This window comes from Micromonospora sp. NPDC047548, assembly GCF_040642975.1.
Lineage (GTDB): Bacteria > Actinomycetota > Actinomycetes > Mycobacteriales > Micromonosporaceae > Micromonospora.
The window spans coordinates 1-57,671 of record NZ_JBEYTI010000029.1 but is presented as its reverse complement, the minus strand read 5'-3'; the positions used below and the strand labels follow the sequence as shown (position 1 = coordinate 57,671).

Here is a 57,671-nt window from a genome sequence, read left to right as displayed (position 1 = left end):
GAGTACTCCGCCGACGGTGGCGCCGCCATCTACGCCAACAAGAACGCCGAGACCTTCCTCAACGACATCAACCCCGGCAACCAGGTCAGCGGCGTCGTCGTCTTCGACATCCCCAAGAACGTCAAGCTCGCCAAGCTCGAACTGCACGACTCGCCCTTCTCCGGCGGCGTCGACGTCGCGCTCGGCTGACCTCTCCCGCTCAAGCCCGGGGCGGGGCAGCACCCCGCCCCGGCTGTTCACACCCCCACCGGTTCACAGAAGGAGCCTCACCATGACCGACCCGACCGCCCCGACGCCGCCCAACCAGCCCGCCGTAACGCCGCAGCAGCCGGCGACGACTCCGACTTCCGCCATGCCGCTGCCGGGCGTCCCTGTAGCCGCCAAGCAATCCCACGCTCGAGCCTGGGCCGTGGGTGGACTCGCCCTCGTCATCGCGCTCTGCTGTGGAGGCGTCGGCATCGCCGCCCTCAGCGACGGCGACTCGGAGCAGGGCGTCAACGCCGCGGCGTCTTCCGCCATGCCGAGCCTCACCACCGCTCCGGCTGGCGTCGCGACCACCACGGCGCCCCCGTCGACTGCGCCTGCCTCGACCGCTCCCGCCGTCCCCACCTACGACGCGCCGACGAAGAGCGACTTCAAGCTCAAGGTCAAGATCCTGCGCAAGCAATGCTTCGGCAGCGCCGGCTGCAACATCACCTATCGGATCGACGTCACCTATTCCGGTGCGGGACTCGATCCGTCCACGACCTACGAGGTGACCTACGAGGTCAAGGGCGCCGAGGATCCGATCATCAACACCTTCGAGGTCACGGGCGACTCCGCCTCGGTGCAGGAGGAGGAGATGGCGAGCACCAAGCGCTCCGCCGACAAGCTGACCGCTGTCGTGACCTCGGTGTCGGAGCTCTGACGCACCACACTCATCCACCGCTCGTTGAGGCGGGCTGGCGCACGTCGGCCCGCAGGCACCACGCGACTGGAGACGACCATGATCCTCGCCCGTCACGATGCCGCCCTCTCCACGCCTATGTCGCCCACCGCATGGGCAGGTCCCACCTTCCTCAGCGGCGGCCCGGCTGGTCTCCTGCCGGCAACCGCCCTGCTGACCAGCGTCCGCTGAGCAAACTCCCTCGACGGCCCCAGCCAGCGATCACGAGACGTCAGGAGGCGTCATGCGTCCCGATGAGTTCCTCCGCGCCCTGGCCCAACTCCCCGCTCCCCGGCACGACCGCGCCGTCGCCCTGCGCGGCTACGCCCGCACCACCGGCTGCGACGACTGCCAGCGCATCGGTGACGCCGTCCGCCTGGCCCTCACCGCCGCCCACTACGACGAGCTGACCTCCGCCGGCGAACTGCTCGACACCGCCGAGCGGCTCGCCGCCGACCACGGCATCCACCGCCGGTCCGGCGAGGACCAACAACGCGGCCGCGGCCGGGTGGCCCGCTGGGCGACGGCGTCCGCGCCGCTGGTCGCCGCGACCGACGCCAGCTGGAAGGGCCGCGCCGGTGGGCATGACGGTGCTGCTGGACAGCCTCGCCGCCCTGCGGTACCTGCGCCGCTGGCAGTCCGGCGAGACCAGCGCGATGCCCGCCGGCTACAGCCTGCGGCAGCGCCGCTGGTCGGACCAGCCCACCCTGGTCCGGCTCGCCGAGCAGGTGGCCCGCCGCCCCGACCTGGCCTTCGGGCACGTCAAGGGGCACAGCGGCCACGCGCTCAACGAGGCCGCCGACGGCCTGTCGCACATGGCCCGCCGCCGACGGGAGGAGCCGTTCGACCTGCGTCCTCGGGCGTACGCCCTGGTCGACGCGTTCCTGCGCGCCTGGCACGCGAACGCCACCGTCTGAACCCGACCGGCGCCTGCACCGCTTCCTCGGCGCGGCGCACGCCGCGCTCCAGCCTCCGCCCCGCCCGCCTGAATCGTTTGCGACATCAGCTCCACAGCGTCCCCGCGGCCACCGCCGCCTGCCCCACTTCCACCGCTCGCCCCGGGCGGGCCGACGAGCCGTCGGCCCGCGGACACCACGCGCCTGGAGACCACCATGACCCTCCCCGAACAGCCCACCGCACCGCTGATCGAGCTGATCTTCGACCGGCTGGCCGACGACAGCGAGGTAAAGGCCGACACCGCCGAACTGGTCCTCGCCGCGCTCACCGGCGAGGACGACCTGGCCGCCGCCCTCGCCGGCAGCCCCACCCGGCTCGACCCGCGCTCCCCCACCAACGACGAGCCGTCGGAGCGGATCTGGCTGAAGTCGGTGACCGTCGCCGGGTTCCGCGGCGTCGGACCGGAACGCACCCTCGACATCGCGCCCGGGCCGGGCATCAGCCTGGTCGTCGGCCGCAACGGCTCCGGCAAGTCCAGCTTCGCCGAGGCCGTCGAACTCGCCCTCACCGGCGACAGCGCCCGTTGGGCCGACAAAACCAGCGTCTGGCGTACCGGGTGGCGGAACCTGCACGCCCCGGACCCGTGCCGGATCGGTGTGGAACTGCGGGTCGACGGGGTGGCCACGCCGACCGAGGTGAGGCGGGCCTGGCCCACCGGTGGTGAGCTGGCCGACGCCGAGGTGAGCGTGACCAGCGCGCGGGGCCGGCACGGCGGCCTCGTCGAGCTGGGCCTGGCCCGGCCGCTGGAGCTGTACCGGCCGTTCCTCACCGCCGCCGAGCTGGGCCGGCTCGCCGCCGGCACGCAGAGCCAGCTCTTCGACGCGCTCTTCGCCATCCTCGGCCTGGACGCGCTGACCGACGCCGACCAGCGTCTGATGTGCGCCGCCCGGCCGCACGACACGGCCGTCAAGGAGGTACGCGCACAGCGCGCCGCCCTGGCCGACGAGCTCGCCGGGGTCGACGACGACCGGGCCCGGCGGGCTGCCGCGCTGCTGCGCGGCCGAGGCGCGGTCGACCTGCCGGCGCTGACGGCGATCCTCAACGAGCCGGACGAGGCGACCGCCGATGAGGCGGTACTGCTGTGCCGGGAACTCGCCGCCCTCGACCCGCCGCCCGTGGACGGGGTCACGCGGCTGGCCGGGCATGTGCGCGAAGCGGCGACCGAAACCCTCCGGTACGACGGCGGTCGGTCCCGGGCGGCGCTGCGCAGCGCCGAACTGCTGCGTCTCGCCCTCGAACACCACGATGACCGGGGCGACGGGCCATGTCCCGTCTGCGTCACCGGCGCCCTCGACGGTGACTGGCGGGCCGCCGCCACGGAGACCCTGACCGAACTGCGGCAGCGCAGCGTCGCCGCCCAGACCGCGGCGACCCGGCTCACCGCTCTGCTGCGTCAGGCGCACCACCTGATCGACGACCTGGTGGTGCCCGAGGGCACCGGATCAAAGCCGCCGGTCGGGGCGCTGCGGGAGGCCGTGGCCGCGCTGCGGCGCGTACCCGGGGAACCGGCCGAGTTGGCCGACCACCTGGCCGCGCGGTACCCGGCGGTGGTGGCGGCGGCGGATGCGGCCCGCGCGTACGCCGAAGGGTTCCTACGGCAACGCGACACCGGCTGGCGGGCGGCCGCCGCCGAGCTGCGCGCGTGGGTGACCGCCGCCGGCGGGCTGGCGGCGCGGGAGGCGGCCCTGGCCCGGTTGAAGGCCGCGCGCGCCTGGTTGAAGGAAACCGGCACGGCGATCCGCGACGAGCGGATCGCGCCGTTCGCCGCGCACTCGCAGCGGATCTGGGAGCAGCTGCGGCAGGAGAGCAACGTCGAGCTGGGCGCGATGACCCTGGCCGGGACGAACAACCGGCGGCGGGTGGTCTTCCCGGTAAGCGTGGACGGCGCCGACAACGGCACCGCGCTGGGCGTGATGAGCCAGGGTGAGATGCAGGCCCTCGGGCTGGCCACGTTCCTGCCGCGCAGCTGCGCCCCCCGAGAGCCCGTTCCGGTTCATCGTCGTTGACGACCCGGTGCAGAGCATGGACCCGTCGAAGGTGGACGGACTGGCCCGGGTGCTCGCCGAGCTGGCCGAGGACCGGCAGGTCGTGGTGTTCACCCACGACACCCGGCTGCCCGACGCGGTGCGCCGGCTCGACCTGGGGCGGGCCCGGATCGTGGAGGTGCAGCGCGCCGAGCGGTCCGTGGTGACCGTGCGGCCCGGCTCCGACCCGGTCACCCGCTACCTCGACGACGCGTACGCCCTGGCCCGCAACGACGAGCTGCCCGCCGACGTACGTGGGCCGGTGGTGGCGGAGCTGTGCCGGTCGGCGATCGAGGCGGCCTGCCACCTGCGGGTGTGGCGGACCCGGGTGGCCCGTGGAGTGCCCCATGACGACATCGAGACGGCCATCGTCGACGCGTCCCGCCGGCTGACCACGATCGTCGCGTTGGCCGTCTTCGACGACGCGGACCGCGGTGGCGACGTGCTCGGCTGGCTGGGCCGCCACGGCGGCTGGGCGGTCGGCGCGTACCGGGCCTGCCGGGAGGGCGTGCACGGGGCGTACCTGGCGGACCTGCCCGGCCTGGTCGCGGACGCCCGCCGCCTGGCGAAGGGCCTCGCGTGACCGCCCCGCGGCCGAGCCGCTGCCTGGCGGCGGCCGACCAGCTGCTGCGCGGCGCCGGCCCGCTCGGCGCGACGGCGGTCACCGCCGGGTGGTGGCCGCGGGCCTGCGCCTGCCTGATCCGCCTCGCCCTCGAAGGCGGCATCGACGACTACTGGCGGCGGGTCCGGCCGGCCGTGGCCGCCTGCCAGCAGGGCCGGGCCAAGCAGCTGATGCTGCGCGGCCGGCTCGGGCCAGGCACCGAGGTGGCCCGCCGCATCACGTACGCCTGGGCGACGCTGTCGGCCGCCACCCACCACCACTGCTACGAGCTGGCCCCGACCGCAGCGGAGCTGCGCCGCCTGCACAGCGAGGTCAGCGCCCTGCTCCACCGACTCGACGAAGGACAGGACCGACGATGACCTACCCCCAGCCCGGCCACGACCCGACCCGGCCGCTGCCACCGATCTCGGCCGTCCCCGCCGGCCCCTACCCGCCGGCCGGCCCCTACCCGCCGGCCGGGCAGTATCCGCCGGCCGTGGCGTATCCGCCGCCGCTGCTGATCGCGGCGCCGCCCTCGTCCGGCACCGCCACCGCCGCGATGGTGCTCGGCATCGTCGGCGTGCTCGGCGGATGGTGTGTGTTCGGCCTTCCCTGTATCCTCGCCGTCATCCTCGGGCACATCGGCCTGCACGAGACCCGCAACGGTCTGAAGTCCGGCCGCGGCATGGCCGTCGCCGGACTGGTGCTCGGCTACGTCTTCGTCGCCCCGGCGGTCACGCTCACCCTCATGGTCTTCTTCGGCGGCGTCATCGGTGCCGCCACCCCCACCCCCACTCCGTGAAAGGCGGATTCCTGATGACCTTCGACGAAACCGAGGTGCTCCGCGCTCGATCCTCGGTACGGCTCGGCACCCAGCATCACTGCCACTGCATTGGCGCAGTTCACGTCATGGGATGGAGGCCCGATGACAGGGTTGTCGACCGGTCAACCTGGCCGAGAGTCACGCGCCTGGAGCACGTCCGGCAGCGAGCACGGCCGCCGTCGCGTCTCGCCGCTGCCTGCGCGCTGCTCGGCGAGCACGTCCGCTGCTTCCGCATAAGCGGTCCGCGACCATCGAGATCATCAACGACCGCGAGAAGGTCCTCGCGCAGGGCCGGTTCGGGACCGATCGCGACGGATACCGGACGAACCACCGGAGAGCCGGGGCCAGGCCGCCAGTTGCGATTTCTTCAGGCCTGGCGCCGCATCCGATAGTGCAGCCGCACTGCGGGGATGTTCCATAGCTCGCCGGAATGCCTGCCCGTTACCCGACGGTTGTCAGTCGTCGGCTCGCCAGCGGTAGTACTCGTTGGCCACCGAGTCCTGATGGCCACGCCAGGTGTCCGGGTTGTACGGGCTGATGAACGGGCTGAGCTCCGCCATGATCTTGGCGAAGGCCGGCTGGTGATGGTCGTGCCCCGTGGCGTCGGCGAACGCCTCGTCGGTGCGCTCCAACAGGTGCACGTAGACGTCGTCGATCGAGTACAACCAGCGGCCGGTGACGCCCATCTGGACCGGCAGCGACCCGGCGTCGGACTCCCCGAAGATCCGCGCGACGTCGGGCTCCGCGCCGGGCTTGATGCGTCCGATGATGACGATGAGCTTCCTGCCGGCCGACTCCGGCGGCACCGAATCCGCTGCCGGCACCCACCTGTAGAACTCCTTGGCGACCGAGTCGGACGGGTTCTGCCAGTTCTTCGGGTACGGCGTCACGTACGGAGCGATGGCTTCGGCGATCTTCTGGAACGCGGGCAGTCCCCGGGTCTGGCCCGACACCCTCGGGTCCGCCTTGCGCTCGATCACATGGATGTAGAGGTCGTCGAGCGACAGCAGCCGTCGCCCGATCACGCCGAGGTCCTGTGGTCGGGTCGTCTTGTCGTAGTAGCCGAAGACATCGCCGACGATGCCCTCACTGCCCGGAACCATGTGACAGACGATCACGTTTCGGAAGACCATGACTGCTCCTCGGGTGTGAATGGTGACTGAGTGGACGTTGATTTCATGCTGTGTATGGGAGAGGCCGTCAGGCGGTGAACTGGACCGGGAGTTCCAGCAGGCCACGGAACGGCGACGCCGCCGGCAGCCGGCGCAGCTCGGAGACCGGCACCCCGAGCCGCAGCTCCGGTAGCCGGCGCAGGAGCGCTCCGATGCCGATCTGTGCCTCCATCCGGGCCAGCGAGACTCCCAGGCAGTAGTGGACGCCGTGGCCGAAGCCGATGTGCGGGCCCCGCTCGCGGCAGAGGTCCAGCCGGTCCGGGTCGGCGAAGTGCGCCGGGTCGTGGTTCGCCGCGTTGATCACCACGCCGACGATCGACCCACGTGGAATGCGTACGCCCTGGTAATCGACGTCCTCGGTGGCGATCCTGGGACTGGCCACCGGCAACGGGCCGTCGAACCGGAGCAGCTCCTCGATCGCCGAGGGCAGCAGCTCCGGCTCGGCGCGCAGCAGGTCGAGCTGGTCGGGATTGGTCAGCAACGCCACGGTCGCGTTGCCGAGGAAGTCCGCGGTGGTCTGGTGCCCGGCGAACAGCAGCAGGAACGTGGTGGTGACCAGTTCCCGTTCGGACAGCTGTCCGTCGTGGTCGCAGGCGTCGATCAACGCACTGATCATGTCGTCGCCGGGGTGCGCGCGTTTGGCCTGGACCAGGTCGGCGAGATAGTGGTGCAGCCGCAGTTGGGCCTCCTGCACGGCCGCCCTGTCCTCCTCGGGACTACGGCCGGACGACCCGGACGTCCTGATCACCTGGGTCCAGTCGAGGACCCGCTCGTGGTCGGTCTCCGGTATCCCGAGCAGTTGGCTGATCACCATCATCGGCAGCGGGATCGCGAAGTCGTGCATCAGCTCGGACTGCCCCTGCGGGATGATCTTGTCGAGCAGGTTGTCCACGATCTCCGCCACGCGGGGCCGCAGGGCCTCGATCCGCCGCGGCGCGAACGCCTGCGACACGATCCGCCGCAGCCTGGTGTGCTCCGGGGGATCCGCGTTGAGCATGTTCTTGTTCAACGCCTCCGAGTTCGGCCCGAAGATCCGCAGGTACTGCTGGCCGGGCCCGTAGAGATCCTTGGACAGCCTGGGGTCGGTCAGCGCGGCCCTGGCGTCGTCGAACCGGGTGATCAGGTAGGAGTCGAACCGCGGTGAACTGACCGGGCACACCGGTTTCTCTGCCCGCATCCGCGCGAAGGTGGGATAGGGGTCGGCGGCGAACTCGTGGGTGTAGAGCTGCGCTGCGGGTACGGCATCCTCGGTCATCGCGACTCCTCGGGCTCGCTCCGTACGCTGTGCAGAATCTGGTAGGTGTGCCGCTGCGCGGACTCGCGAAGCTCCCGGATCATGTGCAGCAACCGGTCACGGTGCTCGCTGCGGCCGAAGGCGTCCAGCCGTTCGCGGTCCGCCCAGTCGCTGATGATGAGATAGCTGCGCGGGTCGTCGGCGTCGCGGACCAGGTCCTGTTTCAGGCATCCGTCCAGCGCGCGGATCTCCTCGGCAGCCGAGCGCCACTCCGCCTCGAACCGTTCCTCGCAGCCCTCCCTGGTACGCATGGCGAGCACGGTGCGTACCGTCGTCATCGCGTGCCTCCGAACACCAACTGCAGGTGCTTGCTGAGCGCGTCGGCGTCGACCGGCTGGCTGCGGAACCCGACATGCCCGTCCGGGCGGACCAGGTACAGGGCGGTGCCGTCGACGCCGTACGCGACGCGGAACTCGCCCCCGGCGTCGCGCACCACCGGCGGATCGAGCAGCGACGGCACGCGGGCGTCCGGACTCAGCAGCAGGTACACGTCGATCTGGCCGCGCGCCTGCCGGCGGACGTCGGCGCACAGCTTCCCCACGGCGGTCACGGTCCCCTCGTCGGCCGAGCCGTCGGCGTAGACCAACAACGTGTGCCGGGTGCCGCGGGTCAGGTCGTGCAGCCGCAGCGGGTGCCCGACGCCCCGCCGACTCAGGCCGCCGACGTCGGGAGCGCGGTCGCCGGGCCCGGGGCCGTCGCGCAGGGCATCGGGAGCGGACAGGGACTCGCCGACCAGCGGGCTGTCCGAGTAGCTGAGCAGCATGGACATCTCCTGCAGGAACTGCCGCTTCAGGTCATCGCGGTCCAGCTCGTCGGTGAAGGCCATCCGCACCGCGCGCCCGACGATCTCCTCGCCTTCCGGGCGCCGTTCGGTCTCGTAGCTGTCCAGCAGCCCGGGCGCGGCTGTCCCCCGCACCGCCAGCGCCAGCTTCCACGCCAGGTTCCAGGCGTCCTGGATCCCGGTGTTCATGCCCTGGCCGCCCGCGGGCGGGTGCAGGTGCGCCGCGTCGCCGGCCACGAACACCCGGCCGTCGCCGTACCGGTCCACGATCCCGTGGCTGATCCGGAACACCGACGACCAGCGCAGATTCGACGCGCGCGTGCCGGGCGGGGCCAGCTGGTCGAGCGCGGCCTGCAGGTCGGCGAGGGTCGGTTCGGCGAGCTCCTCGCTGAACCCCGGCGGGGCGTCCTGCCCGCCGGTCTGCGCGAAGAACCGGCCCGGTGCCAGCGTCGCGATCCGGTACCGGGAGTCGCCCCGCAGCGGAACGCAGACCAGCATTCCGTCCATCCGGCCGTCGGTCTCGTGCATGAACCGGAGCAGGTGGCCCTCCGGCATGTCCCAGTCCACGTCCACGTCGCAGAGCATGAACAGCTGCGGGAACCGGCCCAGCCCACCGGAGAACGTCAACCCGAGCACCTCGCGGACCTTGCTGTGCGCGCCGTCGCAGCCGACCAGGTACTTCGCGCGTACCGTCTCCTCGCCGGCGGCGGTCGCGAGCGTGGCCAGCACGCCGTCGTCGTCCTGGGTGAACGCGACCAGCTCGGCACCGCGGTGCGGGCGCACGCCGAGCGTGGCCAGCCGTTCGGTGAGGATGCGTTCGGTCTCGTACTGGGGAAGGCCGAGGTGTGCGTACGGCAGCTCGGGCAGCTCCCAGCTCATCTGATGGGTCTGCACGCCGTTGACGAACACCAGGTTTCCGGTCAGCCAGATCCCGGCGTCCATCGCCTCCCGCACGATGCCCTGGCTCTCCCAGATCTCCATCGTGCGGCAGTGCACGCCGATCGCCTTGTCGGCCTGCCCGGGCGGGGTGGCCTGCTTCTCGATCACCCGGCACTCGATGCCGCGCCGGGCCAGCTCGACGGCGGCGGTCAGCCCGGTGGGCCCCGCTCCGACGATGAGTACGTCCGTTGTCGTGTGCACGTCGATCTCCTTGCCCGTACTCGGTTCTCGCCTGCTGTCGGGATGAGCCGCGATGTGGAAGAGGCGGCGCCGGAAGTCCTTGAGGAGGAACGGCGCGATCGGCCCTGCCTCCTCCTGCGCGTGTGCCGGGTTGCCGATCCAGCGGTAGAACTCCGCTTCACTGCGCCACTCAGCGACGATGTGGTAGATGTCCGCACCGGGCTCGCGCAGCAGGTCCTCGCGCAGGTACCCGGGTACCCCGGCCATCCGTGCGGTGACCTGGGCGTATCCGTGCTCGAACTCGGCGATCCGGGAGGCCGGCACGGTGACCTCGACGTCCACGAGGATCGCCGACCCCTCGCCGTCGGGCTCGTGCATCACCCGGTAGCTCTCCGCTGCGAATGTCTCTCGCAGCGGGCGGACGGCGGCGGCGAAGCGCGCGGCGACCGGCCCGTTGTCGTAGTCGCGCAGCGCGGACTCGTCGGCCCACTCGGTGACCACGACGAACGAACGCGGATCGTTGGCGTCGAGAAGCAGGTCATGCAGGAGATTGCCGGCCAGGCCGCTGATCTGCCCGGCGACCGCCCGCCACGCGGATTCCACGGCGGGTTCGCACCCCGGACGCGCGCGTATCCGGACCATCGTCCTGATCATGAGGTCTCCTTCGACGGCCTGCGCGAGACGGTGGAGCTGTGGAACGACGGTGGCCAGCGCCCGTCCTTACTCGACCGGCCGCCCACCGCACCGATCGGTGGCGTTCCCGGCTGCGATGGCGGGTAGAAGGTCCCGGCCGGTGACGCCCGGACCACGACGACGTCGCTCTGCGACCTTGCCGGACGTCGCGTCACCGCGCCGTCACCGGCGATCCGTGTCGAGTCCGCGACCGTTGACGCGGCGGGGCCGGGGACGATCCGCAACGGAACTGGCCCCGGCCGCGCACGGGCAGGCTTCGGCGCGAGCACGTCGTTGATCAGCGCAGACATCGCCGCGGACGGTTCCAGCTGCAACTCGCGCCGCAGTAGATCGCGATACACGAAGAAGGCGTGCAGAGCCTCGTACGCGTTGCCCTCCGCCAGGTGCGTCTCGACCACCAACCGGTGCGGTGTCTCCCGCAACGGTTCGGCCGCCATCGCCTCGAGCGCGGCCTGCAACGCCTCGCCGTGCTCGCCGGCACGCAGGTGCGCCCGGGCCATCTCGTCGAGCAGGTGCAACCGCAACTGTCTGAGCCGCTCCCGCTCCAGCAGGACCCAGTCGTCGTACCAGCCGGGCAAGAGGTCATGGCGCCCGGCGGCGAGGACCGCCGCCGCCGGCCGCGGATCGCCGCCCTGGCTCACCCGGGCCTCGGCCCGAGCCAGCTCGTCGACATCCACGTCGACCACCGGGTGCAGCCGGACCGTGTCGCCGACAGTGATCACCGGGCAGGACGGGTCGCGGCGCAGCCGCCACAGTGCCGTCCGCAACGACGACAGGGCGCGCTCCTCCGACGCCTCCGGCCACAGCAGGCCCGCCAGCTGGGTACGGGTGGCACCCGGACGCAGGCCGATCAGGGCGATGCTGCGTTGCAGCCCGCGCGGCACCGCCACGGGCCTCCTGCCGTGCAGCAGCCGGAAGCCGCCGAGCAGCAGGAGGCGAACCGTCGGCTCGGCGTCGGACCCCGGCTGTGCTGGCGTGCCGCCTGTCGTGGACAACCGCGTGCTCTTCTCACCCGTCACGATCGAACTCCCTGCACCGGGACCGTGGGCGGCTCTGGTCGGCCAGCCGGCCGACGGCTGAATCGGCGAAACGGGGCTTGAGCTGCCCGAGGATCGCTCGCCTCAGCTGGAAGTCTGCGCGATCGGCGTCACCCCAGCGTCACCGCGCACCAGAATCTGTGCGGTTCCCGTGACAGTCCGTTGACACCCGCCGCCGCAGGGTTGGCGTCGATCGGATCTGGGGACAAGCAGAACTTCCCGAACTCGAGGCCTGCCTGCTCGCAGGAGGGGCCGCGACACCGCCGGCCCGGGGAACGGCCTACCCTTCGTAGGTGGGCACGCGCACCGAGGAGCTGGACCGGCTCGACGGGTACACCTACCTCACCGTTCCGGAGCGGGCCACCTACCTGGCGATCATGCGCCTGTTCGCCGGCTCGCTGATGACCGACCTGTCGGCACAAGAGGTCGCGGACGCGCTGAACGGCAACGGTGAGCAGCTGACCGTCGATACCGCAGCCGACCGCCTGGGACGGCTGGTGACCTGGGGCAATCTGCTGCCGAGTTCGCATGCCGTACGGGTGAAGAGCATCGCCGAATATCACCGGGCACGCTCGCGGTACCAGCTCTCGCCGCTGGGCGAACGGATCCAGCGGCAGGTGGACGAGATGCTGGCGAGCGCCGACTCGGCGCGCGAGATCAGCCGGGAGCTGCTCGGACTGGTGGCGGCGGGCCTGGCCCGCGTCGCGGAGCAGGTCGAACGGCCGGGCGGCCCGGACCCCGCCCAGACCCGGGACGTCGTGGTCACCGCCTTCGCGCAGTTCTGGCAGTTCCGCGATTCGGTGCGGGACTTCTACGCCTACCTGGGTCAGGTGCTCGCCCGCTACGACCTCGACGCCGGGGAATACGCGGGCTTCAAGAATCTCCTGCTGGACTACGTCGAGTCCATCACCGAGGAGGTCGTGCTGCTGGCGCCACGCATCGAGCGCGACCTCGACCGGATCTGGCCGCAGCTGCCCGCACTGCTCGCCCGGATCGACGCCGACGGTGACGGCCTCGTCGAAGCCGCTGAGGCGGTGGGTGTCACGGTGCAGCGGACCCGCGGTCGGGAGCTGGCCGACTGGGAGGCGCTGCGTGCCTGGTTCCGGGACACCGACGGCCGGCGCAGCGAGGTCGGTCAGCTGCGTGATGCGACACTGCGGGCGTTGCAGTCTCTGTTGGCCAACGCGAAGCGGATGATCCGCTCGTCCGGGCACGGAGTGTCGCGACGCCGCGACCTGCTGCGGCTGGCGGGGTGGCTCGACGCCGCGGACACCGACACCGCCGCTGACCTGTTCACCGCGGCCTTCGGCCTGTACGGGGCGCGCCACTTCGGGATCGCGGGAGATCCGGAGGCGGTGGTTCCGGCGACGGAGAGCTGGTGGCCGGCACCCTCGGTGACCGTGCCGGTCTCGTTGCGGGAGCGTGGGAATCGGGCGCCCCGCGGCCGGCCGACCGGCGTGGTGGACCGCAGCGAACAGCAGGCGATGCTGCTCGCGCAGGCGGCCGCGACCCAGCGCGCGCAGATCACCGCCGCCGGCGAACTGCTCTCCGCCGCGGCTGACCTGTCCGCCGTCCGCCTGTCCGCGTCGGCGATGAGCCTGCTTCTGGAGTTGCTGGCGCAGGCGTTGGGTGCGGGTGATCCGGGGTGCGGGTCGGCGGTGACGCTCTCGTTGGATCTCGGGCTGCGGTGTGAGGTAGTCGGGAAGCCGGGGGCGACGCTGGTCCTGCGGTCGGCCAGCGGTGACTTCACCGTCGACGGGCTGGCCATCAGGCTCGCGCCGGTGGAGGCGACCGGCGATGGCTGACGAGCATGACATCGCACTGGCCGCCGAGCGTCGGCGGGCCGTACGCGCTCTGTTGGCGGTGCCGTTGTTGCTTCCGGAGCACGACGAGTTCCCGTTGGTCAGGCGACATGCCGACTGGTTGAAGACCTGGTTCGCCACCTTCCTCGGCTACCGGCTGGTGGTGGAGGCCGGATTCGCCCGGCTGTTCAAGACCGGACTCGGCCCGGGGGCGGGACGCGGCCTGACCCGGTCGACGGGAGCGCCGTTCACCCCCCGGATGTACTCGTATCTGACGCTGGCCGTCGCCGTCCTGTTGACCTCCGCCGAGCAGCTCCTGCTCTCCCAGCTCGTCGCGGACATCCGGGCGGCTGCCGTCGAAGCCGGCATCGACCTCGGCGACGTGGACCGACCCGCGGAGCGGCGGGCGCTGGGGGCGGCGCTGCGGCAACTGGTCGCCTGGCGGGTGCTGGTGGAGGAGCAGGGCAGCGTCGCCGGGTACGCCGACGACGGTCGAACCGAGGCGTTGCTGACCGTGGACCGGGACCTCGCCGCCCATCTGCTGGCGACGCCGCTGAGCAGGGCGGACACCCCGGAGGACTTCCTCCGGTCCGCCTCGGCGGCGGGGCCGGGTGGCGCCCGGCACGCCGCCCGCCGACGGCTGGTCGAGACCCCGGTGGTGTACGTGGACGACCTGACCGCCGCGGAGCGGGCCTGGCTGCGCCGCGAGCAGCGCCGGGACGAGCGGTCCTTCGCCGAGTACGTCGGTTTGCAGGCGGAACTGCGGGCCGAGGGCGCGGCACTGGTCGACCCCGACGACGACCTGTCCGACATCGGGTTCCCCGGCACCGGCACGGTGGCCCAGGCCGCCCTGCTCTGCGTCGAGGCGCTGGTGGCGGCACTGCGCCCGGACGCCCCGACAGCCCGGTCGGGTTCGACGCCGGTGATCGGGGTGCCCGTACCGGAGGGCCTGTTGGACAGTCTGCTCGCCGACCTGGTCGAGCGGCACCGCCGGCACTGGGCCGGCGCCTACGTCGACGACCCGGTGCTGCTCCGCGAGGCGGTGACCGGTCTCCTCGTCCAGATGCGCCTGATGGCCCCCGCCGGACCCACCGTCGCCGACGCCGAGGACGACGATGCGGTGGCCGCGGCGCGGGCAGTGGACGCCCGGCAGGGACGCGGCTGCGCCCCGCCGGGCGGTTACGTCCTGCTGGCGGCGGCCGCGCGCTACGCCGTACTCGAAAGGAGAGTGTGAGACGTGACCACCGCGACGGCGCGGCCCGAAACCACCGGCCGGGCGAACCCCGACCGGTTCCGCCTGCACCGGGCCGGCATCTGCAACGTGTGGCAGTACGACGAGCAGGTCTTCCAGTTCGAGGACGGCAGGCTGCTGCTGCGCGGCAAGAACGGCGCCGGCAAGTCCAAGGCGCTGGAGCTGCTGCTGCCCTTCCTCCTCGACGGCGACGCCAAACGGCTCGATGCCACCGGAGCCGGCCGCACGACTTTCCGCTGGCTGATGAGCGAGGGGTCCACCGGGGTGAACCGGCAGGGCTTCCTCTGGGCCGAGCTGCGCCGCCAGGGCGACGACGGTGCCGACAGCTTCCTCACCCTGGGCGCCGTGGTGCGGTGGTCGTCGTCCACCGGGGAGGCGAGGCTGCTGTACTTCGTGACCCCGCTGCGCGTCGGCCCCGACGTCACCCTCGTGGTCGATCGGCAGCCGCTGCCGATCGACCGGCTGCGGGAGCGGCTCGGTGAGGACGCGGTGTATTCCAGCGCCCGGGACTACCGGGCGCGGGTGGCCCGGGAGCTGTTCGGCATCACCGACGCCGGCCGCTACCGCAACCTGGTCCACCTGCTCTACCGGCTGCGGCGACCCACCGTCGGTGACCGGATCGAGGCCGGCCAGTTGACCGTGGAGTTGAGCGAGGCGCTGCCGCCGCTGGACGACGACGTGCTCGACACGGTGGCGCACAACCTCGACGACCTGGAGGCCGTACGCGAGGACCTCGGCCGGCTGGAACGGACCTCCGCGGCCCTCACCGATCTGATGACCGCCTACCGGGGATACCTGCGCGGCGAGCTGCGCCGCAGGGTCACCACCGTGCAGACCTCGCTGGTCGAGTTGCGGACCCACCGCCGGCAGGCCGGCGAGCGTGAACGCGACGTGGCCGCCGCGCTGGATGCGGAAAACACGACCGACGCCACGGCGCGCCGGTGGGAAGCGCAGGTGCAGGACACGACAACGGAACTCGCCGCACTACGGGACAGCGCCGAGTACCGCGCGGTCCGCGACCTCGGGCAACGCCGGCAGGCGGTCGAGGCGTTGCAGGCAGCCGCCCGGTCCGCCGAACGGGCCGCCGCGGCGGAGCGGCGCGCCGCAGCGGACGCCGCCACCCGGCTCGGGGAGGAAACCGACCGACTCGGCCGGACGGCGGCGGAGCTGCGCGAGGGTCACCGGCGACTGGCCGATGCGGCGACCGCGGCCGGGATCGACGTCGCCCATCTCGGCGAACCGCTCACGCTGCGCTTCACTCCGGCGGCCGCCGACGGCCGGCTGTCCACGATCGATGTGACCTCCGCCGGAGCCGACATCGGACGGTGCGCGCAGCAGCTGCGGGCGGCCGCGCACGCCATCACCGGTCGCCGTCAGGCTGCCGCCGACCTGCGCGGGCTACTGACCCGCGCCACCTCAGCCGCCGGGATCGCGGCCCGCGCCGAGGCCGACGCCGAGCTGCTGGACGCCCAGCAGGAGACGGCGCAGAACACGCTGGCGGCGCGGGCCGAGGAACTCCTCGCGGCCAGCACCGCCTACGCCGGTCAGGTTCTGGCGTGGCTGGCCCGACCGGCCCTCGTCGGCGCGGACGTCGCCGCACTGCGGGGCGCCGTGACCGCCAACGACGACGTGGCGCTGCCCGCCGACACACCGGCGACGGCGCGGTCCGCGGCCGAGGCCGCGCTCGAACCGGTACGCCGCGCGGCCGACGCCCGTCGCGACGACCTGCTACGCGCCCTCGACCGGATCAAGGCGACCATGGCCGACCTGCGGGCAGAGCAGCGACGGTGGACCGAACAGACCGATCCGCGGCCCCCAGCCTCGCGGTTCCGCAGCACGACGCCGGCGGAGGACGCGCTGTACCGGCTCGTCGACTTCGCCGGGCACCTCACCGCCGAGCAGCGGGCCGGGCTGGAGGCGGGACTGGAGGCCAGTGGCCTGCTCGACGGCCGGGTCACCGCCGACGGGTCCGTGGTGGCCGGCAACGGAGAGGTCCTGCTACGCCCCGGGCCACCGGTCTCCGGAGCCAGCCTCGACGAGGCGCTGCAGCCCGTGCCCGGCGCGGAGCGGGTGACACCGCTGCTGGCTGGTATCGCCCTCGGGCCCGCCGAGGCGACCAGCTGGGTCGGCTACGACGGAAGCTGGCGGCTCGGCGTCGCCCACGGCACCTGGCACAAACCGACCGCCGAATACGTCGGCGCGGCGAACCGGGCGGCGCTACGCGCCCGCCGCCTGGCCGAGCTGGCCACCCGGATCGACCAGGCGCAGCGGGAGCAGGACTCCCTCGACGGCGACCTGACCATCGCCGACGAGACCCGCGACGAGCTGACCCGCACTCTGCGTGACCTGCCCGACGGCGCTCCGCTGCAGGCCGCCTGGGCGCGACGCGATGAGGCGGCATCGGCGCTGGCCCGGCTCACCAGCGACGTCGGACGCGCCCGCCGCACCGCCCGGGACCGCCGCACCGAGGCCACCGCCCGGCAACGGGAGGCGGCGTCCGCCGCCGAGGCCCACCTGCTGCCCGCGGATCCCGACGACCTGAGCCGCGTCGAGGTCCGGCTCAGAATGCTCGGCGAGGACCTGCCCCGCCAGCGGCGGAGCACCGAAACCCTGCCCGAGCAGCTGGCCGGCTACCGGCAGAAGATCACCGACCACGCGCTCGCCGTGGAGCGCGGCGAGACCGCCGACGAGGAGGCCACGGCCGCCGCAGGGCGTCATGCCGAAGCCGCGCAGGCGCTGGCCGTACTCCAGGACTCCCTCGGAGCCGACCCCGCCGACGTCCTCGCCCGCGAAGCCGACGCCGACCGACGGCTCCGCACGGCCCAGGACAGCCTGCCCACTGCCCGGCACCGTTACCAGCAGGCCCGGGACCACCGCGTACGCACCGAGAACCTTCGGGACGAGGCCCGACAGCGGCTCACCGAACAGGAGAACGCCACCCTCGCCGCCGGGACGGCCCTGCCCCGGGTCCTCACCCTCCCCGGCGTCTCCCCGGCACTCGGCCTGCCCCCGTTCACCCAGAGCGAACCGGCTGGCGAGTCGGCCCGCGAACGCATCCGGCACCTCGACGAGCTGGCCAGACGCCTGCACTCCACGATCGGCGCGCAGCCGCAGGACGTCGGCGAGAACGCCCTGCACAACCGGTACAACGACGTACGCGGCCGGCTCGCCGGCGGATACGACCTGATCTGGGAGGACCGCGACGGGGTCAAGGTGATCGAGATCGCCGACGACATCGGACAGCACCCGGTGGCGCTGGCGGCGGCCAGGTTGAGCGCGGAACTGGACGACAAACGCTCCGCAGTCGCCGACCGCGAGCGGCAGGCGTTCGAACGTTTCCTGCTCGGAGAGCTGGGCGACGCGCTGTCCCGGCAGATCCTCGCCGCCCACCACCTCGTCGCCGCCATGAACGACACCCTGGTCGGGGTCCGCACCTCGCACGGGCTGGGCGCCCGGCTGGTGTGGACGCTGCGGGCCGATTCCGACGCGGACACCAAGGCTGCGGTGGACCTGCTGCGCACGCCACTGGCGATGCGGACCAGAGACCAGAACGACCGGCTCCGGGAGGTGCTGGCCCGACGCGTGGAGGACGCCCGACGAGCCGACTCCTCAGCCGGGTACGGCGCCCACCTGCGCACCGCACTGGACTACCGGCAATGGTTCACCTTCGCGGTGAAGGTGACCGACCAGGCCAACCCGGATCGGGAACGGACCCTGTCCTCGCGGACCGCGATGAGCCAGGGCGAGCAGCGGGTCGTGTCGTACCTCGTGCTGTTCGCCGCAGCCGCCGCGCATTTCTCCTCTGTCGGCGCGGCGCACCCGCCCGCGCCACGGCTGATCCTGCTCGACGACGCCTTCGCGAAGGTCGACGAGCCCACCCACGGCCGCCTCCTCGGCCTGCTCGTCGACCTGGACCTGGACGCGGTGCTCACCAGCGAACGATTGTGGGGCTGCTTCCCGGAAGTGCCGTCGCTCGGCATCTACGAATGCCTGCGCGACCCCACCCAGCCGGGGGTGGCGACCCTGCACTTCCGCTGGGACGGCTCCCGACGCAATCTGGTGGCCCGGTGAAGGCCGCGCTGACCTGGCTCGGCTCACCGGAACTCGCTCCCCTGTGGGCCGCGGTGCGCCTGCGACTGATCCGCAACGGGCGCGCGGCGCGCGGACGACTGTCGCTGCGCGCCCTCGACGACAGGCAGCGGGAAGCGGTCGGGCTACTGATCGGCCGGCCCGTCGCCGCACAGGTCACCCTCGACCTGGCCGATCTCGATCGGGCGCTCGCCAGCAGCGCCGCCGGCACCGGCCTGATCGAGGTGGTCGAGGCGCTCACCGGTCCGGTACCCGATCGACCGGCCGAGGCCGCAGCCGAGGTCACCCGGCGAACCCAGCTACGCGAGCACGGACGGGTCGCCGTGGAAGCCGCCGGAATCGCCGGCCAGGACTGGACCACCAGCTGGCTGGACAGCCTGTGGCGCAGCGGCCTGCTGGCCCGGCTCACCTCCGACGAGGCCCGCCGGCTGATCACCGCGGCCACGACCGCGCTGGGCCTCGCCCTCGGCCGACCGTCCACGCCGTGGTCCCGCACCGAGCTGGCCGAACGGGTCACCGGCACCGCCCACGGCCTGGACGACGACACCCTGCTGGCTCGGCTCGTGCTGCGCGGCGTCGCCCTGGCCCTGACCGGCACCTCCGAGCCGCCGACCGACGCCGCCGCCCGGCGGGCACTGTGGGAGTCGGCCGGTGTCGCCGGCGACACGGTCGCCACCACCGTCCTCACCTACGGGTTGCGCCCCCTCGCCGACGACTGGCTGTCCCGTTTCCTGCGGCAACGAGCCGACCACCACGCCGAAACCCATCTGAGTCTGCGTGACGTCCGGCGGCTCGGCCACCTGCTCATCGCCCAGGACACGGTGTACGTCTGCGAGAACCCGCGCGTGCTCGAAGCCGCCGCCGACGCCGCCGCGCCCACCGCCCTCGTCTGCACTCTCGGCAATCCCACCACCGTCACGCTCGCGCTGCTCGATGCGCTGGCCGCGCAGGAACGGGTGCGGCTGGCCTACCACGGCGACTTTGACTGGCCGGGTGTCGGCATCGCCGATCGTGTCATGCGGCGGACCGGGGCCCTTCCCTGGCGGTTCCGGTCCACCGACTACGAGGCAGCGATCGCTGAGGCCCGGCTGCGCGGCACCCCGCTGCGGGAACTCAGCGGACCCGACCTCGACACGCCGTGGGATCCGGCGCTTGCCGCCGCGATGCGGCGGCACCGGCTGGTGGTGCACGAGGAGAGCGTCGTCGCCGCGCTGCTGGACGACCTCATGGACACGTGAAGAAGGATGTGACGCGTGCGGGCGGCCCGGCTGGTCGTCAGCCGGGCCGCCCCATCGGGTCATACGGGTCAGCCGCCGAGGCTCGCGGCCGCTGAGGCGATGGTGGCCGCACCGGCCGGTCGCGGACCCGGCCGAGGACCGGCCGAGCGGGCTGGAGCCCTCAGCACCAACCGTTGACCGGGCCTGCCATGCCGGTCCACATGTAGGCGTCGGTGACCCAGGTGCCGTCGGTCAGCCTGTTCCACAGCGCCGTGGTGCCCCACCGGCCGCTGTGCATGGTGCCGTTGGCCGAGCAGGAGACCGTCACGGTCGCGCCGTCGGCGATCGAGCCGGCGACCGCGTACCCCGTCCCGGGGCCGATGCGCCGGTTGACCGTTCCGCCGCCATTGGCGTCGATGATGCCCTGGTTCAGGCCGAGCGAGCCGTGGTTGTACAGCGCCCCGCCGACGTTGACCCACGCCGAGCCGTGCAGGGCGTACCCCTGGTAGGTCCCGCCCCCGTTCATGACGACCCACTTGCCGAGGTTGTGCCCGGCCATCGGCACGTACGCGTTGTTCTGGCGGAGGGCGAAGTGCACGTGGCGGCCGTTGGCGGCGCCGCCGCAGGTGACGTCGGTGCCGGTGTCGCCGAGGTAGGCCCCCTCACCCACGCCGGCCCCGTTGACGCTGATGTTGTTCCACAGGTGGTAGTAGTCGGTGGCGTACCCACGGTCGTGGATGACCCGGATCCAGCCCCGGCACATGGTGTAGGCGGTGCCGCCGCGCGCGGCCAGCACGCGCTGGTCACCGCCGGCGAGGTCCACCGCGCTCCACGGCGAGTCACTGCCCGCCCAGCCGTGGGGCCCGCCGGTGAACCACCACGACTGGCCCACGCCGTACGGCAGCCGCATGCCGGTGCGGTAGTCCCCACCCGCGTACGTGGTACGGAGCGCGGTGAACAGGTCCCGCTCCTGCGGCGAGACGACCGTGGACGGGGCGTCCTGGGCGAGACCGGAGAAGCCAGACTCGCCGTCGAAGGCGACCCGCCAGCCGGCGCGCTCGCGGTGGGCGACGAACACCCAGCCCGCCGGGTACGCGCCCTCCTTGGCCGGGGCGACGATGACGGCGGTGCCGAACGCCCACGCCTGACCGTCGCGTCGGGTGACCGTGACGCGGGTGTCGTCCGTCCCGGCGGCCCGCAACCCCGCGTCGGAGGCGCCGGCCGCCCGGTCGAGGAGCTTGGCGGTCACCGCCGCCGTGACATGACCGGCCGACGACGCCGGGGCGGCGCCCCCGGCCGGCGCCGCGACGGCGGTGGTGGGGACAGCGAACACGAACGCCGCGGCCAGCGCCGCCGCGCAGGCCCGGCCCCGGGCATGACCCTTGGACATGGACACCTCCGAAACATGGATGTACGTCGTTGCGATCTGAGTGAGAGGACGGTACCGGCGGCATCGGAACTTGTCCATGGCATCGCCCGTTCGTTGTGGGCCGCCTATCGTCGCTCCGTCAACAATCACCATCTCCGATCGGCGGGAAAATCGATGCGACTCCGGCACGCGCCATCCACGGCGAGGCCGGTCCGACGAGACCAGCCGATTGCCGCGCCCTGCCCCGCCGTCACCGCGGCCAAGCCCGGCGCAGGGTTGGTACCGCTCAGCGCCAGCCGTTCGTACACTGACGCCGGTGCGCACGTCCGTCCGGTACCCGTGACGGGTCGCCGGACGCCGAGCGGAGGGGCAGACCGCGTGGAGAAGCCGGTCGGGCAGGGGACGGCGGCGGGGGCGCGAGCCGGGCTGATCGGCTTTCCGCGTCACGGGTCCAGCGGCGCGCTCAATGCCATCACCGACGTGCCCGGCGTCCAAGTGGGAATGCGGACGCTCATCGCGGGCGACGGGCCGTTGCGGGTCGGGCACGGGCCCGTGCGTACCGGGGTGACCGCCATCCTGCCCCGGGGACGCTCCGGTGTCGGTGACGGCTGCGCCGCTGGCGTGCACGTGCTCAACGGCAACGGGGAGATGACGGGCACCTCGCGGCTCGTGCCCTTCGCCGGTGCCACGTACACCCTCGGCGTGCTCGTGCAGGCGAACTTCGGGGCCCGCCCGGAGCTGACGCTCGCTGGCGTGCCGGTCGGGCGTCTGCTCGGCGACGACGACCGGGTCCCGGGTGTCGCGCTGCCGCCGGGGGCGGGGTCGGTGATCGCCATCGTCGCCACCGACGCGCCGCTGCTGCCGGGCCAGTGCGCGGCGCTCGCCCGGCGTGTGCCGCTGGGGCTGGCGCGTACCGGCACCAGCGGGTCGCACTTTTCCGGCGACCTCTTCCTGGCCTTCTCGACGGCGAACCCGGGTGTGCTCGCCAGCCGTTACCCCGACGGGTCGACCGAACGGGTCGAGCAGCTCGGGTTCATCCCGTGGGGGCACCTGGATGCGTTCTACGTCGCGTGCGTCCAAGCCGTCGAGGAAGCCGTCGTCAACGCGCTCGTCGCGGGCAGGGGCATGACCGGTCGGGACGGCCACCACGTCCCGGGGCTGCCGCACGCGCGGGTGGCGGAGTTGCTCCGCGGCGCCGCCGGGTGAGGCGGCGCCAGCAGGCGCGAGGATCAGTTGGCCCACGGAGGCCCGCCCCACCACCCGATGGGAGTTTCTCGCCCACACGGCGAGGATCCACAACACCACCGGAAACCCGGTGAACGTCAAAGGACACCGCACCAGCGAAGGCTTCGATACGGCGGCGAGGGCGCCAGCACCCAACGCAAGGCATCCGGACGGCGGGGGTGGTGGCAGGATCGACGCCGTGACGCACGACGTGGCCCGGCAGGCATTCACATGGATCGAGTCGGTGGCGGTGCCCGCCGACGGTGGCCTGAGCTGGCTGGAGGCGGGCGAGCGCTTCGACGATCTGTACGCCGGCACCGCCGGGGTGCTCCTCGGCTGCGCCGAGGCCACGGCCGCACTGTCCGCGGGTGACGGTCCCGCCGAGACCGCGACGGGCGGTGGCATGGCGGCCAGGCCGGGGTCAGGCCTCGGCCGGGTCGCGGCCGACGCCCGGAACCGGTTGGTGCACCTCGCCCGAAACGAGCCGGACGCCACGACTATGCCGGACGACGGGGTCTTCGGCGGCTGGGCCGGGGTCGCGGTCGCGTTGCGCGCCTGGGCGGCCGTCTCCGGCGACCAACCCGCCCTCGACGCCGCCGCCCTGGTGACAGCGCGGATCGCCGAACGGCTCTTGCAACGACCCGCCGATCCGGCCCGGCACACCGATGTCATCTCCGGCGACGCCGGCATCCTGCTGACCCTCCTCGACGCCTGCGACGATGCCCCCGACGCTGTCGTCGTGCAGGCCGCCCATGTCCTCGCCGACGGGCTCGTCAAGCTCGCCGAGGACCGGCCCGACGGACTGCACTGGCGGATGCTGGCCGGGAACGAGCACCTCATGCCCGGCTTCTCCCACGGCACCGCCGGCGTCGCCTACACCCTCGCCGCCGCCGGCAACACCCTGCATCGCGACGACCTCCTCGACACCGCCGTCCGCGCCGCCGACGGGCTGCTCGCCCTCGGCGACCAGCCCGACGGCTGGGCGCTGCCCCTGCTGATCCCAGCCCGTCCGGACCGCCCGTCGGTCAATTTCGGCTGGTGCCACGGCCCCACCGGCACCGTGCGGCTCTTCGCACTCCTCGACACCCTCGACCCGCAGCCCCGCTGGCGGCAGGCCATCGAGGCGTGCCTGCAGGCGCTGCGCGACAGCCGCCTCCCGCAGCGGCTCTACCCGGGCTACTGGGACAACGTCGCCCGCTGCTGCGGCACCGCCGGGGTCGGGCAGTTGCTGCTCGACCGTTTCCAGGCCACCGGCGACCCCGCCCTGCTCGCGTGGGCCGGCACGCTCGCCGCCGACGTCCTCGCTCGCACCGTCCCGACCCCACACGGCGTTAGCTGGTCCAACACCGAGCACACCAGGACCCCGCCGGACCTACCCCCGGAGCCCGGCTTCATGCAGGGCGCGGCGGGGGTCGCCAGCTGGCTGGCCCGGCTCGCCGCCCCCACCACCCCGCCCATCCTGCCCTGGCTGTGACCCTCGCGCATCAGGTACGACTCACGGCTCCGGGTTCGGTGGGGTCGCCGCCGCCGGGCGCCGGCCCCGCCGCAGCGGGCATGAGCCAGACCCGAGTCGGTTGGTCCGGTAGTAGTGGCGGACCAGGTCGGGGAACTCCTGGCGCAATCCGCCGTGAGGACACGCCCTTGAGGCTGTTGACCAGCTTCGATAAGGCCACGTTGAACGGAAGAGTTGAAGACTGTGTCGGCCGAAGTGAAGGTTGTCCAGTTCTGTTAGATACCAATGGCACGCTGTGTTCGGACTGTGGGCGTGTCAACGGCAAGATGGCGGTCAGCTTCTCGGCCCTGAAGGGCCGAGCTTGCAGATCGTGCTCGATGCTGGCTGCACCGGTCACGCCGCGTTCGGCAGGCTGACTGCTGCCCAGTCCGCGACACCGCGTGCGGCGATGTTGCGGGCTGCGTTCACGTCGGCGTGTTCAGCGAAGCCGCACGACGTGCACCGGAAGGTGGACTGGTTAGGCCGGTTGGCCTTGGCGATGTGCCCGCAGGCGGAGCAGCCCTGCGAGGTGTACGCCGGGTCCACGTGGACGAGCGCCAGCCCGGCCCGGGTCGCCTTGTAGGCGATGTACTGGCCGAGTTGGTGGAATGCCCACGAGTGCAGGGTGACCCGCTGGGGCCGTCGGAGCCGTACCCGGTCGCGGATGCCCGTGAGGTTTTCCAGGGCGATACCACGGCCGGTGCGTTCGGCCTCGGTCACGATCTGCTTGGCGATGCGATGGTTGGTGTCGGCCGCGAACCGGGCTTCCTTGCGGCGGCGGGCCTTCAGCAGCCGCTTGGCCGATTTGGTGCCGATGCGCTGAAGCTTCGCCCGCAGCCGCTGATTACGATGCCTGACCCGGTTGAGGCCTTACCGGAGTGTCGGGTGCCGTCGTTGGTGGTGGCGATGTTGGCGATGCCCAGGTCGACGCCGAGGAATCCGTTCGGCTCCCTGGTCGCCACGTCGGGGATGTCGCAGGTGGCGTACAGGAACCACTTGCCGTCACGGCATACCAGGTCAGACTCACCCTGCCGGTGCACCACCAGGGTCGCGTACTGCTGCTGCGAGCAGCCGAACCGGACTCGGTTCAACCGGCCGCCGACGGCCCAGATCGACACCGTACGGTCGGCGAACTGCCACGACAGGCAGCGGTCGTCGAACGGCTGAGCCGCGTCCGCCCGGAACCTGATCGGCTTCGACTCGACCTTGGCGCGCCGCTTCGACCCGGGCTTGCCGAGATTGCCAGCACGGATGTTGGCCTTCAGGGTGGCGTACGCGCCGGCAACCTTGCGGGCAACGTGGATCGCCGGCTGGGCCGACAGACCCAAGGCCTTCAGACGGCCGTAGGTGAGTCGCTGCAGCGCCTGCTTCGAGTAGATCCGCCGCTGGAACGCCTCAGCCGAGGCGAGGTCACCGGCCTCGTTGCACAGATCCAGCGTCGCCCGAAGCGCCACCCCCTGGGCGGTGTCCGGGTACAGCCGAACCTGCACGGCGATCTTCACGGCCACAATATAGCAGTTTGTCTATGTCAGCACGACGGCCCAGATCGACCCCGATGTCCGGCGGGGCCGCAGCGTCGTCTACAACCTGCACGTGCATCTTGTCTTCGTCACCAAGTACCGACGAGACGTGCTCAACGACGTCATGCTCACCCGGTGCGGGCAGATCATGGCCGACGTGTGCGCCAAACTCGGCGCGGAACTACGGGAGTTCAACGGCGAAGACGACCACGTCCACCTGCTCGTCCACTACCCACCGAAACTGCCGATCTCGACCCTGGTCAACCGACTCAAGGGTGTTTCCGCGCACTACCTGCGGCAGGAGTTCACCGGCCGAATCAACCGGCACATCATGCACGGCCACCTATGGTCGCCGTCGTACTTCGCCGGATCGTGCGGCGGGGCGCCCCTCGCCGTCATCCGCGAGTACATCGAAAACCAGAAACGTCCAGGCTCGTGACGCGATTCCTCCCGGCCCTGAAGGACCGGGATTCCTCGCTAAGTCCCGTTGAACGTCCGATCGTGGGACTGCCCGGCGGCAGTCCCACGATCGGGACGTCAACTGCGATCAACATCCTGGCCGCCGGTCGGGCGGACAGGCTGAATGACCGTGGAGCGCGGGTCAGACCACCAGCGATGGTGGCACCGCGCGGCGAAGCGGTAATCCACTCGGACGCTGCGTGTTCCACGCGCAGCGTGGAGGCAATCTCCGTCCTTCAGCGCGGAGAGAACGTCAACGTGGCGCGCCGACCGCGGCGGGCAGGACGAGGACGTCGTCCAGGTTCGCGTACATCACCCGGTGGCCGAACTGGATCTGCACGTACCGGTTCGTGCCGCGGACCACCGTCCGGTCGCCCGGCGCCGAGCCGTCGAAGGAGACCGCGCGGTAGTACTCGCCCGGCAGGACCCCGCCGAGCGCGTACCGCTGGCCGGCGGCGAAGGTGTACTGCAACGGCGAGATCGGCTGGTACGGGATGGTGGCCGGGTAGGCGGCCTGCTCGGGGTAGGCCCGCCCGTACACCGGGATGGTGGTCTTCCCCGGCTTGGGGGTCACCACGAAGCCCTGCGCCCACTTCGCCGTCGGTGCCGAGGCCGGGTTGTGGAACCAGGCCTTCTGGCCGAGGTACCAGATCGCGGTCCAGTCGCCCTGGACCCCCGCGAGGGCGTACGTCTGACCGGCAGAGACGCGGGCGCCGTGGTCGGAGATGTACATGGTGTCCGGCGTGCCGTCCGGCCGCAGCCCCAGGTCGTTGACCAGCGGGGCGATCGGGCTGGGGGCGGTGCGCAGGATGACCGAGGACGAGCCGCGCAGCGGGCAGGGCGCGGCGGGCGGTGGCGGCTTCGGCACACCCGGCGGCTGCCGGTTGCAGCCGATGAAGGCCGGCTGGTTGCTCGCGTAGTCCGGGTCGATGGTGACCAGGCCGGTGTGCGGGGTGCCGGTCGAGTGGAACGGCGCCTTCATCAGCTCGAAGTAGTGCGACCAGTCCCAGTACGGGCCTGGGTCCCAGTGCATCCCGGCCACGTTGCCCGCGGTGATGCCGGGAACGTTGTCGTGGCCGAGGATGTGCTGACGGTCGAGCGGGATCTGGAACCGCAGCGCCAGGTGCCGGACCAGCTTGGCGGAGGTCCGATACATCGCCTCGGTGTACCAGGTGCCGTGGCCGGCGAAGCCCTCGTGCTCGATGCCGATGGACTTGGCGTTGACGTACCAGTTGCCGGCGTGCCAGCCGACGTCCTTGGCCTTGATGTGCTGGGCGACGTAGCCGTCCACCGAGCGCAGCGTGTAGTGCCAGCCGAGGTAGGTCTTGTCCTGGACCAGCTTCACGCTCGGGCCGAAGTAGCCCTCGGTGTCGTGGATGATGATGTACTCGATCTTCTGCTGGGCCGGCCGGTTGCCGAGGTCGTGGTTGCCGTAGTCCACGATGTTCGTCTTGGGGATCACGTACTCCGCGTACGGCGCGGGGATCCACTCGCAGGCGAGGCGGACCGGGCATTCCAGGCCGTCCGGCCGCTCGGCGCGGCGCAGCCCGAGCTTGTGCAGCCCGGACTCGTCCGGCGTCACCGCCGAGGCGGCGAGGGTCACCCGCTGGCCGTCGTCGGTGGTCCGGCTGGCGCCCTGGCCGATCTGGTCGTACACCTCGTCGGCGAAGGCCGCCGCGGCGTCCTCGGTGTCCGCGCCGGAGTACCGGGCCACCGCGCCGTACCAGGCCGCCGGGTCGCTGCCGGCGCCGTCCGGCGCGCCGAGCTCCTTCTGGTACGACGCCAGCAGCGCCGCCCCGCCGCGGATGTTGGCGGCGGCGTCGGTGCGCAGCGTTTCCTCGGGTACGCCGGTGAGGGCGGCCGCCGCGTCGAGCGTCTGAAGGGACGCCTGCGGCAGGGTGTCCCCGCTCGGCTCGGCCTGCACCCGGAGGTCGACGACCAGCGGACGGGACTCGTCGCCCCGGGGATCCTCGTCCTCGTCGACGTGGGCGCTGGCGGGGGTCGACGCGACCTGCGCGGCGTCGGTCAGGTGCATCGGCCCGTAGCCGCCGCTGGTGCTCGGCTGCCCGGGATGGGTGTCCCAGCGGGACTCCAGGTACGACACGGCGAGCAGAACGCTCTCCGGCACGCCGTACTCGGCGGCGGCGGCGGCGTACTGCTGCTGGCGGTCAACGGGTGTGCTGGTCCCCGCAGGGAGTGGATCGGCGGCGACCGGTCCGGTGGTGAGCAGGGCGGTGGCTGCCGCGACGGCAGCGGCCAGCAGTACACGTCCGCGCGGCGCGGCGGTGAGGTGCATGGAACCTCCAGGTGGGACGGGGGTCACTGCACGCACACCCTCACCCCGGACAACAGCTGTTGTCAATGGCTTACCTACCAATCACCCCGCATGAAAAATTCCTTCAGGTGTGGGAGCTCTCAGTCCAGGCCGCGCCGGGCGAACGACCGCGGTTGACGGCCGGCGAACAGCCAACCGGCGGCCGTGGCGAGCAACGGCAGCCCGACGGTCGTCGCCGCCAGGTGCGCGACGGGCACGGTGCCGAGGACGGCCAGGTCGCGGTGCAGCACGCTGACCAGCGCCAGATACGCGCCGGCCAGCCCAAGGACGGCACCGAGCAGCGCCAGCGCCCCGGCGGTGGTGGCGGTCAACGTGCGGCGCACCCGCCTCGACGCGCCAGCGGCGGTCAGCGTGCGCATGTCGCCCGCCGCCTCGCCGCGGATCAGGCCGACGGTCGTCGCCAGCACACCGAGGGCCAGCAGTGCGCCCGCGATCGTCGCCCCCGTCCGGAGGTTCTGCAGGGACGCCTGTGCGCGGCGGGACTCGATGGTGAGGCCGGCACCGGCCGCCAGCTCCTCGGTCGTCGCCAGCTCCTGCTCGCTGAGGGTGTGGTCGGCCTCCAGGAACCAACCGACCCACGCCGGCTGCCAGCCGTACCGGCTCAACGCGCCCGTGGTGATGAGCGAGTTGGGCACGCCGGAGTAGCCGAGGTCCGGCAGCGGCCGCGTGACGGGCCGGACGCCGCGGGCGGGAATGTTGACCAGTTCCAGCTGACCACCACGGACGGTCAGCACGTCGGTGTCGGGACCGACGGTGGCGTCATCCACACCGTGCAGCCGCAGCAGCCCGGCGTTGAGCACGTAGAGCTGATAGGAGGTCGTCGATTTGTGGTCGGCGGCGGGTACGCCGATCTCGACGGCGGGGTGGCCGGTCGGCCCGCCCTCCCGGCCCGGATCGGTGTACGAGGTGACCACCGCCATGTCCAGGGCGGTCACGGTGGGCGTGCCGAGGGCCGCCGCGATCGCGTCAGCCCCCGCCTGCGCCGCGGCGAGCTCCGCCGGCGTCCGTTCCGGGATCACCGAATCCGGGTGACCGATCCGGATCAGGAGCTGGTCGCCAGCCAGGTTGCCCAGGCCGGCCGCCTCCCGGGCCTGGTACTCGGCGGCGGCCGAGCCGGCGGCGACCGCCACCGAGACACCGAGCGCGAGGCTGATCGCGGCGAGCGCCGCCCCGGCCCGGGCCCGGTGACGGGCCAGGTCGGTCAGGGCCAGCCGGACGGCCACCGGCATGCCGCCGCGCGCCGCCGCCAGCACCCGGATGCCGAACGGGCCGACGAGGAGCACCCCGAGCGCCGTGCAGACGGTGCCGGCGGCGATGAGCGGCGGATCGTCACCCCCGGAGGAGACCAGGGCACCCAGGCCGACCGCGACCAGCACGACGGCCACCGCCGCCGAGCGACGCGCCGGCCTGGGCGCCGGCGGCCGGGCCGACAACGCGCTCATGATCGGGGTACGGGCCACCACGCGGGCCGGCCACCAGGCGGCGGCGGTGGCGGTGACCACGGCCAGCACCATGCCGGCGGCGATCGTCGCCCAAGGCAGGTCGAACCGGTCGATGCGGTGCCCGGCGGAGGTCTCCACCGCCGGGGCGACGACCAGCCAGGCGGCGACGCCGACGGCGGTGCCGCAGACCGACGCCACCGCGCCGACGGCCGCACCGTTGGCCAGCAGCACCAGCCGCAGGTGCCGCCGGGTGGCGCCCATCGCGGCGAGCATGCCGAGCTGGCGCAGCCGACGGTGGGCCACCACGACGAAGCCGGCGGCGGCGACGAGCGACACCAGGAGCAGACCGACGGTGGCCAGGGCCAGCGTCGCGACGGCGATCACGGTACGCGTCGGGGCGGGTCGGGACTCGCGCGCCAGGGGTCCGTCGATGGAGCTCCGGAAGGCCTCCAGGTCGGCCCCGTCGCCGGCGACCAGGACCGTGACCGACTCCGGCGGATCGGCGTGCGCGACAGCCGTCAGCACGAACTCGTCGTGCAGGTCCGCCGGGTTCTCGACCAGACCGACGACGAGGCGGTCGCGGTCGTCCAGGCGTACCCGAGCGCCCACCGCGGTGCCCAGCGCGCGGGCCGTCGCGTCGGTCACCGCCACCTCGCCGGCCTCGCGCGGGTACCGGCCCTGCCGCAGCGCGAGCATGGGCGTGCCGTAGGCGCCGGCCGGATCCTGGGCCCGGACGTCCACCGGGTCGAACCGCCCGGGGACCCGCACCTGGCGGTGGCCGATCACGTCGACCGTGCCGAACCATGCCCGGGCGGCGGCGATCCGGGCGTCCAGGGTGGCCGGGTCGTCGCCGGGCAGGCGGATGAGCTGGTCGGCCCGGCCGAAGGTGGCGTCACTGGACGCGGCCAGATTCCAGGTCGCCGAGACGGCGAAGGTGGCGCCGAGCACCGCGACCGTCAGCAGAGCGACGACCAGCAGCTGCTGACGCCATTCGCGGCGGAACAACCGGACGGCCCACCGGATCACGGCCCGCCGGGCGGGCAGGCCACCGCCGGTGGGCCGGTCGGTAGCCGGGCGGGTGGGCCTGGTCCCCACCGCGGTCACGACGCGCCGTCCGGGGCAAGCAGGGTGTCCGGGCCGTCCGACGGGATGGTCTCGTCGACAACCCGGCCGTCCCGGATGAAGACCACCCGGTCGACCCAGGAGGCCAGCTGGGCGTCGTGGGTGACGATCACTCCGGCGATCCCGCGACGGCACGCCGCGCGGAGCATCCGCATCACCGCCTCGCCGTTGGCCGCGTCGAGGGCCCCGGTGGGTTCGTCGGCGAGCAGCAGCCGCCGGTCGCCGACCACGGCGCGGGCGATGGCAACCCTCTGGCGTTCGCCACCGGAGAGGTCGTCGGGGTAGTGGCCGGCCCGGTCGGTGAGCCCCAACTCGTCGAGCACCCGAAGGGCCGCGGCGCGCGCCGGACGCGCCCGTACGCCGTCGAGTTCCAGCGGCAGCGCGACGTTCTCCACGGCGGACAGACCGGCGAGCAGGTTCAGGTCCTGGAAGATGAAACCGATCGACCGGCGGCGCAGTCGGGCTCGGGCGTCGACGGACAGCGTGGACAGCTGCGCTCCGCAGACCTCCACCTCGCCGCCGGTGGGCTCCTCCAGGCTGCCGGCGACGGTCAGCAGGGTGCTCTTGCCGGAGCCGCTCGGCCCCATCACGGCAACCAGCTCGCCCTCGTCGACCGTGAGGTCCACCGGTCGGAGGGCGTGCACGGCGGCGGGCCCCGATCCGTACACCTTGGACACCTGTCGCAGCGTCAGCACCGCGCTCATCGCCGGGCTCCCGCACGCCGGTCCGGAACGGGCCCGGTGGGGTGGTCCCGCCCGGCGTCGTCGGGTGCGGCGACCGGGCCGGCGGACAGCGGGGGCGACGCCGGCTGACGGCGCAGGCGGGCGTCGGCCGCGTCCAGCCACCGGACGACCGCTTCCAGCCGGAACAGCTCGGCGTCCACGACGAGGCCGAGGCCGACATCCTCGGGCGCCGCATCGGCCTTCAGGTGGGTGTACCGCTGCATCTCCTCGACGAACCGCCGCCGGTGGACCTGCAGGATCTCGTGCACGTCCACGGTGGGCATCCGCATCGCCACCTGCACCTTGATGACGAGCTCGTCGCGCGGGGGCGGCCCGGCGCCCGGCGGGTTGCGCAGCCAGCCGTGAAGTTCGCGCGCGCCGTCGGCGGTGAGCCGGTAGCGCCGTTGCCCCCCGTCGCGCTCGCCGTCGTCGGAGGCGACATGCCCCTCGCGCTCCAGGCGCTGGAGTGTCGTGTAGACCTGCCCGACGTTGAGCGGCCAGACCTCCCCGGTGCGCGCCTCGAACTCCTGCCGGAGTTGGAGACCGTATTTCGGTGCCTCGGTGAGCAGCGCCAGCAGGGCGTGACGAATGCTCATGACCCATCACTCAAGGTAAGCATACTCGGTATAATAAACAGTATTCTCTGCCTCTCCAGGCCCTTCTGACAACGCGAGCGGCGTACTTTCCGTCGGTGGTGGTCACTGCCGTCGTCATCGGACGCAGCCCGGCCGGGCCACGCCACCGGCGGCCGAGCCGGAGCCGGGCGTGACCCTGCCCGACGGCACCCGCTCCCCCGGTCGACCGGGCGAGAGCGCCGTCAGGTCGGCCGGGGTGTCCACGTCGGCCGGTGAGCCGGCACCGTCGCACGGCACCCGGACGACCAGGTCGGACCGGGCGCACAGGAAATCCCGGGCGCCCCGGTCGCCCACCGCGAAGCGGGTGACCGCCGGCCAGGTCGCCCGGGCCAGCAGCACCGGGTGTCCGACCCGCCCCGCATAGGTCGCCACCGCCACCGACGCTCCGGCCGCGTACCCCGCCCGGACCCGGCGGACCGCCGCCGGGTCGAGCCACGGCTGGTCCACGAGCACCACCACCACCGCGCGGGCATCCGCGGGCAGCGACGTCAGGCCGCAGCGCAGCGAGACGCCCATTCCCTCCCGCCAGCGTCGGTTCACCACCGGCACCGCCCCGGGCAGCGCCGGCAGCGCCTCGGCGCCCGCGCCGACCACGACATGCACCGGCGCGCACCCCCCGGCCCGCAGCAGTCGCACCGCCCGCCGCACCAACGGCTCTCCGTCGACCTCGACCAGCGCCTTGGGCCGCCCGAGCCGACTACCGGCTCCGGCGGCGAGCACCAGCCCAGCGACCGTCATCGCAGTCCCGCCGCCCGCCTCGGTGTGCCGGGCAGGCCGGTCCGGTGGATCGGGCCGCTCAGCCCGGTCAGCGGTCGCCCGCTGCCGCCGCGCCGGACGGCCACCAGCTCGGCCGCGATCGCCAGCGCGATCTCGACGGAGGTACGGCCGTTGAGGTCCAGCCCGGCCGGAGCGGCCAGCCGATCCAGCTGCGCCTCGGACACACCCTCGGCGCGCAGCCGCTCGACCCGCGCGGCGTGGGCGGCGCGGCTGCCGAGCACGCCGAGGTAGCCGGCCGGGGTGTCCAGCGCCGCGCGCAGCAGTGCGAGTTCGTGGCGAGGGTCGTGGCCGAGCAGGCAGAGCACCGTGCTCCGGTCGACCGGGACCGTGGGCAGCCACCGGTGTGGCCAGGCCCGGTGGACCTCGTGGGCGTACGGAAAACGTCCGTCGCTGACGAACGCCGGGCGCGGGTCGCAGACCGTGACCCGGTAGCCGAGGTCCGCGCCGATCCGGCTGAGCGCCGCGGCCACCGGCGTGGCGCCGACGAGCAGCATTCCCGGCGCCGCCGGCACGGCCTGGAGCAGCACCCGTACCGGCGGGCGCCCGGCCCGCCGCAGCAGTACCGTCCCGCCCGTGCCGAGCAGGTCGATGGCCCGCCCGGCCGCCCAGTCGTCCAGGACGGGGTCACCCAGCGTGCCGTCGAGGCGGTCGGGCCGGATCACCAGCTGGGCGGCGAACGGCGCCGGACCGCCGGTGACCGTGGCCGCGGCGACCGGGCCGGCCCCGGCCAGGGCGCACAGCACCCGACCCGCCGCGTCACCCGGGGCCACGCGCCGCACCAGCACCGACAGGGTCCCCGCGCAGCCGGGCCGGGACGGCCATGGGCCGTCCGCGCCCACGGCGTACCGGACCAGCCGGGGGCGACCGGTGCACAGCGCCTCCGCCGCCGCGTCGAGCACCGCCGACTCGACGCAGCCGGCCGGGATGCCGCCCCGCACCTCCCCGACCGGGTCGACGGCCAGCAGGTCGCCCGGCGCCGGCAGGCCGGCGGTACTGGACACCACGGTCGCCAGCCCGAACGGGACGCCCCGCCGGTGCCAGTCGCAGAGCGTGGCGAGCACTTCCCGCATGCGCCGGCCACCCCCTCCCACCGGGGACCAATCTGGCCCGATTTGATGGCTTATACTACGGTTCTCGGTACGATGGCCTGGTGCAGAACGGGCGCGCGGACGTGGACTCGACCGACGGCGGGTGGTCGTCCCCGGTCACCCTCACCGTCAACGGCACCACCCACGAGGTGACGCTCGACAACCGCACCACCCTGCTGGACGCGCTGCGGGAACGGCTGGGGCTGACCGGGTCCAAGAAGGGCTGCGACCACGGCCAGTGCGGTTCCTGCACGGTGCTGCTCGACGGCCGCCGGGTGAAGAGCTGCCTGCTCCTGGCGGTGACCCTGGACGGCCGGGACGTGACGACCGTGGAGGGGCTGGCCAGCAACGGGGACCTTTCCCCGCTCCAGGCCGCGTTCATCGCGCACGACGCGTTCCAGTGCGGATACTGCACCCCGGGACAGCTCTGCTCGGCCCGGGCCATGCTCGACGAGGCCGCCGCCGGCTGGCCCAGCGCGGTCACCGCCGACCTGGCCGGACCGGTCGAGCTGACCGACGCCGAGATCCGGGAACGGATGAGCGGCAACCTCTGCCGCTGCGCGGCCTACCCCAACATCGTCACCGCCGTCCGCGAGGCGGCGACGTCACGATGAGAGCGTTCCGCTACCACCGTCCGGCCGACGTCGCCGAGGCAGTCGCCCTGGTCGACACCGCCCCGAACGCGGCGTACCTGGCCGGCGGGACCAACCTGGTGGACCTGATGAAGCTCGGCGTGCAGCGGCCGGACCTGCTGGTGGACGTCAACCGGCTGGCGCTGGACACGGTGGACCCGCTGCCGGACGGCGGGCTGCGCATCGGCGCCACCGTCCGCAACAGCGACCTCGCCGCCCACCCCCTGGTCCGGCAGCATCACCCGCTGCTCAGCCGCGCGCTGCTCGCCGCCGCCTCCGGACAGCTGCGCAACATGGCCACCACCGCCGGGAACCTGCTGCAACGCACCCGCTGCGTCTACTTCCAGGACACCGGCCGGGCCTGCAACAAGCGGGAGCCGGGCACCGGGTGCGCCGCCCGGCACGGCCAGAACCGGGACCTGGCGATCCTCGACTGGTCCGAGGAGTGCGTGGCCACCCACCCGTCCGACCTGGCGGTCGCCCTGGTCGCACTGGACGCGGTGGTCGAGGCGTACGAGCCGGACGGCCCCCGCGACATCCCGCTCACCGAACTGCACCGCTCCCCCGGCACGCACCCCGAGCGGGAGACCACGCTCGCCCGCGGCGCGCTGATCACCGCCGTCCGGGTCCCGCCGCTGCCGTTCGCGACCCGGTCGACGTACCTGAAGGTCCGCGACCGGGCGTCGTTCGCGTTCGCGGTCGGCTCGGTGGCCGCGGCACTGGACCTCGACGGGGACACCGTCCGCGACGTCCGGCTGGCGTACGGGGCGGTGGCGCACCGGCCCTGGCGGGCGTACCGGGCGGAGGAGGCGCTGCGCGGCCGGCAGTTCACCGCCGAACTGGCCGCGCAAGCCACAGACTCAGAACTCGCCGCGGCCCGACCGCTGCGCCACAACGCGTTCAAGGTCCCCCTGATCCGCAACATCACGATCCGCGCCCTCACCGACCTGGCCGACCCGGTGCACCGTTGACATCCTCCCCTCCCTAAAGAAAGGGGATTCCCTGGGTCGCCCCAGAGGTTTCCTGCTTCACCGCCGGCTGCCCCGTCCGGGAGGACTCCCGTTGAGGTCTTACACCAGCTCCACAGGCAGACACCGCCAGCCCGGCGGCCAGGATGTTGCGGGCCGCGTTGACGTCACGATCGTGGACCGCGCCACACCGGCACGTCCACGACCGAACATTCAGCGGCATTATCTCGGCCAGCGCCCCGCAGGCCGAGCACAGCTTGGAGGACGGGTACCACCGATCGACCGTGATCAGTTCACGGCCGTACCAGTCGGCCTTGTATTCCAACATGGTGCGGAACTGCCGCCAGGCCGCGTCGGAGATCGTGCGGGCCAGGCGGTGGTTGCGGAGCATGTTGCGGACGGTCAGATCCTCGATCACGATCGTTTGGTTGTCACGAACGAGTCGAGTGGTCAGCTTGTGCAGGTGGTCCCGCCGCCGGTCGGCGATACGAGCATGCGCGCGGGCGACCCTGGCCCGGGCTTTGGCCCGATTCGCCGAGCCTTTCTCCTTGCCGGACAGGTTCCGCTGGGCGCGTGCCAACCGTGCGCGGTCGGCACGCTCATACCGGGGGTTGGCGAGCTTCTCACCGGTGGAGAGGGTGAGCAGGCTGTCGAGCCCGGCGTCGACCCCGACAGCGGCGCTCACGGCCGGGGCGTCGGGGATCACGTCCTGGCAGAGCAGCGACACGAACCACCGCCCAGCCGCGTCCTGCGACACCGTCACCATGGACGGCGTCGCACCCTCCGGCAGGGGGCGCGACCACATGATGGCCAGCGGTTCGGTCATCTTCGCCAGGGTGAGCTTCCCGTCGCGGTAGCGGAACGCGCTGCGGGTGTACTCCGCCGACCGTCGAGACTTCTTCTTGCTCTTGAACGTCGGGTAGCCGGCGCGCTTGGCGAAGAAGTTCGTGAACGCGGCTTGCAGGTGCCGCAGCGTCTGCTGCAACGGCACGGAGGAGACCTCGTTGAGGTAGGCCAGTTCCTCGGTCTTCTTCCATGCGGTCAGCATCGCCGAGGTGGCGTGGTAGGTGACCCGTTCCCGCCGCAGCGTCCACGCCTCGGTGCGTGCGGCCAACGCCAGGTTGTAGAGCTTCCGGACACAGCCGAACGTACGCGCCAGCTCGGCGGCCTGCGCGTCGGTCGGGTAGAAGCGGTACTTGAACGCCCGCTTCACGGTCTTGGACAAGGCTCACACGTTAGCACGCTTGTTCGGGAACCATGCGGTTGCATGTTGATAGACGCCTATCCGCCTTGGCGGCAGATCGGCTTTGCCTGTCCTGCTCCGCAGGGTTTCCGTTTCCTCCCCCGCCTGAAGGCGGGGGAATCCACGGAAGGAAGCCGATGACCGCCACCGGAACGGGCGCGGTGGGGCGCGAGCACCCACGGTTGGAGGGCCGGGACAAGGTGACCGGCGCCGCCCGCTACGCCGTCGAGTACCCGACCGAGGCGGTGACCTACGGGTGGGCCGTACCCGCCACCGCGACACGCGGCCGGATCAGCCGCATCGACCCGGCCCCCGCGCTGGCGGTCCCGGGGGTGCTCGACGTGCTGCACCACGGCAACGCGCCCCGGCTCGCCCCCGGCGGGGACCCGGAGCTGTTCCTGCTGCAGGAGCCGGCCGTGCACTACCGCGGCCAGTTCGTCGCCGTCGTGGTCGCCGACAGCATCGAGGCCGCTCGGGAGGGGGCCCGGCTGGTCCGGATCGACTACGACACCATCGCGCACAGCACGGTGCTCTCCGAGCACCACCCGGGGCTGTACCGGCCGGACAAGGTCAATCCGAGCTACCCGACGGACACCGCGAGCGGCGACTTCGACGCCGGATACGCGGCCGCCGAGGTGCGGGTGGACGCCACCTACCGCACCCCGGCGTACCACAACAACCCGATGGAGCCGCACGCCACCACAGCCCGGTGGCAGGACGGCCGCCTGCTGGTCCAGGACTCCAACCAGGGCTCGTCGCCGGTGCAGGCCACCCTCGCCCAGCTCTTCGGGCTGCCCCCGGACGCGGTCCGGGTGGTGGCCGAGCACGTCGGCGGCGGCTTCGGCAGCAAGGGGTCCCCGAAGGCGGCCGTGGTGCTCGCCGCGCTGGCGGCCCGACAGGTCCACCGACCCGTCCGGCTCGCCCTGACCCGGCAGCAGCTGTTCGGCCCCATCGGCTACCGCACACCCACCATCCAACGGGTACGACTCGGCGCCGATGCCGAGGGCCGCATCGCCGCGATCTGCCACGACGCGATCAGCCAGACCTCCACGCTGACCGAGTTCGCCGAACAGACCGCCGTCTACACCCGCAGCATGTACGCCGCGCCCCACCGGCGCACCACCCACCGACTGGTCCGGCTGGACGTACCCACGCCGTTCTGGATGCGGGCACCGGGCGAGTGCCCCGGCGCGTACGCGCTGGAGTCCGCGATGGACGAGCTGGCAATCGCGTGCGGCATCGACCCGGTCGAGCTGCGCGTCCGGAACGACCCGACCGTCGACCCCGACAGCGGGCACCCCTTCAGCAGCCGAAACCTCGTCGCCTGCCTGCGGGAGGGGGCACGCCGGTTCGGTTGGGCCGGACGCGACCCGACGCCACGGGCCCGGCGCGACGGCCGGTGGCTGCTCGGCACCGGGATGGCCGGCGCCAGCTACCCGGCACGGGCCCGGGCCGCGGCCGCCGCGGTGACCGCCGCGCCGGACGGCAGCTTCGAGGTCCGGATCAACGCCACCGACATCGGCACCGGCGCCCGTACCGCCCTCTGGCAGGTGGCCGCCGACGCGCTGGCGGTGCCGCCGCAGCGGGTCCGGATCCGGGTCGGCGACAGCGACCTGCCACCGGCCGGCGTCGCCGGCGGCTCGATGGGCACCGCCTCGTGGAGCTGGGCGGTGACCCGGGCCTGCGAGAGGCTGCGCGCACGGCTCCGCGACACCCCCGGCGGGACGGCGCCGCCGGACGGGCTGACCGCCGAGGTGAGCACCGCCGACGAGGTGCGGGCGCAACGCCCGCTGGCCCGCTACGCCTACGGCGCGCACTTCGCCGAGGTCCGGGTGGACGCGGACACCGGCGAGGTGCGGGTGGGGCGCCTGCTCGGGGTCTTCGCCGCCGGCCGGATCGTCAACCCGACCACCGCCCACAGTCAGCTGATCGGCGGCATGACGATGGGACTGTCGATGGCGCTGCACGAGGAGGGTTTGCTCGACGAGCGGTACGGCGACTGGGTGAACCACGACCTGGCGACCTATCACGTCACCGGCTGCGCGGACGTCGAGCGGATCGAGGCGTACTGGGTGGCCGAGGAGGACGCCGAGCTCAACCCGGCCGGGGTGAAGGGGATCGGTGAGATCGGCATCGTCGGTAGCGCCGCCGCCATCGCCAACGCCGTATACCACGCGACGGGCGTGCGGGTACGTGACCTGCCGATCCGGCTGGAGAAGCTGCTCGACCGGTGAGCCAGCCATCGCCACCTCGACGGACCTTGCCCGATCAGGCCCCGAGGAAATCATCTGTCGCACGCTCGAACTCGTCGGCGTGCGTCCAGATGAGCGCGTGGTCAGCATCGTCGATGATGACCAGCTGGGAACCAGCGACACCATCGTGGAGCATCTTCGCGTGGTGGATCGGTACCGCTTGATCGTTCGAAGCGGCGATGACGAGCGTCGGACATGCGATCTCCGCCAGCCGGCGCCTGCTGTCGAACGCGACCGTCTCCTTCCAGGCGGACACCATCAACTCGCGGTCCTGGTCCGCCATGAGCCCGGCGAGCCAGTCGGCACGTTCTTTGCCGAGCTGCGGCCCCACCCGTGAGACGACCAACTTCGCCAACAGCCGCATGCCGAGGACCTGGAGCGCCAGCGGCAGGAGATGGCCCTCAACCTTCTCGCGACAAGTCGCCATGTTGAACGCGAAGGTGCACGCGAGCACGAGGCGGTCGCATCGGTTGGGGAAGTCGAGGACCAACTGTTGAGCGATTGCCCCGCCCTGCGAGTAGCCGAGCACGGCGGTGGAGTCGATGCCCAGCTGGTCGAGCAGCTGCGCCAGGTCAGATGCGAGCTGCGTCACCGCGTACGGCGGCGGAAGTCGCCGGCTCCGCCCGTGGCCGCGCAGGTCGGGAACGATCACGCGATGCTGGCTGGCGAAATGCCCTATCACCGGCTCGAACATCTCGCCGGTGACCATCAACCCATGCACGAGCAGGAGAGGCGGCCCCGATCCGCGCTCGGTGAAGTAAATGTGCTCTGAAGGTGACCGTGCGGAGCTCATGACAGTCTTACGGCCTTTCGCGCATTGTCTGCCCCCCCCATCGCTGCCCCGGGCCGACGTGCATTCGTGGCGCACCCTCTTCGGCAGGAGCGCGTATCAGGGGCTGTCCCAGCGCTCGTCCGCCTCAACGAGCCGGGCAAGGTTTGCCAGGGCCATGCGCGTGCCCGTCTCGTTGTCGGCGGCGGAAACACCGTCGGGAACGCCTTCGTGCACGACGAGGACATCGGTGCCACCGTCTACATCGGTGAGCGTGGTCGTCATCGTCATCGTGCCGTTCAGCGCCGGGTCCGCGGTCTCAAACTCGAACACTTCGACCACCTGTTCGTTCGGCACGAGCTTCAGGAAGTGGCCGTGGTACGTGTCGGTATGTGGCGCCGACTTGCCGGTGCCACCCGGCACGTCGTAGGTGAGCGAGACGCGGAACGAGCCACCTTCGCGGGCATCGAATTCATGCACGTAACTGCTCATGCCGGCCGGCACCCGCCATGCCGCGATCGCGTCCGCATCCAGAAGCGCCCGATAGACGGCTGGACGCGAAGCACTCACATGCTGAGAAACCTGCGTCGAATACATCGACTGAACATACCGCCTTGGGCGCTTTGATGTTCAGCAGGACGTACTCCACTCGGCAGCTTCGGACGTGCCGGGCTCGCTGGGCTGCCAACGCCCGAGCAGCGGCATGAGAGGGCGTCCGTCAGCTGACCAGGTAGCCTCACGTCACCGTCAGCAGCAACCTGCCCGGGTAAGAGGTCTGCAGGCGACGATGCGCCTCCGCCGCCCGCCCCAGCGGGAACGTCTCGGCGACGTGCACCTCGAACGGTCCCGCTTCGATGAGCTCGTTGAGGCGCTGCAACTGCCCGGGGCCTGTCTCACCGTCGTACGCCCGGACCGTCACGCCGGGCCGCTCGCGCGGTACCGGTTGCACACCATGGGGGTACGCGAGCACGCCACCGTCGCGCAGCGCTTCGGTGAGCCTGTCCAGCGTCTCGCCACCCGCCATCGCCAGGACGGCGTCGACCCCCTGCGGAGCCACCTCCCGGATCCGCGCGAGCACCTCCGCGACGTTGCCGTGACCGTCGAGGGCCACGTCGGCGCCGAGCCGGGTCACCAGCGCCACGCCGTCCGCCCCGGAGGCCACGGCGATCACGTTGAGTCCCTGCCGCTTGGCCAACTGCACGGCCAGATGTCCCTGACCGCCGCTCGCGCCGAAGATCAGCAACCACGCCCCGGCCGGCAGGCCGAGGACGTCCAGTCCCGACAACGCGGTCAGCGCGTCGGTCGGCATGGCCCCCGCGTGCCCCACCGCCACACCCGGCGGCAGCTTCGCGACGTACGTGAGCTCGCCCGCCGCGGCGGCTCATCGGCCGGCCCGCGCGGCCAGGCGCGGGAGGGTAGCCGCAGGCCGTTGAGGCCGACGAGCCTGACCGTCGAGCTGCCCCGGCAGCGACCGCCGGGGCTCAGCGGGGCGCGGCCTCGGCTGCGCCGCGCAGCAGCATCTCCAGCCCGGCGGTGAACAGGTCGGCCGGGACCCGCTCCGGGTCGATGAGGTGCTGCAGCCCGATGCCGATGTCCAGGGCCATGATCAGCGCGGCCAGCTGACCGGCCGACATGCCCAGGTGGCCCTTGGTGGCCACCTCGGCGGCGTTCGCCTGGCGGCCCGCGTTCAGCGCCTCACTGAGCACCTCGCGCGCCTCCGCGTTGCGCATCCCGTAGAGCCAGAACTCGGCGATGGCCATGGTGCGCTGCCGGCTCTCGGCCGTGGCCACGTTCGCCTCGAAGCTCTCACCCAGGCGGCGCTGCCAGGTCAGGGAGTCGGTCAGCTGCTGCCCTCCGGCAGACACGGCGCAGGTTTCGTTGTGGCGTTGCAGCAGCGCCAACAGCAGGCCGGCCTTGCTGTCGAAGTTGGCGTAGACCGCTCCCTTGGACAGGCCGGCCTCGGCGGCGATGTCGTCGAGGCTGGTCTGGTGGATGCCGCGCGTGGCAAAGAGCGTCTCTGCGGCCTCCAGCAGACGCTCGCGGGTCTGTTGCTGCTTCTGGGCTCGGGTCAGTCGAACGGCCATGGCCTCATCCTGCCACGTTCCCCGCCATTGACATACCGGCGAGTATTCGAATACCGTTCGGTATCCAAAGACTGATTGGTATGTGAGGTTGCCGTGGTGCTACGCGTGGAGTCAGTGACCAAGGAATATCGGAAGGGCCGAAGAGCCAACGACGACATCTCCCTCGACGTGGGCGCCGGCGAGGTGCTCGGTCTGCTCGGTCACAACGGCGCCGGCAAGACCACCCTGATCAACCAGGTGGCCGGCATCATCCGCCCGACCAGCGGCAGCATCTCGCTGGTGGGCCGGGACCCGCTCAGGGAGCCGGCGTTCGCCCGGTCCGCGTGCTCCATCCAGCCGCAGGCGCACGCGCCGCTCAACGGCGTGACGCCGCGACAGGCGGTGGAGATGCTGGGCCGCATCCGCGGCGGCCGCCGGGACCAGGTGCGCCGGCGCAGCGAGGAGCTGTTCGCCGCGCTCGACATGACGGATTCGGCGGACCTGCCCGGCGAGCGCCTCTCCGGGGGCATTCGCCGTCTGACCAGCTTCTGCATGGCAGCTGTCGAGCCGGGCAGCCTGGTGCTGCTCGACGAGCCGACCAACGACGTCGACCCGGTGCGGCGGCGTCTGCTGTGGGCGGAGGTGCGGCGCCTCGCCGAGGACGACCGGGCCGTCATCGTCGTCACGCACAGCCTCGGCGAGGCCGAACGCGGCGTGGACCGGGTGGTCGTGCTCGGCCAGGGCCGTGTCGTCGCCGCGGGCACGCCCGCCGAGCTGCGCCGGGCTGTCCCGGACGATCTGCGGCTGGAGCTGACCGTCAGCCCGGACAGACCGGCGCCGGTGCCGCCGTCCTGGGCAGGGCACCCCGTCACCAGCGGCAACCGCATGACCGTCCCGGTTCCGGTGGCGGACGCCCAGGAGGCGATCGGCTGGGCCGTCCGGCTGCGCGGCGACGGGGTGGTAAACGAGTTCGCCCTCAGCCCGGTGACCCTCGAGGACGTCTACATCCAGCTCACCGCTGACCAGGAGGAGAATCGTCATGAACTGGCTGCGTAGCTACGGGCTGCTGGTGCGGTGGAGCGCCGTCCGACTGAAGTATCTGCTGCCTCTGATGCTGATCGTGCAGACGCTGCTCGCGGTGGGCATCGTCATCGGCTTCGCATTCCTGATCCCCGGGATCGACCAGCAGACGGCGCTGTACCTCTCCACCGGTGCGCCGGCGCTCGGCCTGATCACCGTCGGCATGGTGCTCGCGCCCCAACTGGTCGCGGAGACCAAGACGAGCGGCACCTTCGAGTACAACCGCACATTGCCGGTGCCGCGCAGCGCGATCCTGGCCGCCGACCTGAGCATCTGGCTCGTCACGTCCCTCCCCGGCCTGGTGTTGTCGCTGGTCGTGGCCGCTCTACGCTTCGACCTCTCGCTGCGGATCAGCGCGTTCGTCGTGCCGGCGGTGCTGCTGGTGGCGGTTACCGCGACCGCGGTGGGCTACGCCATCGCGTACGCCGCGCCGCCGTCGGTAGCGAGCCTCGTCTCGCAGGTGATCGTGTTCTTCGCGCTGATGTTCTCGCCGGTCAACTTCCCGGCCGACCGGCTGCCCGAGTGGCTGCAGGTGGTGCACCAGTTCCTGCCGATCCAGTACATGGCGGACGCGATCCGCCAGACGCTGGTGGTCCCGGCGGCCGGCCTGAACCCCGTACCGTTCCTGGTTCTGGCGGCCTGGTGCGTCTTCGGCCTGGCGGTGACGCTGAAGGTGATGACCCGCCGCAGTTGAGCAGCAGACATCGCGGCCGTCCATTCGGTGTATGGGCGGCCGCGGTGTCTCGCGTGCCGGGTAGGGAGGCATCACCTCCCTACCCGGCACCTGCGTCACTACAGCTCGCGGACCCTGACGTTGCGGAGCTCGATCAGGTCGTTCGTGCCGTGGTTCTGCAAACCGACGAACCCGCTGAGGAACTGCCGCAGGTCCGTGGGCGGGTCGCCCTGACGGGACGACGCCTTGCCCGGCGTGTTGTCGAACTCGTTGATCACCACGCCGTTACGGGTGATCGTGTAGTGCTGCCCGACCACCCGGACCTCGTAGTCGTTCCACCGGCCCTTCGGGGTCACTCCGGCCTGGTCCAGGCCGACCGGGTCGAAGTTGTAGATCGAACCGGTCTTCTGCGGTTCACCGGTCGGCCCGTCGTAGATCTGGATCTCGTGGCCGCAGTAGATGGCCACCCAGGCCGCCGAACTCCGGGCCGACCCGACCGTCCCGCAACTGCCGGCCGGCCGCTCGGCCAGCGGCGTCCTCGGATCCGGGAACCGGACGAAGGCGCCGCTGTTGGCGTAGACGCCCTCGGCGGAGGCGTCCCGGAACTGCATCCGCAGGGAGAAGTCCGCGAACTCCTCCTTCGCGTACCACAGCATGCCCAACCCGCCGGAGCTGCGGATGGATCCGTCCGGCCGCAGGGCGAACGACCCGCCGGGCGCCTGCCGCCAGTCCGCCAGGGATCCCGCCGTGCCGTCGAAGATGGGCCGGTAGCCGGCGATCTTGCCGATCTCCGAGTGAGCCGCCGCCCGGCTCAGCGTCGACGCCTCCCGGTTGTCGATCACACCGTCCGCGCGGAGGTCGTTGACCACGTCATTGACGTGGCTGACGAACTGACCGTGGTTGGACCAGTTGCGCTCGTCGTCGATCAGGTCGTTGATCGTGCAGTTGCCGCCGGCCTGACGGTTGGCCACGCCGGTGTCGGTGTCGAGCATCCGCACGGTTTTCCGGGCGTCCGGAGCGGCGCACCCGACCACGACCTCGATCTTCCCGGTGGCCACCTCGCCATCGGCGTAGGTGACCTTCACGGTCGCCTGGTACGTGCCGTAGTCCCGGTAGGTGTGGGTGGGGTTGGTCTCGCGCGACGGCGCGCTGCCGTCACCGAAGTTCCACTCCCACGCCACGCCGCCGGTCCGGGCGTTGGAGAAGGCGATCGTCTTCGGGTTGCTCTGCGCCACCGCACGCGCCGCGGCGTCGTTCGGGTTCGGCGTCGCCGGACCGCCCTGGTAGGCGACCCGGATCAGCTTCTGGTTGGAGTGCAGGCTGAAGAACCCACCGGCGTAGTCGAGCATGTACAGCGCGCCGTCCGGGCCAAACTTGGCGTCCATCCAGGACTGCAGCTGGGTGGCGCCGCTGCCGGAGCGGATGATGCTGCGCAGGTCCTCGGCGAAGGCCGGCGGCCCGTGGCTGTCGACCTTCGCCGGGTCGACGGTCACCGCGATCCGGTTGTTGGCGTTGGACTCGTCACCGATGAACCACTTGTCGTCCCAGTACGCCGGCCACGCCACACCGCTGTCGGTGTCGACATTCTCCCGCTGGTAGGTCGGCCCGTTCATGATGGCCTGGCCGCCGCCCTTGAGGTACGGCTGGGTGAACGTCTCCTCGCCGGACTGGTACGTCGGCAGGCCGCTCCCGTCGGTGCGCTTCGGATAGACCGGCCCACCGCCCTGCGGCGAGTACCAGATCATGTTGTCCCGCGCGGGTGGGATGTTGACCAGGCCGGTGTTACGCGGCGACTCGTTCTTCAGGTTGTCGCAGTCGTACCAGCCGGTCAGCACGTTCGCGTCGGTGGTGCCGCGATCCCGGTAGGGCTGCCGGTTGCCCATGCAGTAGGGCCAGCCCTGGTTGCCGGCGGAGGTGATGATGGTGGCCGTCTCGTACTTGGCGGGGCCGAGGTCCGGGCTCGGACCGCCGGCGTCCGGGCCGACCCACGCGGCGGTCAGCCAGTCGTTGACCGGGTCCCAGGCGATCCGGGCGATGTTGCGTACGCCCATCACGTAGATCTCCGGACGGCTCTTGCCGCCGCCCTCCTCCTTGCCGGTGAACAGGTTGCCCTGGGGAATCGTGTAGGTGCCGTCCGCCTCAGGGTGGATGCGGAGGATCTTGCCGTTGAGGTCGTTGGTGTTGCCGGAGGTCCGGCGGGCGTCCTGGAACGAGACACCCTTGTAGTCCTGGGTCCAGTTGTTCCCGGAGTAGCCGTTCGAGCCGCCGGAGGAGTTGCTGTCACCGGAGCCGATGTAGAGGTTGCCGGACTCGTCGAAGGTCATGCCGCCGCCCGCGTGGCAGCAGCTGTGGATCTGGGTGTCCCAGTGCAGCAGGTCCTTGCGGGTGTCCTGGTCGATCGACTGCTTCGCGGCGTCGTAGGTGAACCGCGAAACGGTCCGCTGGCCGATGCGCCGGTCCCGGTCGATCGACTCGTGCGGCATCCAGTAGGCGTAGACCCACCCGTTCTGCGCGAACTTCGGGTCGAGGGTGATGCCGACCAGGCCCTCCTCGTTCTTGACCAGCTCGCTGCCGCTGCCGCGGTTTCCCATCACGGGCAGCGTGGTGAGCAGCTTGACCTGCTTGGTCTTCGGGTCCCACCGGTGGATGGTGCCGCAGCCGAGGCCGACCTTGGGATCGTCCCAGCTGACGATCGGCCCGGACGGGCACGCCGCCTTGCCGATGTAGAAGACCCCACCGTCCGGCCCGATGGTCAGGCCGTGCGGCTCGCCGATCTGGTCGAGCTGGCCCGCCTGGTTGGTGGCGGTCAGCCGCTCGATCCGGTAGTTCGACGCGATCGTGGCCTGGCAGTCACCGCGCACCATGCCGGTGGTCCACTTGAGGGCCCCGAGCAGGTGATTCTGGAACTGCTTGTCGCTGGTCCAGCTGGCCTCGGTGCGGCCCATGCCGGTGTAGAACGACCGGCCGCCGTCGTAGTCCTGACACCACGAGATCGGGTGGAACGCCCCGTTGCCGCTCAGGCCCGCGTTGTAGCTGCGCTCCTCGACCTGGGCGATGGTGTGCACCCGGCCGGTCGGGCTCGGGTCCCAGTTGATCCACTGATCGGACCGGGTCCAGGTCAGCGGCAGCCCCTTGTTGGCCGGGTGCTGGCGGTCGGTGAGGTCGACGACGGCCTGCTGCACCGTGGTGTCCGGGGCGGGGCCGGCGTCGGGGCCGATCAACCACAGCTCGGCGAGCTGGATCAGCGGCTCTCCGCTGTTCGCGGTGACGTTCAGCCGGTAGTACTGGTACGGCTGGCTGTTGGTGAAGCTGTACTGCTTGGTCTGGAACCGCTGAGGGAAGGTCTCCCCGGAGCGGGTGTCCAGGGTGGTCCAGCTGGTGCCGTCCGCGGAGCCCTGCAGGGTCCAGTCCTTCGGGTCCCGGCCGGGGAAGTCGTTGGCGGAGGTCAGCGCATAGCGGGAGACCACCACCGGCTTCTGCAGCTTCGCGGTGAGCCAGCCGGTCGGGGAGAACGCCAGCCATTTGGTGCCCGTCGACCCGTCGATCGCCTTCGCGGCGGTCTCGTTCGGCGGGTTCTCGGCGCTCGCGGTGGCCTGGGCCGGCTTCTCGGCGTTGGGCAGGCTGGCGGCCGGGCGGGTACCGATCAGACCGGTGAACCAGGCGGAGCTGGGCTGGGCGCGGGCCGCGTCGTGCACGCCGACGAACCCGCCGCCGCCCTTGATGTACGCCTGGAAAGCGGCCTCCTGGGCGTCGTTGAGCGTCACCCCGTTGGCGGAGAGAAACACCACGCCGCGGTACCGGGCCAGGTTGCCGAAGGTGAAGACGCCCGGGTCGGCGGAGTCGTCGACGGAGAAGCCGTGCTCCGCACCCAGGTTCTTGATCCCGGCGACGGCCCGGGCGACGGGGTCGTCCTGCTGCTCCACCGGGCCGTGGAACACCAGCACCTTCACCGCCGCCGCGGCCTCGGCGGCGGTCGCCGTTAGGGGCGCCGGGCTCGCGGCCTGGGCGGGCAGGGCCAGCAGGCCGAGCACCAGCGCGGCGCTCGACGCGAGAGCGCCGGTGCGTCGCGCGGTCCGGCGGCGGACGGGGGGTGGCAGGGAGGCCGTGAGGTCGGCGCGGAGACGTCCGACCCATCGGGAAAATCGGGAACGGCGTTGCTGAGCCATCTCGACTCCTTCACAGGTGGGGTATGGCGGTGAGCGTTGTCCGAGCGGTTGGTCGGTAGGTGGTGTGGGTAGTGGTGGATGGCGGACGCCGTGACCCCGGGCGTGGCTGCCGGTCCGTTCAGCTCCGGGCGGACCGGCAGCCACGGGCCCTCGGCACGGTGGCCGCCGGGCGGTCAGTTGTGCTGGTGTTCTCCCGCGCCGCCGGCTCCGGTGCCGGCCGCGGCGGTAGCCGGGTGGGAGTGGTGGTCGTGGCCCGGGGGCATCGCCCCGGACTCATCGAGGACGTGCAGCATCGTCGACATACCGCCGTCGGAGTGGAACTGCATGTGGCAATGGAGCATCCAGTGCCCCGGCCCGACCGAGTCGCCCGCCACCACCTGGAACCCGAACGAGTCACCGGGGCCGAGTGGCTTGTTGTCGATGATCGGGACCTGGTCGACGAACGGTTGCCCGTTGCCGACCAGGCCGGTCCGGGTGTCCGCCCAGGAGTGCCCGTGCAGGTGGAAGGTGTGCATGTCGTTGCCGATGCCGACGACGATGAACTCGACCTTCTCCCCCTTGCGAGCGACCAGGCAGGTCGGGCCCGGCTGCGGGTTCCGCTCGTCGCAGGTGTCGGTGGCCGCGCCGCGGCGCAGGTTGATGCTCTGCCGGTCACCGAAGACCACGGTGTAGGTGCGGTCGGGCTTCGGGTCCCCGGGCCGCCGTACCACGAGCCCGCCGAAGAGGCCTGCGCCGAGGCCCTGCGTCCCGTGCGGGCCGCCGACCACGTGGTCGTGGTACCACCAGTAGCCGGCCGTACCCGGCGATCCGGTCTTGTTGTTCCGCTGCTGGGCAAACCAGGTGTACGTGCGCGACTGGCCGGGTGGGACGAAGGACCCACTCTGCACGGTGCCGTCGGAGAGTTGGGTGTACTTGACCCCGTGCACGTGCAGCGAGACGCCGAGCGGGTGGGCGGGGTCGGTGCGCAGCTGTTCGAGGGTCGCCACCGGCACCTGGTTGTGCAGGGTGATGGCGAGACACTCTCCCTCCATCATCTCCATGGTCGGGCCCGGATAGGAGGCCGTCTGCGGCGTGAGGCCGTAACCGAGTCGGATCTGCGTTCCGTCCTTCGGCAGCTCCACGGCGTAGAGCTGAATGCTGCGGTCCGGCCTCGTGCAGCCCTCCGGCCGTTCGGCCGAGAACACGCCGCTGCCCGCGACCGCCAGCCCACCGGCGCCGAGCAGGGTCAGCACCACGGTCGCCGCCACCACCAGCATCCGGCGGGTGCTCGATCCGCGGCGAGGCGGCTCCGCCGCCGTCTCGTCCTGGGGCAGCCGCCAGGCCGACGCGCTCACCGGGCACCCCGCAGGTCGACCATGCGCTGGTAGCTGCGCTCGGCGGCGCCGAGGGACCCGGGCGGGTTGGGCTGGGCGTTGGGCCCGGTGTCCTGCTCCCACAGGTAGGTGAACCGTCCGCCGCCGTCGAGCTCGGTGAAGAAGTCGGCGAACGGGATGACGCCGGCACCGAATTCGACGTCCAGGTAGGAGTTGCCCTGCTGAGCGTCGGGCAGCGGTACGCCGTCCTTGACGTGGAACAGCGGGAAGCGGTGCGGTTGGGCCTTGACGTAGTCGACCGGCCGGAAGCCCGGGTACTTCCGCGCCCCGCCGTACGCCCAGAGGATGTCCATCTCCAGGTACACGTACCGCGGATCGGTGAGCTCCAGGAACAGGTCGTAGAGCCGCACGTCCGGCCGGTCGAGCGCGAAGCTGAACTCGATGGTGTGGTTGTGCTGGTAGAGCTTGACTCCCCGGGCGGCCGCGGCGGCGCCCCAGGCGTTGAACTCCGCCGCGGCCGCCCGGTACCCGTCGATGGTGCGGTTGCCGGTCGGTGCCGAGGCGGTGCCGATGGCCGGCATGCCGAGGGTCTCGGCGACGTCCAACTCCCATTCCAGGTTGGTGCGGAAGTCACCCAGTCCGCGGTGGCTGCCCGCGGCCTTCAGCCCGTTGTCGTCGAGCAGCTGCCGGATCTGGGCCGGGGTGATCGCTCCGACGCTGCCCTGCGTGTAGCCGGCGAACTCCACCTCCCGGTAGCCGATCCGGGACAGCTCCTCGAAGACCGCCGCGAAGCCGATCTGGGCGATCTTGTCGCGGACGCTGTAGAGCTGGATGCCCATGTGCCCGCGCGGGATCAGATGACCCCTGGAGTCGCCCGCCGCCGAGGCCGGCAGGGCGCCGGCGAGGCTGGCCGCACTGACCGCGACAGTGGATCCGGCGAGCCCGCGCAACAGCGCCCGACGGTCGATCCTGTATTTCGCCATGGTTGTCGTCCTTTCGTTCCGGTCAGCAGCAGGTGGTCGGGGCGGACGGCGTCCCGTTCGGGCAGCACGGGCTCAGCGGCGCGATCCGCACGTTGCGGAAGCTGATGACGTCGGCGGTGCCGTGGTTCTGCAGGCCGATGTGTCCGCGGGCGCTCTGCCGCCCCGCTCCGCCCGGGTCGTCCGCGCGGGGTGGACTGAACACGGCGTCCGGGGTGTTCACGTATTCGTTGATCAGCTCGCCGTTGCGGAAGACCGAGTAGTGCTGCCCCACCACCCGGATCTCGTAGTCGTTCCAGCTGCCCTTCGGGGTGACGTGCGCGCCGGCCAGGTCCACCCGGTCGAAGCCGTACACCGATCCGCTCTTGTACTGGTCGCCGTCCGGCCGGTCGTAGATCTGCAGCTCGTGGCCGTACTTGATGGCCACCCACTCCGGACGGGGCTCCGCCGCGTGGCGGTGCACATCGGGGAAGCGGACGAAGACCCCGCTGTTGGCCCGGCCGGTGCCGGGGGCGTCGTCGCGCCACTGGAGCTTGAGCGAGAAGTCGCCGTACGTCGCCGCGAGGAACCAGAGCATGCCGAGGCCGGCGACGGGACGGCTGGTGACGGACCCGTCGGCGTTGCGGGTGAAGCCACCCGCCCCGACGTGCTCCCACCGGTTGAACGACGCGGCCGAGGCGTCGAGCAACGGCTGGTAACCGTTCTTCTCGTCCGGCTTGCCGACGCCCGAGCGGCCGGCCGCGCTGACCAGCCGACCGTGCTCCTTGTGGTCGATCACACCCAGGTGGTGCAGGTGCTCCGCGACCTCCGTGACGTGCTTGACGAACTGGCCGTGATTCGGCCACGCCTTCTCGTCCTGGATGGCGTTGTTGATCGTGCAGCCGTCCTCGACGACCCGGTTGGGCACGCCGCTGTCCACGGTGCCGAGCCACACCGTCGGCCGGGTGTCCGGCACCGGGCAGGCGGTGGGTCCGTTGGCGACCACGGTGAAGGTGACGGACGCGGTGCCCGAGGTGTTGCCGGCCTTGTCGGTGGCCCGGTAGCTGAGCGTGTGCTGACCCGGCTGGTTGACGGTGACCGGCATGGAGTACCGGGCGTACGGCTGCGCGTCGAGGGAGTACTCGATGCGGTCGACGCCGGATCCCGCGTCCGCCGCGGAGAGGATCACGGTGGCGCTGCCGAGGTAGGCGCCGCTCGCGTCCTGCTGACCGGAGACGGCCGCGGCCGCGGTGGGCGGGGTGGTGTCCGGGGCTGGCGGCTGCACCACGGTGAACGACACCGACTGCGCCGCCGAGGTGTTACCCGCCTTGTCGGTGGCCCGGTACGCCAGCGTGTGCTGGCCCGGCTGGTTCACCGTGACCGGCGCCGAATAGCCCGCGTACGGCTGCCCGTCCAGGGAGTACTCGATCCGGTCGACGCCGGAGCCGCTGTCGGTGGCCGACAGCGTCACCGTCGCCGACCCCACGTACGCGCCGTTGCTGTCCCGCTGGCCGGTCACCGCCGCGTTCGCGGTCGGCGGGGTGGTGTCCGGCACCGGCGGGTCGACCACAGTGAACGACACCGACTGCGCCGCCGACGTGTTACCCGCCTTGTCTGTGGCCCGGTAGCTGACCGTGTGCTGGCCCGGCTGGCTCACGGTGACCGGCGCCGAGTAGCGGCCGTAGGCGCCGCCGTCGAGGGAGTACTCGATCCGGTCCACCCCGCTACCGGTGTCGGTGGCCGACACGGTCACCGTCGCCGACCCCACATACGCGCCGGTGTTGTCGCGCTGCCCGGTGACTCCGGCCGACGTGGTGGGCGGGGTGGTGTCCGGCGCCGGCGGGTCGACCACGGTGAACGACACCGACTGCGCCGCCGAGGTGTTACCCGCCTTGTCGGTGGCCCGGTACGCCAGCGTGTGCTGGCCCGGCTGGTTCACCGTGACCGGCGCCGAGTAGCCCGCGTACGGCTGCCCGTCCAGGGAGTACTCGATCCGGTCCACCCCGGTGCCGGCGTCGGTGGCGGTGAGCGTGACCGTCGCCGACCCCACGTACGCCCCGGTGTCGTCGCGTTGGCCAGACAGGGCGGCCGACGCGGTGGGCGGGGTGGTGTCCGGCACCGGCGGGTCGACCACAGTGAACGACACCGACTGCGCCGCCGACGTGTTACCCGCCTTGTCGGTGGCCCGGTACGCCAACGTGTGCTGGCCCGGCTGGTTCACCGTGACCGGCGCCGAATAGCCCGCGTACGACTGCCCGTCCAGGGAGTACTCGATCCGGTCCACCCCGGTGCCGGTGTCGACAGCGGAGAGTGTCACGGTGGCGGTTCCGACGTAGGCACCGCTGTCGTCGCGCTGGCCCGTCACCGCGGCCGTCACGGTCGGCGGCGTGGTGTCCGGGGCCGGCGGTTCCACCACGGTGAACGACACCGACTGCGGTGTCGAGGTGTTACCCGCCTGGTCGGTGGCCCGGTAGCTGAAGGTGTGCTGCCCGGGCTGGTTGACGGTGACCGGCGCGGAGTAGGTCCCGTAGGTCCCGCCGTCGAGGGAGTACTCGATCCGCCCCACCCCGGATCCGCTGTCCGTGGCCGTGAGCGTCACCGTGGCCGAGCCCAGGTACGCGCCGGTGCCGTCCCGTTCGCCGGAGACCACGGCGGACACGGTCGGCGGGGTGGTGTCCGAACCGCCGCCGCTGACGACCAGCAGGCCGGTCATCCCGCCGTGGCCGGGGATCGCGCAGAAGTACCGGTAGGTGCCGGGCGAGAGCACGACGTCGATGGTCCACCGGCCCCCCTTGGCGTCGGTCGGGTCGGCCAGGATGTTCACGTCGACGTCGCTGTTGTACGCCGGATTGCCCGTGTCGAACGTCAGGGTGTGCTGCATGCCGGTGGTGTTGCCGGTCGCGGCGCTGTTCTCGAAGACGAGCGTGGCCGGCCCGGCTACGGCGGTGGTCGGAGCGGAGCGGTAGGCGAGGAAGTTGTTGCCGGCGGTCCAGGTGAGCACCTGGGCCTGCACCTGCTGCTGGCCTGCCGCCGAGGCCGCCGTCGCCCGTTCCGGGCCGGCCGGTCGGGCGCTCGCCGGCACCGCCACCAGCCCGGCGGTCACCCATAGCAGGACCGCTGTGGCGACAGCGGTGATCGATCTCCGGAGCCGGCCCGCAGGGAGCCGGCCAGGCAATGGATACCCGTTCATCAATGCCTCTCTCACAGGTCTGAGGAGCACCGGCGGAGGTCCGCATCACCCCTCCGATGTCACCTCTTGTCGCTATATGTCGCCGGAATCAACGAACCGTGCCTCCCCTTTCCGGCCGCACGGGATCCTCGGCCGTGGCCTGCGGCCACGGTCGTGCTGTGTGGATGGCTTCGCCTGAGGTCAGCGGGCGAGCCGAATCGCCCGCGCGTCAGGCAGGACTGCGCGTCGGAGCTGCCGGGGCGTTAGTTCAGCCCCGGAGCTGACGAGGCGCCATCGAGAGGTGGGATGGACTGGAGCCACACGGCGCGTCTCCACATCGGGTTGCTCGTTCCTCGTTGCCCGGCTGGGCCGGAGGTGGCATCCCTGGGTCGGGACCGTGCCCCCGGACGTCTCGCGCCGTCTGGGACCACGGTTCGAGATCTACCGCGCCGCCGGTTTATCTCGACGAAACATATTGATGGTTCCCGACACTACTAAGTTGGCATCAAGGTGTCCAGAGCTTCTGTCGACGTCGGCGGTACTTTTCTCCGCTGCGACGAAAGTCTGTGGCGTCGCCCGCCCGTGCAGGCGTTACATCGAAGACAGTCCACCTCGGACCGAGTACGGCGGGGGCGGTGCCGCGGGGGCAGCCGAGCGTGGCGTCCGCGCCGTCCGGGAACGGCGGGCCGGTCGGCACGCGCTCCATGAACGTGTGCGGTGTCGTCCGCCCGGATACGATCGCCCGACTGGTGCCGGAGGCGTCCAATCCAGAGGCCGACATCCGGCCCACCAAGGGCAGGTGCTCGTTCTCGGGGCCGGGCGGGCGAGGGCGCCAGCCGGGCCGAGGTGTTCCTGCGGTTCGGTTACGTGCGTTCGACGCGACGCACCGTACGCCTCCCGCAACGCGCTGTTCGAAGCGACGCGAAACGTGGCGCAGGAGGTCGCCACGCGATGTTACGGAAGGCGCTGAGCGGGCTGACCTGCCCGGACGAGGAGGACCCCGGCACCTGGTGGGAGGCCGAGCTGTCACTGCACCGGCACCAGCCGGCGGCGCGGCCAAGCCCCTGCCCGTAGCGGCGGGGCGACCCGGCGCCGGTGGCCGGCCAGCAGGGGGTGCGGCGGACCCGGGGCCTACGTACCGATCCGGCGTGGATCCATCCGGGTGACCGCCGGCCCGGTGAGCTGCCAGAACTCCTTCGGCAGTTGGGAGACGAAGTCCCTGTATTCCTTCGCGCTGACCGCCGCACGCAGCGTGTCCAGCACGGCGCGCGCACCGTCGGTCGCCGTCTGAAGATCCACCGCGGCCCGGGCCTGAACCCGCTCGAGGAATTCGGCGAGCCCGAACGGCACGGCATCGTCGTTGGGTTTGGGTACGTACACCCGCAGCTCCTCGGGAAGCTGCGAGGCGAGGTCCCGTGCCTGACCGCCACTGATCCGTTCCGCCAACGTCTCCAGCGTGGCACGGGTGATCGGCTCGGCCTGCACTGGTGAGACCCCTGGCCGCATCGCCACCGCCTGGACGAACTCCGCGTGGTTCACCTCGGACCCCCTCTCGCACCGGACCGAGCGCGTACCCGCGCACACCGGGCTGAAACGATCAGCTCGCGCGGGGCCGCACTCCCAGCAGCGCCGCCACCTGGGCCGGGAAGCCCATCAGATCGAGGCGCGCGCCGCCGCGACGATGGCGCTCACCCCGATCCCCGCCTGGTCCATCAGCTGCGCCGGCGTCCCGGAGGTGGGCAGCCCGCGTACCGCCAGATGTGTCACCCGCAGCGGCTCGGCCAGGTCGGCCAGCGATTCGAGGACGGCAGACCCCAGGCCACCTTCGGGGTAGTGGTCCTCGACGATTACCAGCCGACCGCCGGTGTCCCGGACGGCGGCGAGCAACCGCTCCCGGTCCAGCGGTTTGACCGAGTAGAGGTCGATGACCCGGGCGTTGATCCCCCCGGCTGCCAGCTCGTCGGCGGCGGCGAGGCAGTTGTGCACGGTCACCCCGGCACCGATCAGCGCCACCCGGTCGTCGTCGCCGCCGCGGAGCAGCTTGCTGCCGCCCACCGGGAAGGCGTCGTCGTTGTCGTAGAGCACGGGGTGCCCGCCCCGGGTGGTGCGCAGGTAGTTGACGCCCTTGCGGTCGACCATCTGGGCGACGAGAGCGGCGCAGGACACGGCGTCACTGGGGTAGAGCACTGTCGACCCCTGAACGGCGCGCATCGCCGCCAGGTCCTCCAGCCCCATCTGGGAGGGACCATCCGCCCCGATCTCCACCCCCGCGTGCGACCCGGACAGGGCGATGTCGGCCCGGGAGATGCCCGCCATGCGGACGAAGTCGAAGGCGCGGGACAGGAACGCCGCGAACGTCGCGGCGAAGGGCCGGTATCCGCGCACCTGCAGCCCGACCGCCGCGGCGACCAGTTGCTGTTCCGAGATGAACATCTCGAAGAACCGGTCGGGGTACATCTTGGCGAACTCGTCGGCGCGGGTGGAGTCGCTGACTTCGCCGTCCAAGGCGACCACGTCCGGCCGGGAGCCCAGCGCGCGCAGCGCATCGCCGTACGCGTTCCGGGTGGCCACCTTCGCTCCCCTGTCGTACCGGGGCAGCACGGGCGGCTCGCCGGCGCGGGTGTCGGCTGGCGGGGCGGGCTCGGGCCGCGGCCCGGTGATGCGGATCTGGCGTACCCCGCCGAGAGCCTTGACGGCCCGCTCGGCGAGATCGGGCTTCAGTGGCTTGCCGTGCCAGCCCGGCTTGTTCTCGACCTCCGGCACTCCCTTGCCCTTGACCGTCCGGGCGAGCACCACGGTGGGGCCCGTCGACTGCCGGGCGCGGCCCAACGCCTCGTCGATCGCGGCCAGGTCGTGGCCGTCGATGACGATCGCCTGGCAGCCGAACGCCTCGACCCGCCGCCGGTAGGTGTCCAGATCCCACTCCAGCTCGGTCGGCCCCCGCTGCCCGAGCCGGTTGACATCGACGATCGCGGTGAGGTTGTGCAGCCCGTAGTGGCCGGCCTTGTCCAGTGCCTCCCAGATGGAGCCCTCGGCCGTCTCGCTGTCGCCGCACACCGCCCACACGTGGTAAGGCAGATGATCGAGGTGCCGGCCCGCCAGCGCGATACCGACGCCGACCGGCAGTCCCTGACCGAGCGAACCGGTGGCGACGTCGACCCAGGGCAACGCCGGTGTGGGGTGCCCCTGCAGACGCGACCCGAACTGGCGGTAGCTGTCGACCAACTCCTGGTCGGTGATCGCACCCACCGCCTTGAAGACCGCGTACAGCAGCGGCGAGGCGTGGCCCTTGGAGAAGATCAGGTGGTCGTTGGCGCGGCCGCGCGGCTCCGCCCAGTCGTAACGCAGGTGCCGGGAGATCAGCACCGCGAGCAGATCAGCGGCGGACAGGCTCGATGTCGGATGCCCGGACCCGGCCTGAGTGCTGCACCGGATCGCATCCACCCGCAGCTGGGCGGCAAGCTCACCCAGTTGAGTGATCTCCTCGTCGCGGAGAGTGCGCTCTGCTTCCATCGTCACCGGCATCGCCTCCAGCGATCGGCTCCTTCGGCCAGTGCTCCACGCCTGGGCCGTCCGGCCCGACCAACCGGGCCGCTCGCCGCTGGCCGACTCCGCACCTACGCTAGTCAGGAAACCCGGTCGCCATCCCGTAACCACCGATTTGACAGCTCAGGTCCCGAAGCTCACCTCGCGGTGAGGGGGCGCGGCCTCCTCCGGGCGTCTGCAACTTGCACCGCCGTTTCCCGTGGCGGTGCACGGGTAGACGCCGCCATCCGGTCGAGAGGAAGGCCCCGAAGGTGGACAGCAACGACTTCATCGGCTTGGTGGCGAAGCGGGCGAACACGTCATCAGCGCAGGCGACCGCCCTCACCCGGGCCACGCTGCGGACCCTGGCGGAACGGATCGACGGAGGCGAGGCCCGTGACCTCGCCACCCAGCTTCCCGAGGAACTTCAGGCCTACGCGTTCGCCTCCAGCGAGACCGGCGAACGGTTCGGGCTCGACGTCTTCGTGCAACGGGTCAGTGGACGCGCCGAGGTGGATCCGGCGCTGGCGGAGGCCGGCATGCGCGCGGTGTTCGACACCCTCCGCGAGACCGTCACGCCCGGCGAGTACGACGACGCCATTTCCCAGCTCCCGGCGGAACTCTCGCAGGTCGCCAACCCGGCTGCGCCCTTCGACGGACAGCGCAGCCGCGGTTAGGGGTGCCATTCGGCGGGGGCGCTGCGGGCTCTCTCACCCGATGTCCGGGGGAGGTGAAGGCGGACCGCGGCGACCTGGAGCGGCGGGCGGTGGGCGCCCGCAGCGGACTTGGTGACGGGCCGAAACGCAGTCAGGGCCACCCCGGATGGGGTGGCCCTGACTGAATGTTTGTCCGGCGGTGTCCTACTCTCCCACACCCTCCCGAGTGCAG

General features: G+C 71.9%; 45 protein-coding genes and 1 pseudogene (1 of these 46 running past the window's edge). 20 read left to right on the top strand and 26 right to left on the bottom strand.

The genetic code is table 11. From position 1 onward, the window contains the following. Window positions 1-189, top strand: partial view of a DUF4352 domain-containing protein gene (locus tag ABZ807_RS24390; protein ID WP_357162257.1) — the end only. The gene continues 336 nt to the left of window position 1, outside the view; 189 of the gene's 525 nt are visible here — the last part of the coding sequence; its start codon lies off the left edge, out of view; it ends in the stop codon at window positions 187-189. An 82-nt stretch (window positions 190-271) separates the two neighbouring features. Beyond that, the gene (locus ABZ807_RS24385; protein ID WP_357162254.1) at window positions 272-907 is read left to right on the top strand and encodes a hypothetical protein; all 636 of its coding nucleotides are present in this window, start codon (window positions 272-274) and stop codon (window positions 905-907) included. A gap of 250 nt (window positions 908-1,157) precedes the next feature. Here the strand turns inward: ABZ807_RS24385 and ABZ807_RS24380 are convergent, their stop codons facing one another. Then, window positions 1,158-1,394 carry a hypothetical protein gene (locus ABZ807_RS24380; RefSeq protein WP_357162251.1) on the bottom strand — a complete coding sequence of 79 codons (237 nt, stop codon included), beginning with the start codon at window positions 1,392-1,394 and terminating at the stop codon, window positions 1,158-1,160. Window positions 1,395-1,503: 109 nt separating this feature from the next. Between ABZ807_RS24380 and ABZ807_RS24375 the strand changes: the two genes are divergently transcribed. From ABZ807_RS24375 to ABZ807_RS24355, 5 genes are all read left to right on the top strand, one after another. Next, window positions 1,504-1,842, top strand: a complete 339-nt coding sequence (locus ABZ807_RS24375; RefSeq protein WP_357162248.1) for a hypothetical protein — start codon at window positions 1,504-1,506, stop codon at window positions 1,840-1,842. 195 nt (window positions 1,843-2,037) lie between these two features. After that, window positions 2,038-3,888, top strand: a complete 1,851-nt coding sequence (locus ABZ807_RS24370) for an ATP-binding protein (protein WP_357162245.1) — start codon at window positions 2,038-2,040, stop codon at window positions 3,886-3,888. Between the two features lie 16 nt (window positions 3,889-3,904). Further along, window positions 3,905-4,489 carry a hypothetical protein gene (locus ABZ807_RS24365; protein ID WP_357162242.1) on the top strand — a complete coding sequence of 195 codons (585 nt, stop codon included), beginning with the start codon at window positions 3,905-3,907 and terminating at the stop codon, window positions 4,487-4,489. Then, window positions 4,486-4,887, top strand: a complete 402-nt coding sequence (locus tag ABZ807_RS24360) for a hypothetical protein (RefSeq protein WP_357162239.1) — start codon at window positions 4,486-4,488, stop codon at window positions 4,885-4,887. The genes ABZ807_RS24365 and ABZ807_RS24360 overlap by 4 nt, the downstream gene beginning before the upstream one ends. Continuing rightward, entirely contained in the window at window positions 4,884-5,309 is a 426-nt protein-coding gene (locus tag ABZ807_RS24355; RefSeq protein ID WP_357162236.1) for a DUF4190 domain-containing protein, read from the top strand. The genes ABZ807_RS24360 and ABZ807_RS24355 overlap by 4 nt, the downstream gene beginning before the upstream one ends. Before the next feature lie 476 nt (window positions 5,310-5,785). On the opposite strand, the gene ABZ807_RS24350 is transcribed toward ABZ807_RS24355, so the two are convergent. The 5 genes and pseudogenes from ABZ807_RS24350 to ABZ807_RS24330 all read right to left on the bottom strand — a co-directional run. Continuing rightward, a complete protein-coding gene (locus ABZ807_RS24350; RefSeq protein ID WP_357162233.1) occupies window positions 5,786-6,463 on the bottom strand; it encodes a TcmI family type II polyketide cyclase in 678 nt (225 codons plus the stop codon). A 67-nt stretch (window positions 6,464-6,530) separates the two neighbouring features. Then, on the bottom strand, window positions 6,531-7,757 hold the full coding sequence (locus ABZ807_RS24345; RefSeq protein ID WP_357162230.1) for a cytochrome P450: 1,227 nt from the start codon (window positions 7,755-7,757) through the stop codon (window positions 6,531-6,533). Beyond that, entirely contained in the window at window positions 7,754-8,074 is a 321-nt protein-coding gene (locus ABZ807_RS24340; RefSeq protein ID WP_357162227.1) for an antibiotic biosynthesis monooxygenase, read from the bottom strand. Before ABZ807_RS24340 ends, ABZ807_RS24345 begins: the two co-directional genes overlap by 4 nt. Continuing rightward, window positions 8,071-10,350 carry an FAD-dependent oxidoreductase gene (locus tag ABZ807_RS24335; protein ID WP_357162224.1) on the bottom strand — a complete coding sequence of 760 codons (2,280 nt, stop codon included), beginning with the start codon at window positions 10,348-10,350 and terminating at the stop codon, window positions 8,071-8,073. Before ABZ807_RS24335 ends, ABZ807_RS24340 begins: the two co-directional genes overlap by 4 nt. Before the next feature lie 308 nt (window positions 10,351-10,658). Continuing rightward, window positions 10,659-11,384 (bottom strand): annotated as a pseudogene (locus ABZ807_RS24330) (bacterial transcriptional activator domain-containing protein); the annotation flags it as partial. A 335-nt stretch (window positions 11,385-11,719) separates the two neighbouring features. Here ABZ807_RS24330 and ABZ807_RS24325 point away from each other — a divergent pair. The 4 genes from ABZ807_RS24325 to ABZ807_RS24310 are packed head-to-tail and all read left to right on the top strand — an operon-like array spanning window position 11,720 to window position 19,807. After that, window positions 11,720-13,231, top strand: coding sequence for a TIGR02677 family protein (locus ABZ807_RS24325; RefSeq protein WP_357162221.1), 1,512 nt, complete (start codon window positions 11,720-11,722; stop codon window positions 13,229-13,231). Beyond that, complete coding sequence (locus ABZ807_RS24320) at window positions 13,224-14,462, top strand: TIGR02678 family protein (protein WP_357162218.1); 1,239 nt, start codon at window positions 13,224-13,226, stop codon at window positions 14,460-14,462. The genes ABZ807_RS24325 and ABZ807_RS24320 overlap by 8 nt, the downstream gene beginning before the upstream one ends. A gap of 3 nt (window positions 14,463-14,465) precedes the next feature. After that, the gene (locus tag ABZ807_RS24315; protein WP_357162215.1) at window positions 14,466-18,551 is read left to right on the top strand and encodes a TIGR02680 family protein; all 4,086 of its coding nucleotides are present in this window, start codon (window positions 14,466-14,468) and stop codon (window positions 18,549-18,551) included. Further along, a complete protein-coding gene (locus tag ABZ807_RS24310; protein WP_357162212.1) occupies window positions 18,548-19,807 on the top strand; it encodes a TIGR02679 family protein in 1,260 nt (419 codons plus the stop codon). The genes ABZ807_RS24315 and ABZ807_RS24310 overlap by 4 nt, the downstream gene beginning before the upstream one ends. A gap of 160 nt (window positions 19,808-19,967) precedes the next feature. Here the strand turns inward: ABZ807_RS24310 and ABZ807_RS24305 are convergent, their stop codons facing one another. Further along, window positions 19,968-21,176, bottom strand: coding sequence for a peptidase M23 (locus tag ABZ807_RS24305; RefSeq protein ID WP_357162208.1), 1,209 nt, complete (start codon window positions 21,174-21,176; stop codon window positions 19,968-19,970). Between the two features lie 357 nt (window positions 21,177-21,533). Between ABZ807_RS24305 and ABZ807_RS24300 the strand changes: the two genes are divergently transcribed. Together ABZ807_RS24300 and ABZ807_RS24295 are read left to right on the top strand one after the other, a co-directional pair. Beyond that, a complete protein-coding gene (locus tag ABZ807_RS24300) occupies window positions 21,534-22,361 on the top strand; it encodes a P1 family peptidase (RefSeq protein WP_357162205.1) in 828 nt (275 codons plus the stop codon). 217 nt (window positions 22,362-22,578) lie between these two features. After that, complete coding sequence (locus tag ABZ807_RS24295; protein WP_357162202.1) at window positions 22,579-23,853, top strand: lanthionine synthetase LanC family protein; 1,275 nt, start codon at window positions 22,579-22,581, stop codon at window positions 23,851-23,853. A gap of 372 nt (window positions 23,854-24,225) precedes the next feature. Here the strand turns inward: ABZ807_RS24295 and ABZ807_RS24290 are convergent, their stop codons facing one another. Then, a complete protein-coding gene (locus ABZ807_RS24290; RefSeq protein WP_357162290.1) occupies window positions 24,226-24,687 on the bottom strand; it encodes a transposase in 462 nt (153 codons plus the stop codon). After that, window positions 24,657-25,373 carry a hypothetical protein gene (locus tag ABZ807_RS24285; protein WP_357162199.1) on the bottom strand — a complete coding sequence of 239 codons (717 nt, stop codon included), beginning with the start codon at window positions 25,371-25,373 and terminating at the stop codon, window positions 24,657-24,659. Before ABZ807_RS24285 ends, ABZ807_RS24290 begins: the two co-directional genes overlap by 31 nt. A 43-nt stretch (window positions 25,374-25,416) precedes the next feature. Between ABZ807_RS24285 and tnpA the strand changes: the two genes are divergently transcribed. Next, window positions 25,417-25,830, top strand: coding sequence for an IS200/IS605 family transposase (tnpA, locus tag ABZ807_RS24280; protein ID WP_357162287.1), 414 nt, complete (start codon window positions 25,417-25,419; stop codon window positions 25,828-25,830). Window positions 25,831-26,103: 273 nt separating this feature from the next. Here the strand turns inward: tnpA and ABZ807_RS24275 are convergent, their stop codons facing one another. The 6 genes from ABZ807_RS24275 to ABZ807_RS24250 form a co-directional block, all read right to left on the bottom strand. After that, complete coding sequence (locus tag ABZ807_RS24275) at window positions 26,104-28,146, bottom strand: peptidoglycan recognition family protein (protein ID WP_357162196.1); 2,043 nt, start codon at window positions 28,144-28,146, stop codon at window positions 26,104-26,106. A 119-nt stretch (window positions 28,147-28,265) separates the two neighbouring features. Further along, window positions 28,266-30,731, bottom strand: coding sequence for an FtsX-like permease family protein (locus ABZ807_RS24270; RefSeq protein WP_357162193.1), 2,466 nt, complete (start codon window positions 30,729-30,731; stop codon window positions 28,266-28,268). Continuing rightward, the gene (locus tag ABZ807_RS24265) at window positions 30,728-31,453 is read right to left on the bottom strand and encodes an ABC transporter ATP-binding protein (RefSeq protein ID WP_357162190.1); all 726 of its coding nucleotides are present in this window, start codon (window positions 31,451-31,453) and stop codon (window positions 30,728-30,730) included. Before ABZ807_RS24265 ends, ABZ807_RS24270 begins: the two co-directional genes overlap by 4 nt. Next, on the bottom strand, window positions 31,450-32,067 hold the full coding sequence (locus tag ABZ807_RS24260; protein ID WP_357162187.1) for a PadR family transcriptional regulator: 618 nt from the start codon (window positions 32,065-32,067) through the stop codon (window positions 31,450-31,452). The genes ABZ807_RS24265 and ABZ807_RS24260 overlap by 4 nt, the downstream gene beginning before the upstream one ends. A 114-nt stretch (window positions 32,068-32,181) precedes the next feature. After that, window positions 32,182-32,844 (bottom strand): nucleotidyltransferase family protein, encoded by a 663-nt coding sequence (locus ABZ807_RS24255; RefSeq protein ID WP_357162184.1) that lies wholly within the window; start codon window positions 32,842-32,844, stop codon window positions 32,182-32,184. Next, complete coding sequence (locus tag ABZ807_RS24250) at window positions 32,841-33,953, bottom strand: XdhC family protein (RefSeq protein WP_357162181.1); 1,113 nt, start codon at window positions 33,951-33,953, stop codon at window positions 32,841-32,843. The genes ABZ807_RS24255 and ABZ807_RS24250 overlap by 4 nt, the downstream gene beginning before the upstream one ends. An 80-nt stretch (window positions 33,954-34,033) precedes the next feature. Between ABZ807_RS24250 and ABZ807_RS24245 the strand changes: the two genes are divergently transcribed. Both ABZ807_RS24245 and ABZ807_RS24240 read left to right on the top strand, forming a co-directional pair. Beyond that, complete coding sequence (locus ABZ807_RS24245) at window positions 34,034-34,585, top strand: 2Fe-2S iron-sulfur cluster-binding protein (RefSeq protein ID WP_357162178.1); 552 nt, start codon at window positions 34,034-34,036, stop codon at window positions 34,583-34,585. After that, window positions 34,582-35,574: a xanthine dehydrogenase family protein subunit M gene (locus tag ABZ807_RS24240; protein ID WP_357162175.1), complete on the top strand. Its 993-nt coding sequence runs from the start codon at window positions 34,582-34,584 to the stop codon at window positions 35,572-35,574. The genes ABZ807_RS24245 and ABZ807_RS24240 overlap by 4 nt, the downstream gene beginning before the upstream one ends. 13 nt (window positions 35,575-35,587) lie before the next feature. Here ABZ807_RS24240 and ABZ807_RS24235 read toward each other — a convergent pair whose 3' ends face one another. Beyond that, on the bottom strand, window positions 35,588-36,796 hold the full coding sequence (locus ABZ807_RS24235; RefSeq protein WP_357162172.1) for an RNA-guided endonuclease TnpB family protein: 1,209 nt from the start codon (window positions 36,794-36,796) through the stop codon (window positions 35,588-35,590). A gap of 155 nt (window positions 36,797-36,951) precedes the next feature. Between ABZ807_RS24235 and ABZ807_RS24230 the strand changes: the two genes are divergently transcribed. Then, complete coding sequence (locus tag ABZ807_RS24230; RefSeq protein ID WP_357162169.1) at window positions 36,952-39,048, top strand: xanthine dehydrogenase family protein molybdopterin-binding subunit; 2,097 nt, start codon at window positions 36,952-36,954, stop codon at window positions 39,046-39,048. 34 nt (window positions 39,049-39,082) lie between these two features. Here the strand turns inward: ABZ807_RS24230 and ABZ807_RS24225 are convergent, their stop codons facing one another. From ABZ807_RS24225 to ABZ807_RS24210, 4 genes are all read right to left on the bottom strand, one after another. Beyond that, window positions 39,083-39,859, bottom strand: a complete 777-nt coding sequence (locus ABZ807_RS24225) for an alpha/beta hydrolase (protein WP_357162166.1) — start codon at window positions 39,857-39,859, stop codon at window positions 39,083-39,085. 96 nt (window positions 39,860-39,955) lie between these two features. Further along, complete coding sequence (locus ABZ807_RS24220; protein WP_357162163.1) at window positions 39,956-40,432, bottom strand: SRPBCC domain-containing protein; 477 nt, start codon at window positions 40,430-40,432, stop codon at window positions 39,956-39,958. A 139-nt stretch (window positions 40,433-40,571) separates the two neighbouring features. Next, entirely contained in the window at window positions 40,572-41,162 is a 591-nt protein-coding gene (locus tag ABZ807_RS24215; protein ID WP_357162160.1) for a zinc-binding dehydrogenase, read from the bottom strand. A gap of 154 nt (window positions 41,163-41,316) precedes the next feature. Further along, window positions 41,317-41,919, bottom strand: coding sequence for a helix-turn-helix domain-containing protein (locus ABZ807_RS24210; protein ID WP_357162157.1), 603 nt, complete (start codon window positions 41,917-41,919; stop codon window positions 41,317-41,319). Window positions 41,920-42,015: 96 nt separating this feature from the next. On the opposite strand from ABZ807_RS24210, the gene ABZ807_RS24205 reads away from it, so the two are divergent. Further along, a complete protein-coding gene (locus tag ABZ807_RS24205; RefSeq protein WP_357162154.1) occupies window positions 42,016-42,954 on the top strand; it encodes an ABC transporter ATP-binding protein in 939 nt (312 codons plus the stop codon). After that, window positions 42,938-43,672 (top strand): ABC transporter permease, encoded by a 735-nt coding sequence (locus ABZ807_RS24200; RefSeq protein WP_357162151.1) that lies wholly within the window; start codon window positions 42,938-42,940, stop codon window positions 43,670-43,672. The genes ABZ807_RS24205 and ABZ807_RS24200 overlap by 17 nt, the downstream gene beginning before the upstream one ends. Window positions 43,673-43,770: 98 nt before the next feature. Here the strand turns inward: ABZ807_RS24200 and ABZ807_RS24195 are convergent, their stop codons facing one another. From ABZ807_RS24195 to ABZ807_RS24170, 6 genes are all read right to left on the bottom strand, one after another. Next, window positions 43,771-47,817 carry a ThuA domain-containing protein gene (locus ABZ807_RS24195; RefSeq protein ID WP_357162148.1) on the bottom strand — a complete coding sequence of 1,349 codons (4,047 nt, stop codon included), beginning with the start codon at window positions 47,815-47,817 and terminating at the stop codon, window positions 43,771-43,773. Between the two features lie 173 nt (window positions 47,818-47,990). Then, complete coding sequence (locus ABZ807_RS24190) at window positions 47,991-49,151, bottom strand: multicopper oxidase domain-containing protein (RefSeq protein ID WP_357162145.1); 1,161 nt, start codon at window positions 49,149-49,151, stop codon at window positions 47,991-47,993. Next, complete coding sequence (locus tag ABZ807_RS24185) at window positions 49,148-50,113, bottom strand: sugar phosphate isomerase/epimerase (protein WP_357162142.1); 966 nt, start codon at window positions 50,111-50,113, stop codon at window positions 49,148-49,150. Before ABZ807_RS24185 ends, ABZ807_RS24190 begins: the two co-directional genes overlap by 4 nt. Window positions 50,114-50,135: 22 nt before the next feature. Next, the gene (locus ABZ807_RS24180) at window positions 50,136-53,192 is read right to left on the bottom strand and encodes a family 16 glycoside hydrolase (protein ID WP_357162139.1); all 3,057 of its coding nucleotides are present in this window, start codon (window positions 53,190-53,192) and stop codon (window positions 50,136-50,138) included. Window positions 53,193-54,389: 1,197 nt separating this feature from the next. Then, the gene (locus ABZ807_RS24175) at window positions 54,390-54,797 is read right to left on the bottom strand and encodes a DUF2267 domain-containing protein (protein ID WP_357162136.1); all 408 of its coding nucleotides are present in this window, start codon (window positions 54,795-54,797) and stop codon (window positions 54,390-54,392) included. Window positions 54,798-54,911: 114 nt separating this feature from the next. Beyond that, on the bottom strand, window positions 54,912-56,771 hold the full coding sequence (locus tag ABZ807_RS24170) for a transketolase (protein ID WP_357162284.1): 1,860 nt from the start codon (window positions 56,769-56,771) through the stop codon (window positions 54,912-54,914). Between the two features lie 284 nt (window positions 56,772-57,055). Here ABZ807_RS24170 and ABZ807_RS24165 point away from each other — a divergent pair, with 284 nt between their 5' ends. Then, window positions 57,056-57,460, top strand: coding sequence for a DUF2267 domain-containing protein (locus ABZ807_RS24165; protein ID WP_357162133.1), 405 nt, complete (start codon window positions 57,056-57,058; stop codon window positions 57,458-57,460). The last annotated feature ends 211 nt before the right edge of the window (window positions 57,461-57,671 follow it).

Excerpts from the sequence above, each read along its gene's own strand:
- ABZ807_RS24385 (WP_357162254.1), top strand. The coding sequence starts at position 272 with ATGACCGACCCGACCGCCCCGACGCCGCCCAACCAGCCCGCCGTAACG.
- ABZ807_RS24370 (WP_357162245.1), top strand. The coding sequence starts at position 2,038 with ATGACCCTCCCCGAACAGCCCACCGCACCGCTGATCGAGCTGATCTTC.
- ABZ807_RS24365 (WP_357162242.1), top strand. The coding sequence starts at position 3,905 with ATGGACCCGTCGAAGGTGGACGGACTGGCCCGGGTGCTCGCCGAGCTG.
- ABZ807_RS24355 (WP_357162236.1), top strand. The coding sequence starts at position 4,884 with ATGACCTACCCCCAGCCCGGCCACGACCCGACCCGGCCGCTGCCACCG.
- ABZ807_RS24350 (WP_357162233.1), bottom strand. The coding sequence starts at position 6,463 with ATGGTCTTCCGAAACGTGATCGTCTGTCACATGGTTCCGGGCAGTGAG.
- ABZ807_RS24345 (WP_357162230.1), bottom strand. The coding sequence starts at position 7,757 with ATGACCGAGGATGCCGTACCCGCAGCGCAGCTCTACACCCACGAGTTC.
- ABZ807_RS24340 (WP_357162227.1), bottom strand. The coding sequence starts at position 8,074 with ATGACGACGGTACGCACCGTGCTCGCCATGCGTACCAGGGAGGGCTGC.
- ABZ807_RS24335 (WP_357162224.1), bottom strand. The coding sequence starts at position 10,350 with ATGATCAGGACGATGGTCCGGATACGCGCGCGTCCGGGGTGCGAACCC.
- ABZ807_RS24320 (WP_357162218.1), top strand. The coding sequence starts at position 13,224 with ATGGCTGACGAGCATGACATCGCACTGGCCGCCGAGCGTCGGCGGGCC.
- ABZ807_RS24305 (WP_357162208.1), bottom strand. The coding sequence starts at position 21,176 with ATGTCCAAGGGTCATGCCCGGGGCCGGGCCTGCGCGGCGGCGCTGGCC.
- ABZ807_RS24275 (WP_357162196.1), bottom strand. The coding sequence starts at position 28,146 with ATGCACCTCACCGCCGCGCCGCGCGGACGTGTACTGCTGGCCGCTGCC.
- ABZ807_RS24265 (WP_357162190.1), bottom strand. The coding sequence starts at position 31,453 with ATGAGCGCGGTGCTGACGCTGCGACAGGTGTCCAAGGTGTACGGATCG.
- ABZ807_RS24260 (WP_357162187.1), bottom strand. The coding sequence starts at position 32,067 with ATGAGCATTCGTCACGCCCTGCTGGCGCTGCTCACCGAGGCACCGAAA.
- ABZ807_RS24255 (WP_357162184.1), bottom strand. The coding sequence starts at position 32,844 with ATGACGGTCGCTGGGCTGGTGCTCGCCGCCGGAGCCGGTAGTCGGCTC.
- ABZ807_RS24250 (WP_357162181.1), bottom strand. The coding sequence starts at position 33,953 with ATGCGGGAAGTGCTCGCCACGCTCTGCGACTGGCACCGGCGGGGCGTC.
- ABZ807_RS24240 (WP_357162175.1), top strand. The coding sequence starts at position 34,582 with ATGAGAGCGTTCCGCTACCACCGTCCGGCCGACGTCGCCGAGGCAGTC.
- ABZ807_RS24230 (WP_357162169.1), top strand. The coding sequence starts at position 36,952 with ATGACCGCCACCGGAACGGGCGCGGTGGGGCGCGAGCACCCACGGTTG.
- ABZ807_RS24225 (WP_357162166.1), bottom strand. The coding sequence starts at position 39,859 with ATGAGCTCCGCACGGTCACCTTCAGAGCACATTTACTTCACCGAGCGC.
- ABZ807_RS24220 (WP_357162163.1), bottom strand. The coding sequence starts at position 40,432 with ATGTATTCGACGCAGGTTTCTCAGCATGTGAGTGCTTCGCGTCCAGCC.
- ABZ807_RS24210 (WP_357162157.1), bottom strand. The coding sequence starts at position 41,919 with ATGGCCGTTCGACTGACCCGAGCCCAGAAGCAGCAACAGACCCGCGAG.
- ABZ807_RS24200 (WP_357162151.1), top strand. The coding sequence starts at position 42,938 with ATGAACTGGCTGCGTAGCTACGGGCTGCTGGTGCGGTGGAGCGCCGTC.
- ABZ807_RS24195 (WP_357162148.1), bottom strand. The coding sequence starts at position 47,817 with ATGGCTCAGCAACGCCGTTCCCGATTTTCCCGATGGGTCGGACGTCTC.
- ABZ807_RS24185 (WP_357162142.1), bottom strand. The coding sequence starts at position 50,113 with ATGGCGAAATACAGGATCGACCGTCGGGCGCTGTTGCGCGGGCTCGCC.
- ABZ807_RS24170 (WP_357162284.1), bottom strand. The coding sequence starts at position 56,771 with ATGGAAGCAGAGCGCACTCTCCGCGACGAGGAGATCACTCAACTGGGT.